The following is a 57,671-nucleotide window of genomic DNA, read 5'->3' on the forward strand; positions in this document are numbered from 1 at the left end:
GCACGATCGCGAATTCGTCTCCACCGAGCCGCGCGACGGTGTCGCCAGGGCGTACGACGGCCTCGATCCGCTGGGCGGAGAGCCGCAGCAACTGATCGCCGGAATCGTGGCCGAGCGTGTCGTTGACGAGCTTGAAATCATCGAGGTCGATCAGCAGTAATCCGGATCGGCTGCCTCCCGCGAGGCTGTCGGCGACGGCGCTTTGCAGTTTTTCCTGGAACAGCACGCGATTGGCGAGGCCGGTCAGCGGATCGTGGCGCGCGGCCCATTCGACATGATCCTGAGCGGCCTTGCGCTCGGTGACGTCGCGGAACGCGACGATGGTCCTGCTTCCGGTGCCGCTCTCGCTCGCAAGCGCCCGGATGTCGATCGTCAGCCAGCGCAAGGCACCGGTGTCGGCCCGGCGGATGCGGAAGGTCATCTCCGCGTGAACTTCATCCTCGCTCTGCATCGAGGCGACGACCGTGTCGCGATCCTCCGGGTGGACGAGATCGAGGAAGGCCGCCGCATCGGCCGGACTTTCGGGGTCGAGCCCGAGCATGGCGCGGAGCTCTGCGGACCAGCGCCGCACCTCCGTCTGATGATCGAAATCCCAGATGCCGAGCCCGGTCGCGCGCACTGCGAGGCGGTACAGCTCCTGCATGTTGAGAAGGGCGCTTTCCGCCTTCTTCTGGTCGTCGATGTCGTCGAGCGTTCCATACCAGCGCAGGATCGATCCGTCGGGGGCACGCCGGGCCCCGGCCCGCGCCCGCACCCAGCGATACTCCCTGTTGCGGCGGAGCAGCCGATATTCGGTGTCGAGCGGCTCGCCGGTGCGCAGGGCGTGCTGCCAGCCTGCAATCGTGTCGGCGCGATCGTCCGGGTGGACGAGCGAGATCCAGCCACTGCCGAGCGTCTGCTCCGATGTCCGGTCGATCGCATCGAAACCTTGTGCGCTGATCTCGATGACCTGACCCGACGGATCGGCCGCCCAGGGGATCTGCGGGCTCAGCTCCAACGTGTAGCGATAATGTTCTTCACTTTCCCGAAGCGCCTCCTCGATCTCCTTGCGCTCGGTGATGTCTTGGCAGATCCCGCGCAGCGCTTGCACCTGCCCGGCGGCATCGACGATCGGCCGGGTTTCGGCCCAGCAGTAGCGGATCTGGCCATCGGCCCGGATCACCCGGAATTCGGCGGCGGAATGCGTCTGGCCGGTGATGCACCCAAGCAGCCGATCGTGCATCGCCGATCGGTCGTCGGGATGGATGCAGGCCATCGAGGATTCGAGGGTCGGCGTGAACTCCGCGCGATCGCGCCCGGCGATGCGGAAGATCTCGTCGGACCAGGTGAAATCCTCCGTGCCGACGCGCCAGCGCCAGATTCCGAGCTTGGCGATGCGCTGGGCGGCCGACAGATCGTCCGCGAGACTCTCGACATCGGCGGCAAGCGCCTCCAGCTTCTCGGGGGTCAGGCGGCGGTGGACGAAGGTCTCGTCTGGTTCTTGAAACAAAGGGCCGATCCTGAACGGAACGAAAAAAAGGGTAGCCCTGCGGGTTGCCGCCGGGCCGATCGATCAGAAAGCGTTCCCGTCGTGGGCGGCATCCGCCAGCGTCGGCTGGAGGGCGAGCGCCGTCTTTCCGCAGACGCGCGGGACCGGAGCGGGCCGGACGTTGCGCACCTCGGCAGCGGCGGCCTGCATGTCGGTGTCGAAGCGGCCGACCAGAGGCGTAAGACCAATCGCTTCGTTGCCGAGGACGTCGAAGTTCCTGGTATGTCGAGGGAGCTGCATGGTTTCACCTCTGAACTGCACGTGCCCGTGCCTGCGAACGCGACGGCTGGTTCGACAGGCCGACCGTCGCCTTGACTTCTTAGAGGCGCAAACTGCCTAATACGGCATTTCTGCTAATCTTTTCTGCGGCTTAGTAAAATCTCGGTAGGGGAAACACGGGGGTCGACGCCAATCAGTCCTTCGCCGCCGGGATCGCGATCGAGAAGCAGGCACCACCCTCGGGCGGATCCTCTGCCCACAGGCGGCCGTGCTGCGCTTCGACGATCATCCGCGATACGGACAGGCCGATCCCCATATTCTCGTGCTTGCCCGATCCGATCGGCGTGAACAGCGATTCCCGTGTTGCCGGTGCGAGCCCGGGGCCGCTGTCGCGGACATCGATCCTCACTTCCTCGCCGGTGCGATAGGCGGCGATGGAAAGGAGCTTACGCTCGCATCCCTGCATCGCTTCGACGGCGTTGCGGATCAGGTTTATCAGCACTTGCTGCAGCTGGAGCCGATCGACCTGGACGAACAGGTCCGCGTCGCAGCGGATCGCCCGGCGCACCTCGCGGCCTTCGTGGCCGATCAGCGCGATGTTCGCGGCCTCGCCGATCGCCTCGCCGATGTCGAAGCGTTCACGGACCGACTTTGCCTTCACCGTCATGTTGCGAAGTCGCCGGACGATCTGGCCGGCGCGGGTCGTGTTCTGCCGCGCCGAGGCAACCAGATCCTTCAGCTTCTCGATGTCGGGCGTGCCCGATTTCAGCGCCATCTCGCAGGCCGCCAGGTAATTCGAGACGGCGGCGAGCGGCTGGTTGAGTTCGTGTGCGACCGTCGAGGCCATGGCGCCCATCGCGCTCACGCGCGACATATGGATGAGCTCGGCCTGGAGCTCGACGATCTTCTGCTCGTCCGCCTTGCGTGCGCTGATGTCGCGGATGAAACCGAGGAAGAGGATTTCCTGGAAGCGGCCGGTGAGCATCACCGCCAATTCGACCGGTATCTCGCAACCATCCTTCTTGAGGGCGACCGTTTCGATCTGTCGGCCGAGGATGCCGACTTCGCCGGCACGGAGAAATCGGTCCAGCCCTGATTTGTGCGCCGCGCGCAGCCGCTCGGGAATGATCAGTCCGCCTAGCTCCTGGCCAATCGCTTCGGCGGCGCTCCAGCCGAACATCCGCTGGGCGATCTGATTCCAGGCGGCGATGGTTCCGTCGGAGCGCATGACGACCACCGCGTCGAGAGCGGTATCGAGCACTGCGGCAAGCAGCTGGCCTCCGGTCTCGGACGAGGTGGGCATTGCTGCGGACTACACCGCTGCGCCGCCCAATGCACCACCCGTATAACTACAGCGTTGGAACAGGAATCACCCGGATCGCCGCTGGTGCGGCCAAGCTCCGGGCGATCCGTAGAATCACCTTAGGTACGTTTCCGCAATAGGTTAACCGCTATGGAAAGAAGTAGTTAACGTTTCACTAACGAAGCTGGAGTCGGCGAGCGTTTGCCGAGCCCGTGTTTGGGGTGGAATTGCAAGATGTCGGAACAAGTATACACTTACGGTACTGGAATTCTGCCGCGTATTTGCGTCGTTGGAGTCGGTGGTGCAGGCGGTAATGCCGTCGCCAACATGATGCGAGGCGGGGTAAACGGCGTCGACTTCATCGTCGCCAATACAGATGCGCAGGCTCTCAACGCTTCCCCCGTCCAGCAGAGCATTCAACTGGGCCGCAAAGTTACGGAAGGCCTCGGCGCGGGAGCCGATGCGCAGACCGGACGATTGGCAGCGCTCGAATCGATCGACGCGATCGAAGCCGCAATCGATGGCGCGCACATGTGCTTCATCGCCGCCGGCATGGGCGGCGGTACCGGCACGGGCGCCGCGCCGGTCATCGCCGCTGCGGCGCGCGCCAAGGGCATCCTCACCGTCGGCGTGGTGACCACGCCGTTCGGCTTCGAAGGCCGCAGGCGTCTCGCGTCCGCGACCCGCGGCATCGAGGAGCTGAAGGCGGAAGTCGATACCCTGATCGTCATCCCCAATCAGAATCTGTTCCGGGTCATCTCGCCGGCGACCACCTTCCGCGAGGCGTTCCGCCTTGCCGACGAGGTGCTCGAACAGGGTGTGCGCAGCATCAGCGATCTGATTGTCATGCCCGGACTGATCAACCTTGATTTCGCCGACGTGCGAACCGTCATGCTCGCGACCGGCAAGGCGATGCTCGGCACCGGCGAGGCCTGCGGCGAGAATCGCGCCACCGATGCAGCCCACCGGGCAATCCAGAATCCGCTGCTCGACGGCGCGATCAAGGGTGCGCGGGGGCTGATCATCTCGATCACCGGCGGCGAAGACATGCGCCTGATGGAAATCGACGAGGCTGCGATGCGGATCAGGGATGAGGTCGATCCGGAGGCGAACATCATCTGGGGCTCGGCAGTCGATCCGCTGCTGGAGGGCCGCATTCGCGTGTCGATCCTGGCGACCGGCATCGATGCGGATGTCGCGGTGCCGGTTCGCCGGCCGGAGCTGGCGGCGGTAGGGACTACCAAGGCGCCCCCCCAGTCGCCGACCGCTTTCGTGGCCGAGCCTGCAACCGTCGACGATGCCCCGCTCGTTGCGGCCGCCGTGCCGATCCCCGCTCGAGCGGAGCCCGAGCCGGATGCGCCGGTTTTCGTTCGCGCGGAGAGCCCAGCCGCCGCACCGCTGCCCGAGTACGGCGACTATGAAGTGCAGATCTCCGCGCCTTGGGAAGATGGCTATGCGGCCACCGACACGATCGTGCTGACTGCGCCGGGGCAGGAGTCGCTCGCATTGGCGTCGGCAACCCTTGCCCAGCAGTCGCTGCTCCTCGCGGAACCGGCACCGGCGGCGCCGGAATTTCACCGATATCAGCCGCCTGCGCGAACTCGGCCGGTGACCCGGATCGACGCCACGCGCCCGCTGCCGGAGCGCGGACCGAGCCTCCTCCAGCGTTTGTCGATGCTGGCCCGCGGCGATGCCGACCGACGCGGCAAGCGCCACTGAGCGCAGCCGCTCGCCTCCCTCCAATCTTCCGTCCAAGGACAAGAGACATGGTGCTCAACAAGCTGTTCAAGACTTCGACCCGTGACGAGGCACCGCCGGAACCGGTGGCGATGGCCGAGCTTCGGCCGCGCATCTGCGTTGTCGGGGTCGGCGGCGCCGGCTGCAATGCGGTGCGCCACATGATCCGCAACGGCCTCGAGCGTGTCGAGTTCGTGGCTGCCGATACCGACGTCCAGACGCTCGACGCCTCGCCGGCACCGACCCGCATCCTGCTTCGCGAGAAGGTCAGCGGCCGGATCGCCCCGGATCCCCGCCGGCAGTCGCCCGCCGATCGGGAGCTCGACGAGGATATCGCCGGCGCGCTGCGTGGCGCCCAGATGTGCTTCATCGCAGCCGGCATGGGCGGAGGCACCGGCACCGGCGCTGCGATCCGCATCGCCTGCTGGGCGCGCCGCAACAACATCCTTACCGTCGCCGCAGTGACCAAGCCGTTCCGTTTCGAGGGCAGCCGTCGTTATCTCGCCGCAGAGCGCGGGATCGAGGAACTGCGCCGCGCGGTCGATACGCTGATCGTCATCCCGAATCAGAATTTGCTCCATACCGCAGCGCCCGATGCGACCGTCACCGCCGCGTTCGAAGCCGCGGACGGCGTCCTCGAGCAAGGTGTGCGCTCGATCACCGACCTCATCGTCAATCCCGGCATCGTCAATCTCGATTTCAACGACGTTCGCGGCATCATGGAAGGCATGGGCAAGGCGGTCCTCGGTACCGGCGAGGGCGAAGGCGCCGATCGTGCGGTCAAGGCCGCGCAGGCAGCCGTCGCCAATCCGCTGCTCGACGGTGCGCTCGACGGCGCCAACCATCTGATCATCTCGATCGTCGGGGGGGACGACATGCGGCTGGTCGAAATCGATGAGGCGGCCCGCTACATCACCAGCCGGGTCCATCCGGAGGCCCAGATCATCTGGGGGTCGTCGCAGGATATGACGATGGACGGCCGTATCCGTGTGTCCGTCATCGCGACCGGCCTCGACGCTGCGGCCGGCAAGGCGCTGCGGCCCCGCCGCACGTCATCCTGTCGCTTTCGCAAGCATCAGGCGCAGCCGAGCGCGATCTACAATCAGGGCTTTTACTTCAGCACCTGCCGGAATTGCGGCGAGGACATGATCCGCACCGGCAGCGAATGGCAGGTGGTGCCGAAGGGTTTGCGCGTGGTGTGGCCGGGAAGTGCCCCCGCGTCGCGCCCGGCTCCGGCGGAAAAGCCGGCCCGTCGCCTCGCCGGCAAGCGGCTGAGCCTGCGGCTTTCGCCATTCTCGCTTGCTGCCGCCGGGCTCCGCTGCCTGATCTGGCGCGGTGGCGATGCCATGCGGGTCATGCGTGCCCGCTGGACGTCGCGCGGCCGCCGCCGCGGTTTGTTGCTTCTTCCGGGAGCCGCCTCGCAATGAGATCGTTTGCAACCGGATCGAGGCTCATCAGGATTTTACGGTACATCCCGTAGGTTGTTCGAATCGCAAGTGTCGGCCACAGCGCGTGCGGTGGGCGGCACTTCTGCCGGTGGGGATGCGGCAATGGAGAATGAGGCGCAAGACAATGCGGCGATGGCGCTCTGCGCCATTGGCGGAGCGTGCGCGCTTCTGGTGCTTGCCGGCTGGGCAATCGACGTGGTCGGGCTGGCCGGGTTCGGCAGCCCTTACCCGACCCAGCCGCTGACCGCCGTCGGATTTCTTTCGCTTTCCTTCGCGATGCTGGCATGCCTTCGCGGCAGCCATCGCGCTGCCGTGGCCTTCCTCGTCCTGCCGATTGTCATCGGCCTGTCGACCCTGCTTCAGGACATAACCGGCCTGACCTTCGGCATCGATGCCTGGCTCTTTCCGGATCGCATCGGCCGCGCCGCCTTGGCCACACCCGGTCGGCCGACATTTGCCGTCGGCATGACCTTGCTGCTGCTGTCGGCAGGCTTGCTTCTGGCGATGCGCCCCAGTCTGCGGGCTGGGCAATGGGCAGCCGGCCTCGCAATGGCCGGTTTCGGCACCATCGCAGTTGCCGGCGCTGCGATGCCCCTGTCCGGCCCGATCACCGATCCGATGCTCCGCTACGTTGCGGCGCCGCTGCCCGCGTTGATCTGCGGAGCGGTGCTCGCCGTGGCGCTCCTCGGCTGGCGCGGCCCGGTGTGGGAGGGGCTGCTTTCCGGCCTTGGGATTGACCGGACGATCCTGCAGGTCGTGCTGCCGTTGCTGGTGGTCACGCCGGTGGCCACCGAATGGGTCGAGGAAAGGGCCAAGGCCGCAGGGATCGATCCGTCGGTTTCCGGGGCGCTGGAAACGGCGCTCAACATCGGCGCCATGGCGGCGCTGCTGATCTGGGTCACGAGCCGGGCTGCCCGCGAGCAGCGCGCCCGGCGCGCCCTGACCAGAGCGCTCGATTCCGCGCCGATCGCGCTGACCGACACGTCCGGCGCCGTGATCCACTGGTCGATGGGCTGCGAGCAGCTTTATGGCTGGAGCCGGCAGGAAGCGCGCGGACGCCAGAAGCATGAACTGCTGGGATCCCGCGGGGCAGATGGCGGTGTCGACTGGGATTCGGGCGCCGACGGCTGGGAGGAGGAACTCGTCGAGCGTCGGCGCGACGGCTCGACCTTGAACGTGCTGGAACGCGCCCGCCGATTGGAGCCTCGGCATGGCGGCGAGCCCATCTATGTGCTGTCGATGACCGACATCAGCGCCCGCACCAAGGCGGAGGCGGCGCTTCGCGCCAGCGAAGCGCGGCTGATGCTGGCAATGGAGGCGAGCGACATCGGAATCATCGAATGGGACGCGGTCAGCGGCCAGTTCACCCAGTCGATCGGGAGCGGCCGTGCGCTCGGCGTCGAACAGGGTACGATGTCCGATCTCGGATCCTGGCGCGATCATGTCGATCCGGCGGACCGGGCCCATGTCTACGGGACGATCAACGCGGCGGTGGCCAGGCAGGCGCCCCGGATCCGCTTTCGCTACCGGTTCGTCAGACCCGACGGTACGCGCAGGAGTCTGGAAACGAGCGCGGCCTGCTTCTACGATGCCGACGGCAAGCTGACGCGGATGATTTCGCTGTACATCGACGTCACGGAACGGGAGGAGTGGCAGAGCCGCCTCGCGCAGCTGCAGGAAGAGGTGATGCACGTCTCCCGGCTCAGCGCGATGGGCGAAATGGCCTCCGGCCTCGCCCATGAGCTCAATCAGCCGCTGACCGCAGTGGTCAATTTCCTCGGCACCGCCAAGGTGCTGCGCAGCGCCGGCGACGACAGCAAGATCGACGATCTTCTTGCCGGGGCCAGTCAGCAGGCCTTGCGCGCCGGCCAGATCATTCGGCGTCTGCGCACCTTCGTGTCACGCGGCACCGTACAGGAGGAGTGGACTTCGGTCGGTGAGCTGATCGGCGATTCCGTGGCCTTGGCCCTGGCGAGCAGGGGGCGGAACGACGTCGATCTGCGGGTCGAGACCGAGGATCCGGATCTGCGCGTGTTTGCCGACCGCGTCCAGATCCAGCAGGTGCTGGTCAACCTGCTTCGCAATGCCGCCGAGGCGATGGGGGAAATCCCGCAGGAGCAGCGCCGCATCACCGTCTCTGCGCAACCCGACGGGGATTCCGAGCGTCTGGTCATCACCGTACGCGATACCGGCCCCGGATTGAGCCCTGAGATGCTCGACAGGCTTTTCACGCCGTTCGTCTCGGGTAAGGAAGGTGGCATGGGCGTCGGCCTCTCGATCTGCAAGCGGATCGTGGAGGCCCATGGCGGAACGCTGACGGCCGGGAACAACGAGGATGGCGGCGCGACCTTCCGGTTCACGCTGCGGACAAGACCAGGAGACCAGGAATGACCACGCGTACCATCTATGTCGTTGACGACGATGACGATGTCCGTCTCTCTCTCCAGTCTCTCCTTTCTGTCCTCCCGAACACCCTCGTCTGGGGATTCCGCTCAGGCGATGCCTTTCTCGAGCGCGCCGAAGAGCTCGGGCCCGGCGTGATCCTGCTCGATTACCACATGCCGGGATCGACGGGGCTCGACGTGCTGAAGGCGATCCAGCCTTACGGTCCCAAGTTCGTCGCCGTGATCCTGACCGGCCACGGCGAAGTCAGCCTGGCGGTGGAAGCGATGAAATCCGGCGCGCTCGATTTCCTCGAAAAGCCCTACGAGCATGATGCGCTCATCGAGGTGCTGAACAGCGCCTGTGGCCAGCTCGAGGAAAGCAGCGAACAGACGGCCAGGGTCAACGCCGCCAAGGCCAAGATCGAGAAGCTCTCCGCACGCGAGGTGCAGGTGATGCATGGGCTGATCGCCGGGCGATCGAACAAGGTGATCGCCTACGATCTGGACCTCAGCCCCCGCACGATCGAAATCTATCGTGCGAACCTGATGGACAAGCTCGAAGTGACCAACCTCTCCGACATCCTGCGGATCGCGTTCACCGCCGGCCTGGTGCCGAGCGCCTGATCGGCACGCGACGGCGCTCGGCCTTGCGCGCGCTCTGAACCAAAGACGAGGAGCCTGATCGGGCCAGCCGACCCGCCCGGCCCGATCATGCCCTGACGGTCGCGGGCGGGCGGATGCCGGTGTCCACCTCTACGCAGTTCCGCCCACTGGCCTTGGCCTTGTAGAGAAGACGGTCGGCACGGCGCATCAATGCGTGCTCGCTTTCACCGGGGCGTGCCGTGGCGACTCCCGCCGAGAAGGTGATCTGCCCGATCGGGGTGCCGGTCTCCCGATCCTTGAACGGGCTTGCGGCGACCGTCTCGCGGGACGCATTGACCAGCCTCGACGTGATTGCGGAATTGCTCGCCGCGAACAGGACAGCGAATTCCTCGCCGCCATAGCGCGCCACCATCGCAGCTCCGCAGGTGGCCTTCAGCACCTGCGCGACCAGCTTCAGCACACGATCGCCGACATCGTGACCATGGGTGTCGTTGATCGCCTTGAACCGATCGATGTCGCAAAGCGCCACGCTGATCGGGACCCCGGCTTCGCTCAGCGCCGCGTAGCGATCCTCGAACGCCCGGCGGTTCGAAAGTCCGGTCAGTGCATCGGTCCGTGCTTCCGATTGGGCGTCGAGCAGCTTCTGGCGAAGCGCGTTCGCTTCCTCTGTCGCCTGCTCCAGTCGTGCTTCGGCAAGGCGGCTGCGCTCGATCATGGTTTCGGTAAGCCCGACGAGGGCCGCGATCGAGGCCGGGCCAGCGCCGGCGGCGAGCTGCTCGGCCCCGAACTGCAGATCGCCCTGGTAATCCCGAACCTCCTCGCGAGTCGAGGCGGCGACGCTTGCAAAGGCTTCGACCTGACGCCGCGCTGCATGCAGAAGATCCTGCGCGGCATCGCGCCGGGCCGCCGGTGGTGCGGCCTGGCTGGTCGGCGCGCCGGGCACAGCCCTGGCGCTCGCCAGTTCGGCATAGACCGCGGCAAAATTCTCCGGGCTTGGCTCAAGCCCGCGCGCGAACAGGGTCTCGCCGATGGCGGCGAAAAGCCGGCGCTTCTCTACCTGTTGGTCCGTGCCGATCATGCCCGCTCCGGCGCACCTTCTCGAAGAATCATGTCGCGCAGCCCTAGACCCTAAGGCTTACCGATTTGAAGTGAGCCTGATCGCATCCGCCGAGAATTTCGGCCGTCCGGCCACTCGAATGCCGACCGGATCGGCCTTTCACGGATGCAAACGGCCTTTCATGGTCGATCTTCCATCGGCGGCGGACCGGCGCTGCATCCGGGCAATCACGCCTTGGCCCGATCTACCCTTATTCTAGACCCGAATTTCGGGCACCGGCGCCGATCTCACGCGAAATAGGCAGCGATCACTCCGGCGATATCGTTGGGTGGAACCGTGTCGAGCGGCAGCTCGCGATCGGGATTGGCGCTGTAGCCGATCATCGCGCCGTTGCGGTCGAAGGTCACCGTCAGCAGCCGCACGGCATCGCCCTCGCGCAGCGCGGCGATGCCCATCCCTCCCGGGAAGCGATCCGGATCGACGATCACCGTCGCAGAGCCGGGCAGGGCGGCACCGAGCGTCGGTCGGTGCACGCGCAGCGCATAAGCGCGCGGACCGGCGTTGCGCGGTGCGTCGGCAAGCTCTCCCGTGGGTGTCAGGGCAAGCAGCCCGTCGTCGAGCGGCACGCCGAAGACGGGCAGCACCCGCTGCTCGTGTGTCGGCGGCTTTGGAAGTGCTCGTTCTGGCGGATTGCGCAGGGGTGGATCCTTGCTCGCATCGGCAAGGCTGTCGCGAAGCTCGGCGATCTTCGCGCGCGTGCGTGCGATCCGCGGCGCTGCGCCGGACAATTCCCGGATCCGCGCGTCGAGCACACCGCGTTCATGGAGGCCTTCGGTCATGCTGCGCAGAGCATCCCGGTCGGCGGCACCGAACAGGCGGAGCAGGGACGCGATGGTCGCCGGGTTCCAGCGATCGAACGTCTTGTGCGCGTTTTCGACGCGGGAGAGGATCACCGGCGCTATGCCGTACTCCTCCTCGATCCTGCCGATGGTCAGCGCCGGATCGCTCATCCTCCGAAAGCGAAGCGCCGCCGCAAGCTTCACCGCGAAAGCCGCCGCTTCGTCGTCGACGGGGCGCAATTGCTGTCCGGCAGCGACCCACGCCCCGATATCGAAACCGGGATCGTCGATGTCGAGCAACAGGTCCCCGGGGGCGACGCCAAGTTCGCCGGCGATCCGGACGAGTTCGTCGGGACGGGGAATGACTTCGCCGCGTTCGATCTTGGAAAGTCTAATATATGGTATTTCGGGGATTTTCTGAGCAAGACCGAGCAGCTTCGGGAAACCGCCCTCACGGCGAAGATGGCGCAAGTGGTTCGGGAAAATGATCGCGCGATAAGGATCGATTTCGATACGCGACTTTTCTTGCAGCGCTCCGCGTCCCGCCATCGTCTCCCCCTTACGATGTCTTTCCGGATGAAGTCGAAAGCTACGCTTGCTCCTATGAGAGTGTCAATGACAGCGCGCGGCGGGCCCCGACCTTTCGCGCGGCGACAAGAGTGACCACAAGCCGTCCGGTGCGAAGGGAATGATGATCGAGGCGGGAGAGGCGAATTCGATCTGGTCGAGCAGCCAGCGCGTCGTCAGGCCCGACGGGTTCTCGCCCGATACGGCCAATCCGCCGCCATCGGTAACCAGCCCGATCACTGGTGGCAGCGCGTAGCCCGGCCAGCGCAGGGCAACCTGGCGCAGTGCCTCGGATCCAGCTTCGACCAGCGTCTCGATCTCGGCCCAGAATGCCGCTTCACGCATGTCGAGCGGATCGCCCGGCTCGAGCGATTGCGTCCATGGGAAAAGCCGGACCGCGGGATCTCCACGGAAGGTGGCGATGGTGAGAAGAGGCGCCCGGATTCGCCGCAGCAGCTGCCGGGCGGGAACGATCATTGCCCGGCCCGCCCGCAGCAGGTCGGGCTCGGCCGAGGCACGCAGCAGCGCGTCATGCCCGGCCTCTTCCAACACCTCCTGCGGCTTGCCTGCCTTCACCCGACGATCCCCGATGCCGGAGCCCGATGCTCCTGCGTGGAATCATTATAGGAGAAATGCGGTAGCGCGGGTTGGTCCCCGGTGAAGATCGTGGATCGGCTCGGCGCCGGAAGCGCCGAGCGCAGCGTCAGGCGGCCTTGCGCGAGTCCTCGGATGCGACTCCGAGCGCCACCGGCAGGTCCTGTTCGCTGTCGGTATCCTGGCGGATCACGATCAGGCTGGTGAGCCGGTTGTGCGGGAGGGCCGGATCCGGCAGCAGCGCCGCGAGGGTCTCGATCGGGGTCTCCGCCCCGGCGGCGGTGGGTGCAACAGCCTTGCGCGGCTTGGCACCGGTCGCGGCGGCCTGCTTGTAATCGGCCATCACCTGGAATTTGGAGCTGCTCGCAACCAGCTCGCCCATCGTCTTGGCGGCGCGCTTGGTGATCTGGCGAACACGCTCCTTGGTGAGGCCGGTGTCGAGACCCAGCGCGTCGAGTGTGCCGGTGTCGAACACGCGGCGCTCGACGATCTCGCGATTGCGGGTGAGCTTTTCCTCCAGCTTTGCCATCTCGACCGGATCGACCTCGCGGAAGCGCGGGCGGCGGTCGGGGATCTGGTCCCTGATGTCGCCGGGCTGGTTGGCGATCGCCTTCTTGGCGCGCGGGCGCTTCTTCAACTGCTCGATGCCGATTGCACGGAGATGGTCGATATATTCGTCGATGAGGGCGGTGGTCGCGGTTTGGGCGAGATAGGCGGACGCGCCGGCCAGAGTCGCTTCGAGGGCGTCCTCGTCCTCGATCGTGGCTTCGAACGGCATGTCCTCACCGTCGTGGCTGCGGCCGAGATCCTGAAGCGAGACGGTGAGCGCCTCGACCTTCTTCGCCGACGAGCGCTGGTCGGTCATCAGGCGGAAGCGCAGGCTCTGCATCTCGCCGCGGATCTGCCAGTTGACGAAGGTGGTGAACTGCGCCTTCTCCGGATCATAGGCTTCGATCGCACGGTGCACGGCGATCGCGGCAGCCTGCTCTGCGTCTTCCCAGTGGGCGACGAGACCATATTGGCGGATGAAGTGGCGGATGCGCGGGGCGATGAGCTTCAGGATCGAGGCGAAGGCGCGGTCCGTGTTAAGACGCTGACGGGCAGTCTGCTTCGCGCCTTCGGCGGCGCGGTTCGCGATGACGTCGGCAACCAAGGCTTCCAGCGCGATGGTGGTCTTGGACATTGGTAACTCCCCCCGGAGCGGAACGCACCCTGCGCTCCCCAACTCCGTCTACGAGCCCTGAAATGCAGGAGGAGAGTTAACCTTCTTGGCAATCCTATATGCGGGCTTGTACGTAAGCCGTCTGCCGAGGTCTTTGCCGCGGTCATGAAAAGCGCTTTCAAACAGATGCTTGGCTCTTCCGGAGCGGCGTGTCGCCGGGCGTTCCGTACTAATGCTTATCTTATAGGATGAGCAGCGAATCGCGACGCGGTCCCCGTTTCTTTTTTGTTGCCGAGGCCTTTGGGGTGGAGAATCGGGCACGTGGAGCTGGTCAGGGGGGCGGCCCGGCCGACCGGGTGTGTGCGCCTCGCCTTACCAACCGCGCGTGCCGATGTTATCCGTGCGGTTCGCGCCCGGGACATCGTTCATTGCGGCAGCAAACTGATCGGGTCCGGACGTTATACCGCGATTCGAGCCTACGTCAGACCTGGAAGCGCTCGGGGCGGATGTGCCGCTCGACGAAGCCGAGCAGCCATTGGCGGTGGGCCGCCGTCGCATTGCCGGCCTGGGCGAGGCGTGCATTGGCGCTGGCTGCGCCGACCTGGGCGCGCAGCAATGTGGCGGCGCGGCCATTGTCGAGGCCGCCCTTGAGGAATTTCACCGCATCTCCGGCGCCGAGATGGTGGCCGAGATAGGCGGCCTGCGCGACCTTGCCGACGCCGCCGCCGATATCGACGCCTGCCCTGCGCAGCCGGTCGAGATTGCCCTTGGCGTAATCGGCGATTGCGTGGATCGACGTCTCGCCGTCATAGCGAAGCGCCAGCAGCTCCGCTTGGGCGCCTTTCGCGATTTTTCCGGAATCAGAGATCCAGCCGCGGTTCTTGGCGACCTGGTTCAGCCAGGTGCCGCTGCGCTGAGCCTCGCCGATCCAGGTTCCGGCGAGAAATTGGCCAAGGCCCGCGGCGCTGGACCGGGGATTGCGCGAATAGAGCTTCCAGCTGCCGTCACGGCCTTTTGCCGCTTCGGCATCGACGATCGCGGCCAGCGCGGCGGTCGGGATGCCGGTGCGCGCCGCGGCACGTTCGAGGCTTCCCTGATGCTGCGCGTTCGGGCCGAGCCCGCCGGCACGGCCGACCTCTTCGGCGGTCGCCTCGTCGGCGGCAGCCGGTGCGGTCGACGGCTCGGTGGTCGGCAGGGTGAGGCCCTCCAACCGGCCCATGCGGGGTCCGATCGGGGCAGCCGGAGCGCGCGGCGCCGTTGCCGGCTGCTGGGTCAGCACGGCGAGCAAGGATTCAAGGCTCGTACCGGCACCCGTTCCGGCGCCTGTTTCGCCGGACGCCTCGGGGGTCCCGCCGTCGCCGAGCGCGGCGCGCCACAGGCGCGTCGACAGGTCGTTGCGCGCCTGGGTGTAGATCAGGTCCGCTTTCTGCTCTGGGCGCAGGCGCTCCAGGTCGATCCGTCCGATCATGCGTGCCGCCCCCGCGCCGCGGTGCGGCGCGCGCGCAGCAATGCGGCGCTGGAGATGTCGTCGATCATCGCCTGTTCGGCGGTGGCGGCGGTCAGTGCGGCCGAGGCCCGGAAGCCGTCGGCGGCGGTTTCCATCGCCTTCATCGAGCCGTAGACGTCGGTCGCCTCGTCACGCAGACGGTCGAGGCGCGCGGCCGAGGCGGCGCGATCCTGTTCCAGCCGCTCGCGCAGCATGCGCATGCGGCTGACATAGGCGAAGCTCGACATCATCGGATCGGCGCCGGCAAGCTGCACTTCGGCGGCGGCGGTGGCAAGCGCCGCCTGCTTCGCCTGTTCGAGTGCGACCAGCTGACTGGTCTCGCTGCCGATGGCCATGCCGACACGGTCGATTTCGCGCTGCTGAATACGAAGCGCGGTGTCGAACGGAGTTTTCATGCGTCACCCTGGTGTTCGGGGGCGAGGATCGCCTCGAGCGCGGCGAAGCTCTCGTCGGCGCGGCCCTGATCGGATTTGCCCTGCTTGAGCAGGTTCTCGATGGCGGGAGCGAGGTGGATAGCCCGGTCGACCTCTTCGCGGGTGCCTTCCTTGTAGGCGCCGAGACGAATCATCTCCTCCATGTCCCCATAAGTGGCGAGCGCGCGCTTGGCCTCGTTGCGCAGCACGTTCTGCTCGGGCGTGTGTGCCGCAGGCAGGGTGCGGCTTACCGATTTCAGCACGTCGATCGCGGGATAGCGGCCGCGATCCGCAATCCGCCGGCTCATCACGACGTGGCCGTCCAGAATGCCGCGAACGGCGTCCGCAACCGGCTCATTATGGTCGTCGCCGTCGACCAATACCGTGAACAGGCCGGTGATGCTGCCTTCACCCGGACGACCGGGACCCGCGCGTTCCAGCAGGCGCGGAAGCTCGGCGAAAACGGTCGGCGTATAGCCCTTGGTCGCCGGCGGCTCGCCGCTGGCAAGGCCGATCTCGCGCTGCGCCATCGCGAAACGGGTGACCGAATCCATAAGACAGAGAACGCGCAGGCCCTGGGCGCGGAAATGCTCGGCGACGGCCAGGGTCGTCCACGCCGCCTGGCGTCGCATCAGGGCGGGCTCGTCCGAAGTTGCGACAACGACGACGCTGCGGGCCAGGCCCTCCTCGCCGAGATCGTCCTCGACGAATTCCTGAACCTCGCGGCCGCGCTCACCGATGAGGCCGATCACGGCGACGTCGCATTCGGTCCAGCGGGCGAGCATCGACAGCAATACCGACTTGCCGACGCCGGACCCTGCGAACAAGCCAAGCCGCTGGCCGACACAGAGCGGCGCGAAGATGTCGAGAGCGCGCACGCCGGTCTCGATCTTGGCGCCGACGCGGGTTCGCGCAGCGGCCGGAGGCGGTGCGGCCTTGATCGGACGCGGCACTTCGCCGCGCGGAAGAACGCCCTTGCCGTCGACCGGGCGGCCGAGACCGTCGATCATTCGGCCCAGCCAGGCCTCGCACGGCCGCAGCGAGAAGCGGCCGGCCTTCAAATCGGCGCGGGCACCGGACGTGATCCCCTGGGGATCGCTGAACGGAAGGCAATGGGCAATGCCGCGATCGAGGCCTGTCACTTCCGCCTCGACCGGTTCCTCGCTGCCCTCGATCCGCACGCGCGCGCCGATCTGTGCCGCGCCCGAGAGGCCTTCGACCTCGATCAGGGCGCCACGCACCGCGACGACCCGCCCGAACCGAAGATCGGGCGAGAGGTCGCGTACAGCAGAGGCGGCGGCGGCGGCAAGCATGGGCTTCAGGCCGCTTCGGCCGGCGCGAGAAGCTGGGCTTCGTAGTTCATCAGCCAGCGGCAATCGGCAAGTGCCGCATAGAATTGCTGGCACGCGACCTTTTGCGCGAAGCTCACGCAGGTCGCCTGGGCTTCGGGCGCCTTGAGTGCGGCGAGCAGCTCGCGCACCAGATCGATGATATTGTCTTGGTGGACGGTCCGTTCGCCGCCGTCGATATAGGCCATCATGCACGCGAAATAGAGCCGTTTGGCGGGAGTGTTCGCCTCTTCCGGGCTCATCACGTCGCGCCCGCGCAGCACGCTTGCACCATTTTCGAGGCGCAGATCCGTCCGCCCGACGGAGCGCAGCACCGCGCCGTTCACAATTACTTTTTCGCCATCGCGCAGGGAAATTCGAAGCGACATCGTCTCGATCCTTCAGCCGTTTGACTGGATTATAGGACGGTTGCGCAGCCTCGACGCGGAACTAGGCAAATTTTGCCCATTGTTGGTTCCACTCGAACCTCATCCTACAATGATCGGGAACGATGGGCGCAGAACGCCGGCCGACTACTTTCAGGAGATATACGTTGAGCCTCTATTCCGCGCTTTATGCCGGCGTTTCGGGCCTTTCCGCGCAGTCCAGCGCGATGGCCGGGGTCGCTGACAACATCACCAACATCAATACTGTCGGTTACAAGTCCGTGCAGACTGAGTTCCGCACGCTCGTCACCGACGGCCGTTCCAAGAGCAGCTATTCCGCAGGCGGCGTCACCGCCGCGCCGCAGTCGCTGATCTCCAAGCAGGGCATGCTGCAATCGTCGTCCAGCGACACCGACATCGCCATCGACGGTGCCGGCTTCTTCGTCGTGCGTGCCGACAGCAACCCGGGCAGCGAAGTCAGCTTCACCCGCGCCGGGTCGTTCAAGCCGGATGCGGAAGGCTTTCTGCGCAACACCAGCGGCCTGATGCTGCAGGGCTGGCGTCTTGATACGAACGGCAATTATGTCGACACCGGCAGCCTCGACACGCTCGAGCCGGTGCGCCTGAGCGATCTGACCGGCACCGCAATGCCGACGTCGAAGCTGGAAATCCGCGCCAATCTTCAGTCGACCACTCCGGTGAATGCCGCGGCCGCTACCTACGCCGCCGGCCAGATCGCCAACGGCACGGTCGCGCCGCAATTCTCGCGCTCGATCGACGTTTATGATGCGCAGGGCACCGCCCACCGCGTCACCGTCGGCTTCATCAAGGTCGGCGCCAACGAGTGGCAGGCCGAGGTCTATGGCGCCTCGACCGACGTGACCAATGCGCTGGGTGGCGTGCCGGGCCTTATTGCGGCCGGCAAGGTCGAGTTCAACGGCGACGGCAGCCTGAAGTCGCTCCCGGCGACCTTCGACAACCTCACCCTCGGCTGGCAGAACAAGGCCGATCCGCTGACTCTGGATTTCAAGCTCGGTGACGCCGGAGCGCTCAACGGCTTGACTCAGTTCGGGAGTGAATCGGCTCTGATCTCGTCGATCGTCGATGGTGGCATGCTCGGCAATCTGGCCTCGATCGAAGTGTCGAAGACGGGCCGCGTCAGCGCCGTGTTCGACGACGGCACCACGCGCGAAGTCTTCCAGCTGCCGATCGCGACTTTCGCCAATCCGGACGGCCTCACCCGCATGTCGGGCAACGCTTTCCAGATGTCGGCCCAGTCGGGCAATTACGCGATCAACAAGGCGGGTGCTCTCGGTGCCGGTCAGATCGCCAGCAGCTCGCTCGAAGCGTCCAATGCCGATCTCGCCGGCGAGTTCACCAACATGATCCGCTTCCAGCGCGCCTACAGCGCGTCGTCGAAGATCATCACCACCGTCGACGACATGCTTCAGGAAGTCTCCAACCTGAAGCGCTAAGCGACTAACGGGCCCGGCCGATCTCGGCCGGGCCTCATTCCCCTGAAGTTCGAAGGAAGCGATCGGCGTGTCCCTCAACGAGATCCTCGGATCGGCAATTTCCGGCCTCAACGCGTCCCAGTCGGGGCTGCGTTCCGTCTCGAACAACATCGCCAATGTGGGCACGCCCGGCTATGCGCGCGAGCGGGTCGGCCTGACCACGGCAGTGACCAATGGCCGGGTGAACGGCGTGATCGTCGGCGAGCCCGAGCGGGTCGCCGACCGCTTTCTCGAACTCAGCGTCTACAAGCGGTCCGGCGACATGGGTCAGTCGGAAGTCACCGCATCCTACATGGATCGTCTGCAGGCCTTGCTCGGCCAGCCGGGCTCCGAAGCCGGCCTTCCGGCGCGCCTCGACGCGATCTCGGCGTCCGCCGTTCGGTTGACCAGCGGCCAGGCCGCGAACCAGAATGCGTCGGCCTTCGTGGCCGACGTCGAGGACGCGATCAAATCGATCCGTCAGCTCGACGGTGACGTTTCGAGCCTGCGCACCGACGTGGAATCCGAGGTCGGCTACACGGTGGAAAGGGTCAACGGCCTGCTCACCCGCGTATACGAGCTCAACAACGAAGTGGCGCGTTTGCAGGGGCTCGGCAAGAGCCCGGCCGGCGCGATCGACCAGCGTGTCGCCGCGCTCGAAGAGCTGAGCACCATGGTCAAGGTCAGCGTTCGGGATCAGCCGGACGGCCGCGTGATCCTCGAAACGCCGCAGGGCGCGACGCTGCTCGACCGCCGTCTTCGCCAGCTCGATTATTCGACCGCCGGGACCGGCGTCGCCCAGCCCGTTTACCCCTCTATCGGCATTCGCTTCGCGGAACCGAGCGGCGCCCTCGGCGCCGCGACCGGCGACAAGATCGACAGCGCCGCGATCGGCGGCAAGCTCGGCGGCCTTATCGATCTGCGCGACCGCGCGCTGCCGCAATTTGCCGACAAGCTCGGCCAGCTGTTCGGCGGTCTCGCCCAGACGCTCAATGCCGCGTCCAATGCTGGCAGCGCAGTGCCGCCGCCGTCCCGGCTCGATGGCCGCGCGACCGGTCTCGCCGGCACCGACCGGCTCGGCTTCACCGGCGCGACGACGTTCGCGGTCACCAAGGCGAATGGCGATCTCGTCGCCAAGACCACGATCGATTTCTCCAGCGTTGCGACCGTCGGCGATGCGGTTGCGGCGATCAACGCCGGCCTCGGCGGCGCTGCGACCGCGAGCTTCACCGATGGCAAGCTGGTGATTTCCGCCGCTGCGTCCGGCAACGGCGTCGCCACGGCGCAGGATGCGACCAACCCCAGCAGCCGCGGCGGCGTCGGCTTCTCCCAGTATTTCGGCCTGAACGATCTCGTCCGCAGCAACGACAGCCCGCTGGTACCGTCAGGCTTCATCGGCACCGATCCGCATGGTTTCGCGGCCGGCCAGACCACCGACATCGTCCTGCGCGACGCGTCCGGCCGCTCGCTGACCAAGTTCACCTTGTCGCCGTCCGGGACCACGTTCAACGATCTGGTCGGCCAGCTGAACGCCAGCCCGCTCGGCGATTACGGTGATTTCGCGCTCGATCCCAAGGGACGGGTCCAGTTTCAGCCGGACGCCGCGATCGCCGGCGCGTCCCTGACGATCGTCTCCGATTCCACCGACCGCCTCGGCACCGGCCAGTCCTTCTCGGGCTTGATGTCGCTCACCGGTGCCTCGATGGGCCTGGGCACCGGCCAGATCCGGCCGGACATCGCGATGAACGCCGCCTTGATGCCCCTTGCCAAGCTGCAGACCGGCGCCGCCGTCGGCGAGCGCGCGCTCGGCCAGAGCGATTTCCGTGGCGGCACGCTGTTTATCGAAGAGCTCGGCAAGGCGGTCGATTTCGGATCCGGCGGCGTCGCCACCCTGGAGCGCTTCTCCGGCCTGCTGCTCGGCGGCGCCGGCACCGAGGCGGCACAGGCGACCGAAGCCTATGAGGATGCATCGGCCCGCCGCGACGACGCGGTCAACCGGCGCGACGGCTTCTCGGGCGTCAGCATCGACGAAGAGCTCGCCCAGATGGTCGTGCTCCAGAACAGCTATTCGGCGGCGGCGCGGGTCATCTCCACCGCCACCGAAATGTACGACACACTCATCAACATGGTCCGCTGAGAGAGGCAAACATGAACCGCGTCGCCACCATCCCAATGCAGCGCAACCTGTCTACGGCCATTCAGAAGAGCCAGCAGCAGCTTGCCGAAACCCAGCTTCAGCTCGCCAGCGGCAAGAAGGCCCGCGATTATGCGGCACTCGGCACCCAGACCGTGCGCCAGATTTCGGCGCGCAGCCTGCTCGCCCGCCAGGAGGCGCAGAGCACCGTCGCCGACACCGTGGGCACCACGCTCAGCATGTACGACGTCAACATCACGGCGATCGATACCTCGGTCAGCGACCTCAAGAAGTCGATGCTGAGCGCACTCGGCACCGGCCAGTCGGCCGGTCTGCAGGAAGCGATCGAGCAAGCCTTCCAGCAGATGCGCGCGTCGCTCAATGCGTCGGAGGGCGGCCTGCCCCTGTTCGCCGGCTCACAAACGGATTCGCTGCCGTTCAAGCCGGGCAAGCTTGCCGACACGGCATCGATGACGGTCGCGGATGCCTTCTCGAACGACGGTATCCGGGCCTCGGCGCACGTCGCCGACGGCGTCGATGTCGAATATGGCGCCGGCGCTGACGAGGTCGGCTCCAAGATGTTCCTCGCCTTCCAGAAGCTGGCCCAGGCCGGCGACATCGGCGAGCAGCCGACCGCCGCGCAGAAGGCCGCCCTCACCGAAGCGATCGGCATGTTCAACGACGGCCTGGTCGACGTGCGCATGATCAATGCCGAGAATGGCCGCAAGCAGCAGCAGATCGAGACGCTCGGCGTCCGTGCGGAGGATCGCGCCGTGCTGCTCAAGGATCTGATCAAGAAGAACGAGGATGCCGATCTCGCCCAGGTCGCGATCGATCTCAACATCCAACAGACGACGCTCAAGGCGAGCTTCTCGGTCTTCTCGCAGCTGTCGACGCTGTCGCTGACCGATTACCTGCGCTGACGGGCACGCGCGGCGATCCGCCGCGCTCTCATTCCTCGCGCTTCGAAGGGGCCGGATGCACAGCGCATCCGGCCCCTTTCACGTTTCCGCCGCAAGTTGCCGGGCAGCACCCTGGGCGGGCATGACGCAGTCCGGCCGGCGCTGCTCGTCGCAGCGCCGGCCGTCAGAGCGTCCGCCTAATGCGCGCGCGTGCGCGCCCTCAGCCGTGCTTGGGAATGTCGAGCAGGTCGGCGATGTCGCCGGCCGGGCTGGCCGAAGGGATCGCTGCCATCGCCTTGCTGAGCCGCTCCGGGTCGACCGAGGCTGGGTCGCTGGTCAAGGCGTCGAACGCAGCTGCGGTCGGCAGAGAGGCGAACGCACCGGCATAGCGGGCGCGCAGCGCGGCGATGTCCGGCTCGCGATGGGTCATCGCCAGCGCCACCGCATGGCGCAGGATCGTCGCCTGGCCGACGTCGCTGAGCTTGCCGGCGGCAGGCAAGGCCGGGCCCGCCTCCGCGGCGAGCGCCGACCAGGCCCGCGCCTTCCACAGGATCTCTGCGCGCAACCCGGCCCCGTTCGGCACGTCCTGCAGCACGGCAAGCGCTTCCGAAGTCTTGCCGAGCTGGGTCAGCGCGACCGCTTCGACGCGGTGCCGTTCGGCCAGCATGTCCGGCGTATAGACCACGTTCGCGGTGTCGCGGATCGCCTTGAGCGCGAGATCGGGACGCCCGGCAAGGATGTGCAGCCGGCCGACCTTGGCCGAAAGCGGTCCCTTGGCGAGATCCTGGGCGCGCACATAAAGCTGATGCTGGAGCAGTTCGGCGGCTTTGGCGTAGAGGCCCGCGTTCTGCAGCCGATCGGCGAAGCGGTTGACGAGCAGGTCGCCCTCGGCGCCGAGCGGCGCGAGATCGCGGAAATCCCAGTACAGGCCCAGCGCCTGATCGAGCGGCATGGTGTTGGTGGCATCGAGCACGCCGGCAAGCTGCTTCTGCAGCGCCGCGGCAAGCTGCGGACCTTCCGCGCCGAGCTCGAAATAATTGAACAGGGTAGAACCCGCGGCGAGCGCACCACGCGTATCGCCGGTGTCGCTTGCCAGGCGATAGCCAAGCTCGAGCGCGCGCCGTTCGATCGGGCCGCCGCGCCAGCCGTAGCGGAGGCGGTTGAGCTGCTCGATCGCGGCCTTGGGCGTGATGTCCTTGCGCGCGACGCTGTCTTCGATTCCGCTCAGCTCGGCGTCGAGCCGCTGCTCCTCGGTGCCGCTCTTGGCGACACGGCGCAGCTGGATACGTGCCTCGCCCGGCTTGCCGAGCGCGTAGAAAGCGCGGCCGCGCAGCAGATCGCCGGCGGGATCGCCGGAGCGCACCTGGCGCAGCGTCGTGACTGCAAGGTCGGCGCGGCCGGTGTCCAGCGCCGCATCGGCGATGGCGAGGACGAAGCGCTTGCGGTCGTCGCTGCTGCGGGCGTTGAGCGCCGGCAGAGCACAATTGAGCTGGCCGAGCGCCTGCTCGCCAAAGCCGGCTTCGGCCAACACCAGCAGCCGCCAGGCACAGGCCTCGGAATTGTCGGCGAGGCCGGGGCCGACCAGCGCGTCCAGCGCCTTTTCGGGCCGGCGCATCTGCGCATAGGCAGCGCCCTTGGCGAGCCGAAAGGCGTCGACCAGCGCGAGGTCCGGATCATCCGCTTCCATCACCTCCAGCACGCCGGACGCTTCGCTGCCCAGCGACTGGCCGAGCAGGCTGATCGCATAGCGCCAGCGGGTGCGCTGCCGGTTTTCGGCGTCGGCGCGGGCGAGCGCCTTCCAAGCCTCGTCATGGCTGATCACCGTCCAGGCTTCATTGGCCTTGGGCAGCGACCGCTCCGAAAGTTCGGTCGCGAAGCCGGGCAGCCGGCCTTCCTGGCGCGCGTCGGGCTGCGGTACCGGGTGCACGAACAGGCCGTTGCCTTCGGGTGCAGGGCGTGCGCCGGTCACGGCTTCGGCGGCGGGGAGTGCCGCTACGGACAGCGCTGAAGCGGCGGCGGCGAGCAGCAGACGCGATTTCATCGGGCGAGCCCCGGCAGGACGAACATCGTGAACGCGATACCGCCGGCCGCGCAGGCGAGCAGGAACAGCAGGATCGGCACCAGCGCCAGTCCGCCCTTCGCCTGTGCGGCCGCGGCGCCGCCGGTCAGACCGGTGCCGCGCTCGTCCATCGAGCCGCTGACGGCATCGGGATCGAAGTCGGTCGCGCGGCGCAGCGGGTGAGGCGGGGAACCGCCGTCGCGCTGACCGATGACTCTGACTTTTCCTGGCTTCTGATCGCGGCTCATCCCAGCCCTCCGGGTAACGATTTGTTTCTATTATAGGATGAAAAGAGCGGCAGGCGGTCCGGTGCAGAAAGCAATGATCGGGCGGCCGGATGTTGAGTAACCAGGGGAAGTGAAGTGCCGCTCAAGCCGAAACGTCTCGCAGTCGCTGCGGGCTTGCTCGCAGTGGCAGCCGCCGGCGGCGCCGGCATGGCGACCGCGTCGGACGGCGAAACGCCGCCGGGGGCCGCCTTCGTGCCCCTCGACGAGGTCGTCGTGCCGATCGTCGGCAGCAACCGCGTCGAAGGCACACTGCGGGTGCGCATGGTCGTCGAAGCCAAGGACGAAGGCGAGGCCGCCAAGGTCAGCGGTCGCCTGCCCGAGCTGCGCTCTGCGACGCTCGCTGCCGCCGTGGAATATTCGCGCCTCTACGCTTCCGCGCTCGCGCCGGTCGACGCCGAGCGGTTGCGCGGCGACATGACCACGGCGCTCAAGCACGCCAACCCGGCGGTCGGCCGAGTCCTGGTCACCGAAGTCTCCGCCTTCCCGATCTGATTCACGCTACCGAACAGCCGGCACGGAATATTTTCCGCGCCGGCCGTTCTGCTTTCCTTAACCCTGTTTGACGGCGATCGGCCAATGCACCGGATCGTTGCCGGATACGAAAAGGGGCGCCCCGCGGGCGCCCCTTTTGTCATTTGCGGGCGGCCGTCGCGGTCGGCGGCGGCGTGGGCTTAGCCGCAGGTCGGGACGGGCGCGGCGACTTCCCGGCCATCGCCATGCTGAGCCTGGCGGCGGCATCCGGGTTCATCGCGCCGAGGATCGATGCGGTTGCGCGGTCGCGCATGCGCTTGGCGACCTGCACCTGGACGTCGAGCTCCAGCTGCTCGAACACGCGTGCCGCCTTGGCCGGCTTCATCGTCTGGTAGATGCGGGCGAGGCTGTCATAGGGGCCGTCCTCGTCTGCTTCCTTGCTCGCGCCCGGCTTGGGCGCGGCCTGGCGGGCCTGCATGTCGGCCTTGAGCCGCTCTTCGGCGGCGCGGGCCGCCTGCTCGCGCAGATCTAGGGCGCGGTTGCGCTCGGCGGCGGCACGATCGCGGTCCTTGACCGATTCCTTGATCGAGACGCCCATGCGCGTTTCGGGTGCGGCGGGGGCCGAGACGGCGACGCCGTTGGCGACCACCGCGATCCCGGCGACGCCCGCCAGCATCGGCAGCAGGGGAAGACGCCGGCCCATTATGCCGCCTCGGCGGCGGCGGCGGCGATCGCTGCGGCCATCAGCGGAGCAGCCGCTTCGGTTTCGCTGACGCGGGCAGCATCCTGCTCCGGCTTGGCGGGCGCGCGGCGCGGCGCGCGCTTCGCCGGTTCGGCCTTCGCCTGCTCGGCCTTGGCACCGACGGCCTTGGCAGCGGCCGGCTTGGCGTCGCTCTTCGCGCCTGCCTTCGCCTTGGTCTCGGCCTTGGCGACCTGCGGCGACTTGGGGGCGGTCTCGACGGTCTGGACGATGCGCTCGGCAACCGCATTGGCGATCCCCACCATCATCACCAGCTCCTCGCGCATTTCCTCACCCTTGGCGACGGTGCGGGCATTGGCGGCGCCTTCGGTGCGCAGCGTCTCCTTGAGATCGCCGAGCACGTGGCGGGCCTGGGCGGTCGCCTTGTCGAGCGCTTCGACGACCTCCTTGAGGCCGCCTTTCTTCATCGTCTCGAAGCTGCGCATCATGCGGACGCTCTGCACGAGCACGGCGCCGCACAGCAGGATGAGGACGATGTTGGTCAAGGTGGCGAACGTCATTTCGGGAGCCCCTTCGAGATGTCATTGAGGATGCGCACGGCAATGCTGTTGTTGCGCTGTCCGATGTGGGCGCGGCCGAGCGGAACGCCGCCGCAATGGACTTCCAGCGGATCGTCCGGGCCGGTCGCGAGCGCCAGCGTCTGGCCGACTTCCAGGTTCATCACGTCGCGCAGCGCAAGCACCTGCTCGCCCAGAACCACGTCGACCGAGACTTCGGTCTGCCGGATCTCGGAGGCCATATGGTCCTCCCACATCCGGTCGCGGCCGAGCTTCTCGCCCATGAAGCGCTGGAGCAATTTGTCGCGGACCGGCTCCATCGTCGCATAGGGCAGCAGCAGGCTGAACTTGCCGCCGCGGCCTTCCATGTCGACGCGGAAGGTCGCCACCGCACAGATGTTGGTCGGGCCGGCGATCGCCGCGAAGCGCGGGCTGGTCTCGATACGCTCGAGATCGATGGTCACCGGCGTGATCGGCTCGAACGCCTGGCCGAAATCCTGCAGCGCGAGCACCAGCATCTTCGAAACGAGATTGGTTTCGATCGTGGTGAAGCCGCGACCCTCGATACGGATCGTGTCGTTGCCGCGGCGGCCGCCGAGCAGGGCGTCGACGACGGCGTAGATGAGCGAGGATTCGACGGTCATCACGCCGTAATTTTCCCACTCGCGGACGTTGAACACGCCGATCATCGCCGGCAGCGCCACCCGGCTCATGAAGTCGCCGAAGCGCACCGAGGTGATGTCTTCCAGGCTGACGTCGATCGCGTCGGAGGTGAGATTGCGCATGCTGGTCGCGAACACGCGGATCATGCGCTCGCAGACCACCTCGAGCATCGGCAGGCGCTCGTGGTTGATGACCTTGGATTCGATGACCGCGCGCAGGCCGCTCTTCTTCGGAGTCGACATGGCGCTGTCGAAGCCGAACAGGGCATCGATGTCCGCCTGATCGAACGGCGAATCCGAATCCAGCGCCGCGATCGGCGGCTCGGGAAGATCGAAATCGTCGAAATCGTCGCTCGGCGCACTGCCGGGGAGAGGGATCTCCTCGAACGCGGCGCTTGGCGAGGCGCCGGGCAGCGGAATCTCTTCGAAGTCCGACGCGGGTGCATCACCGGGCAGCGGGATCTCCTCGAACGCGGCGCTTGGCGAGGTGCCGGGCAGCGGAATCTCTTCGAAGTCGGAAGCCGGTGCATCCCCGGGCAGCGGAATTTCTTGGAACGCCGATGTCGGCTGATCGCCGGGCAGCGGAATTTCTTCGAACGCCGATGTCGGCTGATCGCCGGGCAGCGGAATTTCCTCGAAATCGGCAGGCGCGTCGCCGATCGCCGCTTCGTCCGCGAACGCGTCGGCGTCCCCGGCGCCGCGGGCAAAATCGAGCGCTTCCTCGATCGTGGCTTCGTCGGTGGCCGGATCGGCGTTCATGTCCTGGGCTTCGCTCATTGCTGAATCAGATCCTGGATGAGAACGTCTGTGACGATGCCGGGGCCGGCGACCCGCGAGGCGCGCGACAGCATCTCTTCCTTGAGGCGGAAGACGGCGGCGGAGCCGGCGAGATCCTCCGGGCGCAGCTCGCGCAGGAAGGGCTGGAACCCGTCCAGGATCAACGGCAGCTTCTCGTTGACCTTCTCCTCGTTCTCCGGATTGCCGGCGACGAGGATGAAGCGCAGCTTGAGGAAGCGCGGCTTGCCGTCGCCGCTGCGCAGATTGACGGTCATCGGCGGCACTTCGACATAGGCGCCCGCCTGGGCCTCTTCCTTCGAGGCCTCGGCGCTCTCGTGCCCGCCTTCGCTTCCGCCCATCAGCCAGGCCGCGGCACCGCCGCCGCCGGCGAGAACGACGAGCGCCGCCGCGGCGATGACGACCAGCTTCTTCTTGTGCTTCTTCGGCGGCTCGACCTTTTCCAAAGCGGCGGCTTCATCCGCTTCGTCCTTGAGTGCTTCTGACACTGTTCGTCCTTCTGGCTGTCGGAAAAAGAGTGCGTGCGACGCCGCTCTTCGTCCCTTCCCCGCTATTATAGAATGGGTGGGCGGCAAAGTTTGCCTACCGACGCTTTTGCCGAAGATTTTTGAAAAGGTGCCGAATGGACGTTTCAGCTTATGTCCTGCTGAGCCACGAACAGGCGCTCCGCCGGCGTCTCGATGTCGCCGCCAATAATATGGCCAACACCAGCACGGTGGGCTTCAAGCGCGAGCAGCCGCTGTTCCACGAATATGTGGACAAGGCCGACGAGGCGCAGGTCAAGGACGCCAAGAACACCTCGTTCGTGCTGGATTACGGCGCGGTGCACGATACCGCGCAGGGCGCCTTTCAGGCCACCGGCAATCCGCTGGACGTGATGATCGACGGCCCCGGCTATTTCTCGGTCGAAACGCCGGAAGGCGGCGTCGCCTACACGCGGGCGGGCATGCTCAAGGTGGCGGAGAGCGGCGATCTCGTCACCTCCGGCGGCCAGCGTGTGCTCGGCGAGAACGGCCAGCCGATCAACATCCCCGAAGAGCAGCGGCGCGCGCTTGCGGTGACCGGCGACGGCACCATCGTGGGGGCCGGCGGCGCGGCCGGGCGCATCGGCATCACCGTGTTCGACGACGAACGCGGCGTGGATCCGCGCGGCGACGGCATGATGAACGGCCAGGGCGGGCGCCTGCTCACCGCCGCCGAGACCAGGCTGAAGGTCGGCGGACTCGAAGGCTCCAACGTTCAGCCGATCGTCGAGACGACGGCGATGGTCGAGATCCTTCGCTCCTACCAGAGCAGCATGCGGATGACCGAGAGCCTTAACGAATTACGAAAAACAGCGATCAACCGTCTCGGACGGATCAACTGATCCTATAAGTCATCAAAAGCCACAGAAAGGCACGTCCATGCGAACGCTTTCCATCGCCGGCACCGGCATGCTCGCGCAGCAGACCAACGTCGACGTCATCTCGAACAACATCGCCAACATGAACACGACCGGCTTCAAGCGCCAGCGTGCCGAATTCCAGGATCTGCTCTATCAGCAGGTCTCTCGTCCGGGCGCGGCGGCCGGCGGCGCCGACAATCGCGCCCCCTCGGGCATCCAGATCGGCTCGGGCGTCAAGACCGGCGGCGTCTACCGCATCGCCGAGCAGGGCGCGATGACCCAGACCTCGAACCGCTACGACGTGGCCATCGACGGCCAGGGCTATTTCCAGGTGACGATGCCGAGCGGGGAAATCTCCTACACCCGCGCCGGCTCGTTCCAGCTCTCCGATCAGGGTGAGCTGGTCACCACCGACGGCTATCCGGTGGCGCCGGGCATCACCATTCCGCAGGGCGCGGTCGACGTCAGCATCTCGAAGACCGGCCAGGTTCAGGTGAAGATGCCGGGCCAGGCCGAGCTTCAGGATGTCGGCCAGCTCGAGCTTGCCACCTTCGTCAACGAGGCCGGTCTCGAAGCGGTCGGCGGCAACATGTTCCTGCAGACCGCGGCTTCCGGCCAGCCGACCGTCGCCGTTCCGGGCGAGCCGGGCTTCGGCACCGTCGTCCAGGGCTTCCTCGAAGCCTCGAACGTCAATCCGGTCTCGGAAATCACCGCGCTGATCACCGCGCAACGCGCCTACGAGATGAACAGCCGCGTCGTGAAGACCGCGGACGAAATGCTCGCAACCTCGGCGCAGCTGCGGTGAGCCTGCGGCGCGCCTTCCTGCTCGCCGCCTTGCTCGGCGGGGCGGTTCCGGCGGCGGCGCAGACCGCGCCGTCGGCCGCGACCCAAATCGAGGTGCCGGTGCTGGTCCGCGACGTCGCCAAGGGCGAGTTGCTGTCCGCCTCCGATTTCGCGGTGGAGCCGCGTCCTGCCTCCCAGGCGCGCGGCGCGCTCGAGATCGGCAGTGCCGCCGGCAAGGAGGCGCTTCGCCAGCTGCGCGCCGGATCGGTCGTCCGCCCGGGCGATCTGATCAAGCCGCAGCTCGTCCGCCGCGGCGAGCCGGTGTCGATCACCGTGCGCAACGGCGGTCTCACCATCACCGCACAGGGGCGCGCGCTTTCCGGGGGCGGCCAGGGCGATCTGATCCGGGTCGTCAACACCACCACCAACCGTACGCTCGACGGCATCGTCGACAAGACCGGCAGCGTGCGCATCGCCGCCAATTGAGCCTGGGCCGTGGCCGATCGGGTCGCGGCGCCATCCCTGCGTATTTGCCGCGCCTTTCCGATCGCCGGGCCGCGCTGCCCGCCCGAAACGCGCTTCAACGGAGTTTCCCATGAAGAAGATCGCATCCGCCTTGACGATCGCCTTGCTGCTCTCCGGTTGCGGCTCGGTCGGCCGGCTCAAGCAGGTCGGCAAGGCCCCCAAGCTCAGCGCCGCCGAAGAAGTCTATGCCGGCGAGATCGAGCCGTCGCTCGGCGAAATCGGCTCGGCGCGCCCGAACGGCACCCGTCAGCCGGGCCAGGGCCAGCCGCAGGCTGGCAGCGCCTCCTTGTTCCGCGCGGGCGGCGGCGCGCTGTTCCAGGATCAGCGGGCGGCGCGCCTCGGCGACATCGTCACCATCCGGATCAACATCCAGGACAAGGCGACGGTCGACAATTCGACGACCCGCACCCGGACCAACGGCGAGACCGCCGGCCTCGGGGCGTTGCTCGGGCTCGAAAACCCGCTCAAGAAGATCCTGCCCGGCGACAATGACACGTCGAAGCTGGTCGACGCCAAGTCGACGTCCAGCTCCAACGGCACCGGCAACACCAGCCGCAGCGAGCAGATCAACATGACGATGGCCGCGATCGTCACCCAGGTGCTTCCGAACGGCAATCTGATGGTCCGCGGCAAGCAGGAGGTTCGGGTGAATTTCGAGCTCCGCGAGCTCGTCATCACCGGCATCGTCCGGCCGCAGGACATCGCCCGCGACAATTCGATCCGGCACAGCCAGATCGCCGAGGCACGGGTCATCTACGGCGGCCGGGGCCAGCTCACCGACGTCCAGCAGGCACGCTGGGGCCAGCAGATCTACGACGCTTTGTTCCCGTTCTAAGCACAAGCGCTCGCCAGTATGAGGGCCGTGGAGACCTTGGTCTCTGCGGCCCTTTTTCTATGGCGCAGGGGTCGTAATCCGCCCAGCCATAGTCGTTCGTCTTACCGGCATTGCGACGTAAAAGAGCGCTAACGTACTGTTAACTGTAAAAAAGATCGAACTTGATTTGGGTGGACCGGATTTTCTTCCCAGAATGTAAGTGCGAGAGGGGGCAACTCTCTTCGCCGAGAGCCGGCGCTTCCGGTTCAGGCCGCAGAATTCGGCCTTCATCCTAGAAGGGAAATTACAATGGCATTCTCTGTGAACACCAACACCGGCGCAATGGCGGCTCTCCAGAGCCTCAATTCGACCAACAAGGGCCTCGAGCAGGTTCAGAGCCGCATCAACACCGGCCTGAAGGTTGCTTCGACGAAGGACGATTCCGCTTCCTACACGATCGCTCAGACGCTTCGCGGCGATCAGGGTGGCCTGCAGGCTGTCAGCTCCTCGCTGTCGCGCGCCAAGAGCGTGACGGACGTGGCGGTTGCCGGTGCGGAGTCGATCTCGGACATCGTCAACCAGATGAAGCAGAAGGCTCAGCAGGCTTCTGACGGTGGTATCGATACCGAGAGCCGCACTGCGATCAACAAGGACTTCGAAGCCCTTCGCGACCAGATCAAGACCATCGTCGACTCGTCTTCGTTCAACGGCACGAACCTTCTGAAGGCTTCGGGCGGCACCGTCACGGCGCTGCAGTCGCTGACCGACACCGACAGCGCTTCCGGCACCTACACTCCGGACTCGCTCTCGGTTGACAACCTCGAGCTCGACCTTGGTCGTTCCGGTGGTACGTTCGCGAAGCTGACCACCACCAGCAAGATCGACACGGCCGCGGCTGCAAAGACCATGGTCAACGATCTCGGCGACATCGCCAAGAACCTCAACGGCAAGCTCAGCACCCTCGGTGCCGCTTCGCGCAAGATCGACGCTCAGTCGGCCTTCACGAGCAAGCTTTCCGACGTGGTCGAGAGCGGCATCGGCAATCTCGTCGACGCCGATCTGGCGAAGGAATCGGCGCGTCTGCAGGCTCTGCAGGTCAAGCAGCAGCTTGGCGTTCAGGCTCTGTCGATCGCCAACCAGGCGCCGCAGTCCATCACTTCGCTGTTCCGTTAATCGGTACACGAAGTGGCTCCTCGGGCTTCGGCCCGAGGCGCTGGCGGCAGGGGCCGGAGCGGGAAACCGCTCCGGCCTTTGTCGTTTTCGAGCGTCTCTCGGCACGCACCGTCGCGCCGAGCCGTTGCCGCCGCGCCGGCCGATCCGGCTTTCCCGGCCGCCTCCCTGCTGCCGTCCGCGCGGCGTTTCGGGGCGCCGACGACCCTCGACAACTTCCGCGCCCGTAGTGATCCTAAGCGGGTCAAACTCCGTCCGCCCGGCGATTCCGCGCCTATAATGAATGGGAGAGGAGTTTCGTCGTGCCGTCCAGAATCCGGGAGCTCACCGATCCGTTCGGCCTCCGACTTCGTATCAGCGTCGAACCGCACCCCAAGGGCGCGATGATCGTTCTCGAGCGCTATGACGCGGCCGGTCGCCCCCGCATCCATCTCGACAGTTATGGCGGCGAGCTTCTGTCCGGTTTCATCATGGCCGCACGCCTCGCCTTGCCGCACCCGCTCCCCAACGAGCGCTGCGACGGCGCCTTCCCCTCGGAGCTCAGCCTCACCCACGAGCCCAAGGTCTCGATCCGGGTCCGCCAGGACGACACCGGAGTGAGCCTGGAGATCCCGGCGCCGTTCTGGGACAAGCTCTATGCCGAGCTTTGCCTGGTCATCCCGCATGCCCGGGAATTCACCCGCAACACCTTCGCCAAGGCGCTGGTCCACTAACCGGCCGCGCACGATCTCGGGTCGCTTACGTGTTCGCCCTTAATTGCCCGCCGGCCTCGCTCCGGGCCATTGCAGCATCGCTCTTCGGGGCATTTCAAGGGGGATGGAATGACGCTCGCGGACGCGGATCAGGTCGCACCAGGCTATCAGGTGACGCTGACCCTCAAAGTCTCGGATGTCGCTGCCCTCTGGGCCGCCGCCGCGCAGCGCGGCCTGGCCGCGCCCGGAACCAACCCTGCCGATGTCTTCGACGTGATCGGCCCGCGCGAGGATCCCTCGCTCGCCGACTGCATCGCGATGCTCGCCGGCCCGGTCTCCGTTCCCGGCTGCTCGCTCGACGATCTCGAGATCGCCGAGCTCTGATTGAAGTCTCCGAAGTGATCGGCGGCAGCCGCCGGCGTGCACGATGCGGATACGGGAGCATGGGACGATGACTCGCTTGGCGCTGGTGATGATCGTACGCGACGAGGCGCGCTGCCTCGCCCGGTGCCTCGCCAGTGCCCGGCCGCACGTCGACCGCATGATCGTGCTCGATACCGGCTCGTCGGACGGCACGATCGGGATCGCCCGTGCGGCCGGCGCGGAGGTCCATGATTTCGCCTGGTGCGACGATTTCGCTGCGGCGCGCAACGCTGCGCTCGACTATTCCGATGCCGATTGGAACCTGGTCCTCGATGCCGACGAATGGCTCGAGGCCGGAGTCGAGGCGCTATCCCCCGAAGCGTTTCCGCCGCACGCCCGGCGCACGCCGGCCTTCATCGGCTGCGTGCGCATCGCCAACCGGCAGGACGCCAACAAGGGCGGCGGCCGCCGCGCTTACATCCCGCGGCTGCTGCCGCGCGGCGTGCGCTACGAGGGCCGCATCCACGAGCAGCCGGTCAGCGCCCTGCCGCTCGTCCAGCTGCCGCTCGTCGTCGGTCACGACGGCTACGAAGCGGCGCAGCAGGCGCGCAAGAAGGGCCGCAACGCAGCACTGCTCCGGGCCGAGATCGCGGCGCAGCCGGACGATGCCTATCTCCGCTACCAATTGGGCCGCGAATATCTGGTCGACGATCGCGCCGCCGAGGCCGCCGAGTGCCTGGTCGCCGCTTATCACGCAGTCCAGCCCGATGCGGCCTACCGGCACGGCATCGTCCTCTACGCCCTTCGCGCGCTGCGCGGCGCCGGTCGGTTCGACGAGGCGCTGGCGCTCGCCGACGCCGAGCAGAGCCGGTGGCCGCATTCGCCGGATTTCTATTATGCCGTCGCCGAATTGTATCTCGATTGGGCCGGGCTCAATCCGGAGATCGCGCGCGACCAGCTGCTGCCGGTGGTCGAGATGGCGTGGCTCAAATGCCTGCAGATCGGCGAGCGGCCGGATCTCGCCGGGTCGGTGGAGGGTCTTGGAAGCATTCGCCCGGCCGAGAGCCTCGCCCATTTGTACCGCAGCCTCGGCCTCATCGAGGAAGCCGACCAATATGATCGCATCGCCGCGGACTTGCGCGCCGCGAAGGCTTGAACGCGCGCCTGACCGGCGTTCGGAACATTCGGGAATTTGGGTCGCCGACAGGGCCGGATGACGCGCCGGGAGCATGATACACACCTCGGGTCGGAGCTAAACGCTCCAACCTAAGGTGATCAGGCTCAGGCGATGTGTCGCAAGCGCTGTCGCGGCGTTGCTGCGGCTCCGTGCAGACCCGCTGTCGGAGGCGATCGGGGCGGGAGGTCGAGGCGCGGGGCGGGTAAAGGGGGAGACCGCCGCCGCGCCTCATCTTCATTATAGGCTGTTGCCCAAGCCTTTGTTTTCCATGGGCAACTTTATTCTTACGCGGCCGAGACGGCGACCAGCTCGCGCAGCGCCATGCGGGCGCCGCCAATGCCGAGGGTGACGTTGGTGCCGTCGGTGATGACGTCCTTGACGATGCCGACGCCGTTGATGCCGACGCCGATTGCGGCGCCGGTCTTGTCCTTGGCGGTCACCGCCAGCTTGTAGGCGCCTTCCGGCGCGCGGGTGCCGTCGGCGAGCTTGCCGTCCCACGAGAAGCGGCTGGTCGACGCATCGATGGACTCCTCACGGACGACCTTGCCGGCAGCGTCGGTGACCTTGACCGTCATCGACTCGGCGGCGCGGGCCGGCGCCACCGTCCAAGTCGCGTTGCCGGTTGCACCAAGCCCCGAGACATTGCTGTCGAACCGCGCTTCGCGGCCGATGAAGGCGGACGCCTGCGCCATGTCCTGGCTCGAGACCCGCGACAGGATGTCCTTGAGCACGCCGGTCTGCTGCATCGACTGCTCGACCTGCGAAAACTGGACGAGCTGCTTGGTATATTCCGACGTGTCCATGGGATCGAGCGGGTCCTGGTTCTGCATCTGCACGGTGAGCATCTTCAGGAACATGTTGAAGTCGGCACCGACGCCGCTGGTGGTCTTCGCCGCCTGGTCGAGCAGCGTGTTGGTGGTGGCGGTGTTGGCTGGGGAGGTGACGGTGGTCATGGTGAAATCCTTCAGGCTATGACGTCGACCTGGCCGCTGCTGCGCAGCTGGCGGTAGGCGGGTTGATCATGTTCGCTGTCGGCGGCGCTCTCGAAGCGTCCGTCCTGGCCGCGCTGCTGCTGGCCGCCGGAGCCATTCTGGCCGGTCTGGCCGCGCTGCGATCCGCCGTCCGTGCCGCCGCGATCGAAGCGGAACGATTGGGAATCGGAGCGGACACCGGCATCGGCGAGAGAGCGGACGAGATCGCCGGATTCGCGGCGGAGCATGTCGAGCGCCGCCGGGCTGTCGGTGGCGAGCACGGCGCGAACCGTGCCGCTTTCGTCGAACGATACGCGGACGTCGACGCGGCCCATGTCCTGCGGATTGAGGCGCACCAGCATTTCTTCGTGGCCGGCCGAGATGCGGCGAGCGATCTCGATGCCCATGTCGCGGCCGAAGCGGCCGGGCTGGGCGGTGACGGTCCCCGGCTGCGGCTGCTGCGCCATCTGCTGGGCGACGTAGACGAGCTGGGCATTGGCCGGGCGATTGGTCGACGGCGCCAGCGCTTGGCCGAGCAAGGGAGTCGGCAGCCCGTCGGCGTCGCCGGCGATCGCCGGCGCGTCGGCGGCAAGGGTGAAGGCGGCGCCGTCGGCGCGTTCCGCCGGCTTGGCGGCCGAGGTGTCCGCGCTCGCCGTCTGGACGGGCGCCCCGGCGTCCGGCGCTGCGGCGATGCTGCGCGACGGCGCGGCGTCGGTGGCCGGCTTGATCTCGGCCGTGGCGGTCGCGGCCGGGCGCGGAACGGCGTCGGCCGCCGGCAGCGCTGCTGCGAGCAAGGCGGGATCCTGATCGGCGGCGGGGAGCTCCTCGGCCGCGGCCGATTTCGGCGCGGCGACCGATGGCATCGGCGCGGCTGCGACGGCGAGCGCATCGGCCGGGGCCGAGTCTCCAGCCGCCTCGGGCGGCACGGCTGAGGCGAGCGTCGGCGCGGCGGCTTTGGCGCTCTTCCTGGCCGGCGCGCTTTCGGCGGCGGCTTCACGCTTTCCCGGGGTCGCGGGCGCGGCCTTTTCGGCGGTCGCCCCCGGTGCGGTGGCGGCGGGCGCGGTCACGATCGGCGTCGCCGGCGCAGCGGGCGCGTCGATCTCGGGCGCCGGGAGGGCGGCAAGCCCGTCGGGTGCATCGGGCCCGGTCGCGGCGGGCCTCGTCGCGGGCGCTGCGGCCTGTTGCGCAGGAAGAGTGGGCTTCGCAAGCGGCGCAGCCGTGGCCGGCGCCGCAGCCGGTGCTTCGGGCGTCTCCGACGGCGGTACGACATTGCCGCCGGGCGCCGGCGAGGCGAGCTCGGTCTGCGGCAGGACCGGTGCTTCGCCGGTGACGGCGGCAGGGTTCGTCGCGGCCGGCGCCGGCATGGCTGCGACCGCCGGGCCGGTCGTCGGGGCCGGAGCCGCATCGGCGAGCGGCGGGGTGAGCGGGCCGGCGAGCAAAGTCGCCGCCGCCGGCATGCCCGGGGCCGTTGCCGCCGGCACGGCCGGGGCCGCTGCGGCCGGAAGCGCTGCCGTCGTCGCCGGAACCGTTGCTGCGGCGATCGCAGTCCCCGCCGTCGCTGCCTGCAGGCTCTCGGTGAACCCGGCTGCGGCCGTGCCCGTGGCTGTGCCGCTCAGGGCGGCGGCTGCGGGCGTCGAAGGCGGCGCGAACGGTTGAGAAGCGATCATCATATAAGCGGCATCCTGTTCGGGCCTGTGCGGCCTCGTTCTATTGTAGAAAGAAAGAACGGGTCCGTTGCGATCAGCTGACGATGCCGAGGCTGCGGATGCGCGACCGGGCGTGAATCTCGTTCTGCGACAGCACCACCGTGGCGGGGCGGACACGCTCGATGATCGAGCGGACGAACGGGCGGATCACCGGATTGGTCAGCATGCACGGTATCTCGCCGTCGCCGGCCAGCCGGTCATAGGTCTCGCGTACGGAGGAGATGAAGGCGTGCAGGCTCGACGGGGCCATCGCCAGATGACGCTCGTCGCCGGCGCCGATGATGCTCTCGGCGAATTCCTGGTCCCAGCGCGGCGACAAGGTGATGATCGGGATCGCCCCTTCGCGGGCCTGCTGCGCCGAGATCTGGCGGGCGAGGCGGCTGCGGACATGCTCGGTCATCTGGGTGAGGTTGGACGTCATCGCGCTCGCCTCGGCGATCCCTTCCAGGATGGTCGGGATGTCGCGGATCGACACGCCCTCGGCGAGCAGGTTCTGGAGGATGCGCTGCACGCCGGAGATCGAGATCTTCGCCGGCACGATGTCCGACACCAGTTTCTCCGACTCCTTGTGAACCTCGTTCAGCAGCTTCTGGGTCTCGGTGTACGACAGCAGATCGGAGATATTGTCCTTGATCAGCTCGGTCAGGTGGGTGGCGATGATGGTGCCGCAATCGACCACGGTGACGCCGCGGAAGCCGGCCTCGTCGCGCAGATCGCGGTCGATCCACAGAGCGGGGAGCTTGAACACGGGCTCGGTGGTCTCCTCCCCGGGAAGGCCGACATTGGCGCCGCCGGGGGTGATGACCATCAATTTGTCGATGCGCAATTGGCCGCGCGCCGCCTCGGTTTCCTTGACGTAGACGACATATTCGTTGGGCTGCAGCGCCATGTTGTCGAGGATCCGGACCGACGGCAGCACGAAACCGTAATCGATCGCGAACTGGCGACGGAGCGCGCGGACCTGGTCGTCGAGGCGCGGATCGCTCTGCGTGTCGTTGATCAGCGGCAGCAGGCCGTAGCCGAGCTCGATGCGCAGCGCGTCGATGGCGAGCGTGCGGGAGATCGGCTCCTCCGGATCGACGGTCTGCATCTCCTGGCTGGCGCGGACCAGCCGCGCCTGCGTCTCGCGCTCCGTGGCGCGCTCGCTCATCTTCCAGGCAAGGAAGCAGCTGAGGCCGCCGAGCGAGGCGAACGGGACGAAGGGCAGGCCGGGCAGCAAGGCCAGCGTGATCATCAGGAAACCGGCGAGGCCGAACACCTTGGGGAAGCGGCCGAGCTGATCGAACAGGGCCTCGCCGGTCTTGCCGGAAATGCCGCCCTTCGACACCAACAGGCCGGCCGCGGTCGACACGATCAGCGCCGGGATCTGGCTGACCAGACCGTCGCCGACGGTGAGCATGGTGTAGGTCTGGAAGGCTTCGCCGAACGGCACGCCGTAAATGGTGACTCCGATGATCAGGCCGACGACGATGTTGATTCCGGTGATCAGCAGGCCGGCGACCGCGTCGCCCTTCACGAATTTGGAGGCACCGTCCATCGCGCCGAAGAAGCCGCTTTCGGCCTCGATCTCGGTGCGGCGCTCGCGGGCCTGCTCCTCGGAGATGGTACCGGCGGAAAGATCGGCGTCGATCGCCATCTGCTTGCCGGGCATCGCGTCGAGGCTGAAGCGCGCTGCGACTTCGGCGATGCGGCCGGCGCCCTTGGTGATGACGACGAAGTTGATGACGATCAGGATCAGGAAGATGGTGATACCGATCACCGTCTGGCCGCCGATCAGGAACTCGCCGAACGCCGCGATCACGCCGCCGGCCGCGTCGTGGCCCTCATGGCCGTGGGCGAGGATCAGGCGGGTGGAGGCGAGATTGAGGCCGAGCCGCAACATGGTGACGATCAGCAGGATCGTCGGGAAGGACGAAAGCTGGAGCGGCTTCTCGATGAACAAGGCCGTCATCAGGATCATCACCGAGACGGTGATCGACAGCGACAGGCCGAAATCGAGCAGGAAGCTCGGCATCGGCAGGATCAGCATGCCGATGATCGCCATCACGCCGAAGGCGAGCGCGAGGTCGCGGCCCGATCCAAGGCGCTGCAGGATGCCGTTTAGCTGCGGGGGCATATCTCGCTCCAGCTAAGGCGTCTCGCGGCCGGGCAGGATCGCCCGGGCGGGATGCCGCAAATCAAAAGGTCACCGGAGGCGCGCGTGGCGCTCCGGCGCAGAATCAGGCGGCCGGGGAGACCGGAATGCCCGCCTCGATAAACGTGCGCAGCTTGTTGCGCATCGTCCGCACCGAGATGCCGAGGATGGTGGAGGCCGAGGTGCGGTTGCCCTGGCAGCGCTCCAGCGTCTGCAGGATCAGCTCGCGCTCGACGTCGGCGACGGTGTGGCCGACCAGTGCCTCGATCTCGATCGGTGCCGCCATCCGGCTGGCGAAGGTCTGGATCGCCGCGGCGATCAGCTCCGCTTCCGGCGGCAGCGGCAGATAGTCGCGGGCACCGGCATGGATCGCCGCCACCGCGATGCGCGCCGGGGCATCGATGCCGCAGGCGATCACCGGGACGCTCAGCCGCTCCGCCCGCATCCGCTCCAGGAACGAGACGACGTCGAGGCAGACGTCGATCATCACCAGGTCGGCGCCGTGCGCCCGCAGATGCTTGAGGGCGGCAACCGCATTGTCGGCGGTCGACACATCGGCGCCGTTGGCGCGCGCCATCTCGGCGGCGAGGCGGAATTCGCTGCCCTCGACGCCGACGAGAAGCAGGCTGATGGGGTGGTTGCTCATCGATCCTGCCGCACGATTTCGGTGAGGGTAACGCCCAGCGCATTGTCGATCAGGACGACTTCGCCGCGGGCGATCAGGCGGTTGTTGACGTAGATGTCGACCGGTTCGCCGACCCTGCGGTCGAGCTCGACGACGTCGCCGGGCTTGAGGCGCATCAGTTCGCCGATCGCCATCCGGGAGCGGCCGAGCACCGCCTGGACCTTGACCGGAACGTCGAACACCGCTTCCAGGCCTTCGGGGCTGCTCGCCGGCGCCGGGGACGCCATCGTCGCCACGTCGTCACCGGGAAATTCAAGCGTCTCGCCGTCCAGCTGCGTCGGCACCAATTGGCGCGGCGCGAAATCGTCGCTCATTACGTTCTCCATCATGCGTTCATCCACTGGCGGACAACCGAGGCGGATTCACCGGGGCTCGCCTTGACGGCGTCGCCGATCCGCTTCAGCGCCGAAAGCTTGATGCGGCCGTCCACCTGGGCGAGCGCGATCTCCTGATCGAGCATCGCCAATTCGCTCTGGGCGGATCGGATCGCTTCCAATTCCTCGAGGCTCTGGCCTTCGCCGTTCACCGCGCCCGGCAAAGCGGGCAGGCCGTCAGGGCCGGTCAGGGCCATTGCGGTGCCCGCCGCGCCGGCCGGGGCATCGCCGCGGCGGCGGTCGCGCAGCATCCGGGCGCCGAACAGGATCACGGCGGCGAGGATCAGCACCTTGAGCACGCTGAAAATCTGGTCCCAGGGCAGCTTGGACAGCATGCCGTCCGCTTCGCCGAGATCGTCGGGGGCGGCGAACGCCATGCTTTCCACCGCAACGCTGTCGCCGCGCTCGGCATCGAAGCCGACCGCATTCTCGACCAGGCGGGTCAGCCGGGTGATCTGCGCCGCGGGCACGCCGCGCGGGCCGCCGTCGACCAGCACCGCAACCGTCAGGCGATTGACCTTGCCGGGGGCGCGGACGGTGACGGTGTGGGTCGCGCTGTTGTCGTAGGTGGTGTCTTCCGAGCTCTCGTTCTTGCGCGACTGGCGGGTGTCGCCGCCGGCGCCGCCGGCCTGGCCCTGGTTCTCGGGCAGCTGGGTGGCGACGGTCGCCCCTTCGGCGCCGGCGTCATTCTCCTGGCTCTCGTCGCCGGATTCGACGGTGATCTGATGCTTCACGACCTGCTTGTCGGGATCGTAGACATTGGCTTCTTCGCGGCTCTGATCGCGCTCCAGCAAAGCGGCGACTTCGACGCGGACCTTGCCCTCGCCGACGATCGGCTCGACCAGGGCCTCGATCTGGTCGCGCATCCGCGCTTCCATCGCCGCTTGGCGCTCCTCGATCTCGGAGCTGTCGGCACCGCCGGCCTCGCCGGCACGGGCGAGCAGGGCGCCGGACTGGTCGACGATCGACACGCTCTCGGGCGACAATTCGGGCACGGACGACGACACCAGATAGCGGATCGACTGGATGCTCTGATTGGGCAGGTGGCCGCGAGTCTTCACCGTCACCGCGGCCGACGCCTTGCGGCCTTCGGCGGCGAACATCGGCCGTTCCGGCATGACGATGTGGACTCGGGCCTTCTGCACCGCCTCAAGGCTCTCGATCGATTTGACCAATTCGCCTTCGACCGCGCGGGTCTCGTTCAATTTGGCGCGCGAGGAGGAAACGCCGAACGGCTCTTCCTGATCGAGCACCTCATAGCCGATCTTGCCGCCCATCTGCTCGCCCGCCAGGCTCATGCGAAGCTCGGCAAGCCGATCCTGCGGCGCCATCACGCCGGTGCCGTCGGCACTGAGCTGGAAGGGGATGTTGTCCGCCTTCAATTTCTCGGTGATCGACTGGGCCGCCGCCGGATCGAGATCCGTATAGAGATAGCCAAGCTCCTGCGCCGGCTCGCGGAACGCGAGAAAGCCGAGGAGCAGGAGCAGCGCTCCGCCGACGCCGCCCATCAGCATCAGCCGCCTGGTGCCGATCTGAGCGGCAAAGTTACGCAATCCGTCCAAGGAAAAGGCCCCAATCAACCGGAGGCCTGGTGCCTCCTCCACGATATCATAGGACGCGGCGAACCCGGCGCGGCGGCAAGGTAGGAATTTTTTGCCGGGTGTTCCGGCGGTGCCTCGGCATGCCGGGGGCATGCCCACGCCGGAACACGGCCGCGCAGACGGCCGCCGGGAGGACTCGCGCCATGCCGGGGGCATGGTGGGTGCCGGTGCACGGCCGCGCAGACGGAGGGAGACTGCGCGGTGGCGGACAGACACGCGCGGCAAAGAGGCGGCGGGCCGCCCGCGAGACCAACAAACAGGTGAAATACAGGCGAGGGTGGCGCGAGGAGCGTGCGCCGCACCCGAGGAGGGCGCGATGGGCCGGCCGCGCGAAGTTCGTGCTCAGGCGGTGAACACCACAGATGCGTCTGGCGGGCAGGTACGCGCGGCAGAGAGCAAGCGAGCCGCCCGCAAGAAAAAACAGGTGAAATACAGGCGGGGGCTGAGCAAGGCGCATGCGCCGAACGCGAGGAAGCGCCCTGCGCCCGCGGTGCGAAGGTTCGTGTTCAGGTCGTCCAACATTATCGAGTGGCGGCTGACGGGCGCACGCGGCAGAGAGCAAGTGGGCCGCTTCCGACACAAAAGAACAGGTGAAATACAGGCGGGGGCAGCGCATGGCGCGTGCGCCGAACGCGAGGAAGCGCCCTGCGTCCGCCGCTGGAAGCTCGGTTCACGCTGTCAAAGACCACAGATCCATGGAAATGCACATGGACGTCCGGCACGCGCTCAGGGCTATGGCCGTCCGACGCGCCTTTGAGCCTCGGCAGGTGCGGACATGTTCCCGGTTAGTTCTCTATCGCCAAAGACCGAAGATATCAAGGGAAAGTTGCGAAACGCGCAAATCGCCTGCCGGTCCGGGAGAGACGATGCAGGCGGAACGGGGCCGATGGTTCCAGCGGGAGAGCGTCGCTGCCGCCAGTGTGGAAGGCGGCATTCCCTGTCTTTGGGATGTCGACGGTGTCGCTCCGGACGGCACGCGTCACCCGTTCGTTCCCAGCGGCGCATTCTTCGCATCGCCGACTTCGATCCTGGCTGCACCACCAGTTAAAACTGGTGAGATAATGGTGACCGGATCGCGGCGCGGCCTGGTGGAGGGGAAACCGACGCCGGCAAAAGGCGATGATACCCGACCAGCCAGCCCCACCTCAGTCGCAGCAGGTTCCGTAATCGGTGGGCGCCGAAGCCCCCGCGAACGGATCGTAGTTCCCGGGCGGCTGCGCGGGCGCGGGCATCGGTGCCACTGCCACGGGCGCCGATATCACCACCGGCGCCGGGTCGGCCGCCCCGCCGATGCTCGCTGAGGCCGAGGTGAGCCCGGCAACGATCGTCGGCGCGCCGAACAGGATGAAGCACCCGATCACCACCTGCGCGGCCTTGCGATAATGCACCCGCCCGGTCAGCAGCATGAACCCGACCGCCGCCACGGCGATCGTCGCAACCGCGGTCGCGACGGAGCCGAGCAGCACGCCCTCGAGCCACGTCACCGCTGTCGTGAGCGCGCTTGGTTCGGTGACGAAGTCGAGGGGGATCATGGGTTCGACGTCCTTGGATACGGCGGCGATGGGCACGCATGGCCGAGAGTAAACGAGCTGCTCGAGAACGAAAGTAAAAACAGGTGCATCGCAGTTGGGATGGCGCGTGCGCCGCACGCGCGGAGGCAACTTGCGCCAGCCGCACGAAGCCCCGGGTACCTGTCAAAGATCAAGGACCAGGGGAAGCGCAAACACGTCCGACGCGCAATCGGATGTGTGGCCGTGAGACGCACCTCTGTACTTGGGACGATCTTCCTGCAGCTCCCTATCGCTTCGGGCCGGCGAGATTTTTGTGACGCTGCGAGTTGCGCAAAGGACACATTCCGGTGGACACATTCCGGTGACGACACATTCCGGTGACAGTGCACTCAATAGGTCCCGAATCTTGAGAGCGGGGTTGCCCTTTGCGGGAGATGAAACGAGGGTGCGGCGTCTCCGCCAAGCTGAGGCAATCGGCCGACAAGCAGGTGGTGCAGATTTCTTGTGGAGGCTCAAGGGCGAGGGCGGCCGTGACCTCCAGTCGCGCAAGCTGGGGCGATCTTGGGAGGTGAATTGGTGCACTGTCACCGTAACTCGTAACTTCGTAACTTCGTCCCGTCAGGTCAGCAGCGACCCCAGTCCGAACGCGACCAGCGCCGCGAAGGCGGTGACCGTCAGCCAGAAGGGCCGGCGGGCGAGGGGCAGGAAGAGGTGGCTGAGCTCGAGCATCGCGTTCGTCCCTGGCTTTCGCTTGCGGGCGCCCGTCTCCGGCCTGGGCCGTCGGCGGGCGCGCAGCCGTCGGATAAGCGGACAATGTGACATGGGAAGGACTCCGGGGGGGCGGGGGGGCTGGCGCCGGTCAGTGGAAGTTGCGGGACTTGAGGCGGATCGTGGGCGCGGCGTCGGCGGGCGGCGATGTTTCGGGCGGCGATGTTTCGGACGGGGCCGGAAGGGGGGCGGGCAGGGCCGCCGGCAGGGGCGCGTGCGGCCCGGTCTTGCGCTCCCGCGCGTCGTAGCCGCCCGTTTTGGCGCCGTCGGCCGGGCCGGTGCGATGGGGGAAATCCATCTGGCCGACGGCGTGGAGGCGCGGGGTCAGATCCTCCATGCGGGCGGTGACGACGTGGATGACCTCGCCCTCGCGCTGCACGACACCGCGGATCGAGAGCATCGCCGCGGAGAGCACGATCCGCCGCTGCGCCTCGAAGCGATCGGGCCACAGGATCGCATTGGCGACCCCGGTCTCGTCCTCGATGGTGATGAACAACACGCCCTTGGCCGATCCCGGCCGCTGGCGGATGAGGACGACTCCGACCACCTCGACCGCCTTGCCGTCTTTGGTGTGGGCGAGATCGCCGCAGCGCGTGACGCCGCGCCGATCGAGCTCCGGGCGGAGAAAGGCGACCGGGTGGGCGCGCAGGCTCAATTGGACGGCGCGATAATCCTCGACCACTTCGCGGCCTTCGGTCATCGGGGTCAGCGCCACCGCCGGCTCGCGTCCTTCCAGCGCCGCGAACAGCGGCAGGGGCGCCTCGCCGAGCCCGCGCACCTGCCACAAGGCCTGGCGGCGATCGACTCCGAGCGAGGCGAAGGCATCGGCATCGGCGAGCTTCTCGAGCGCCGCCAGCGGCACCCCGGAACGCCGCCAGACCTCCTCGATCGAGCGGAACGGGCTGTCCCCGCGCGCGGCGATGATCTGCGCCGCATGGATGTTGGACAGGCCGCGCACCATGCGCAGGCCGAGCCGGAGCGGGAGATAGCGATCCTCCCGGCGCGCTGGGCGCGTCGGGAGGGGGATCGCGCGCAGGGCGGTGGAGGGGCCAGCAGCACCCGAACCTCTCCCTGGAGCTTTTCCCCTTGATGGGGGGCGTTGCGCGGACGCTGATGCCTCCGAAGCCGAGTGGGTCTCGGGACCCCCTCCACCGCCTTGCAGGCGGTTCCCCTCCCCGCGAGCGGGGAGGATCTTTGGCGCACGTGAGGGTGCGACCCCCTCCAGCGTGCAGTCCCAGCGGCTTTCGTTGATGCAGATCGGCCGCACCGCGACATCGTGATCGCGGGCGTCGCGGACGATCTGGGCGGGGGCGTAGAAGCCCATCGGCTGGGCGTTGAGCAAAGCGCAGCAGAAGATGTCGGGATGGTGGCATTTCATCCAGCTCGACGCGTAGGCGATCTTGGCGAAGCTCGCGGCGTGGCTTTCGGGGAAGCCGTAGCTGCCGAAGCCTTCGATCTGCTTGAAGGTGCGCTCGGCGAATTCGTGGGCGTAGCCGCGGGCGACCATGCCGTGGATCAACTTGTCGCGGAAATGGCTGACCCCGCCGGTATATTTGAACGTCGCCATCGCGCGGCGAAGCTGATCGGCCTCGGCCGGGGTGAAGCCGGCGCCGACGATCGCGACCTTCATCGCCTGTTCCTGGAACAGCGGCACGCCCAAGGTCTTCTCGAGCACCGCGCGCAGCTCCGGCCGCGGATATTCCGGAACCTCCTTGCCCTCGCGGCGGCGCAGATAGGGGTGGACCATGTCGCCCTGGATCGGCCCGGGGCGGACGATCGCCACCTCGATGACGAGATCGTAGAAGCGCACCGGCTTCATCCGCGGCAGCATCGCCATCTGGGCGCGGCTCTCGATCTGGAAGACTCCGAGCGTGTCGGCCTTGCGGATCATCGCGAACACCTCCGGATCGTCGTCCTGGAGATCGGCGAGGCCGATATCGATGTGCTTGTGATCCCGGAGCAGATCGAAGGCGCGGCGCATGCAGCCGAGCATGCCGAGGCCGAGCACGTCGACCTTCATGAATTTCAGCGCCTCGATATCGTCCTTGTCCCATTCGATGACGCGGCGATTCTCCATCGCCGCCGGCTCGATCGGCACGAGATCGTCGAGCCGCGCCTGGGTGAGCACGAAGCCGCCGGGATGCTGGGAGAGATGGCGCGGCGTGCCGATCAGCTGGCGCGCAAGCTCCAGGGTCAGGGCAAGGCGCGGATCCTCGCTGTCGAGATTGAGCTCCTCGGCGTGGCGCTCCTCCACGCCTTCGTTCGACCAGCCCCACACCTGGCCGGCGAGCGCCGCGGTCATGTCCTCGGGCAGACCGAGCGCCTTGCCGACCTCGCGCACCGCGCCGCGGGCGCGGTAGCGGGTGACGACGGCGGTGAGCGCGGCGCGGTGATGGCCGTAGGTCTCGTAGATCCACTGGATCACTTCCTCGCGCCGCTCATGCTCGAAATCGACGTCGATGTCGGGCGGCTCGGGCCGTTCGGGCGAGACGAAGCGCTCGAACAGCAATTCGTGCTGGATCGGATCGATCGAGGTGATTCCGAGCAGATAGCAGACGCAGCTGTTCGCCGCCGATCCGCGCCCCTGGCAAAGGATCCCCTTCGATCGCGCGAACTGGACGATCGAATTGACGGTGAGGAAATAGGGCGCGTAGCGGAGCTCGCCGATCATCTCGAGCTCGTGGCGCAATTGCCGCGCGGTCGCTTCGGGCACGCCGGCCGGATAGCGGGTCCGCGCGGCGTCCCAGCTCATCTTTTCCAGCGCTTCCTGCGCGGTCATGCCGGGGATCACCGCTTCCTCGGGATATTGGTAGCGCAGCTCCGACAGATCGAAGGTGCAGCGGCGGGCGATCTCGGCCCCGGCGGCGATCGCTTGCGGGTAAGCGGCGAAGCGCCGCGCCATTTCCCCGGGGCTCTTCAGGTGGCGATCGGCGTGGCGCTCGCGGCGAAAGCCCAAGGCGTCGATCGTGCATTTCTCGCGGATCGCGCTCATCACGTCCTGCAGCATCCGCCGCTCGGGGCTGTGATAGAGGATGTCGCCGCAGGCGACGCTGCGCACGCCGGCAGCCTCGGCCTGGGCATCGAGGCGGTGGAGGCGGAGCGCGTCGCCGGGGCGCCGGCGCTGGCTCAGCGCCTGGTAGGCGCGATCGCCGAACGTCCCCGCCAGCCGCCGCAGCAGGCGTGCATTTTCGGCATCGGCCGCATCGGGAAGGTGGATCGCGATCAGCCCGTCGGCATGGGCCTCGACGTCGCCCCAGTGGAGCGTGCACGCGCCCTTGCCGGCCCGCGCCTTGCCGATCGACAGCAAGCGGGTGAGCCGCGACCAGCCGGGGCGATCGATCGGATAGACGAGCAGGCTGGTGTCGTCGGCGAGATCGAGCCGGCAGCCGGCGACCAGCCGCACCCCGGTCGCCTTCGCCGCCTCCCAGGCGCGGACGATGCCGGCGACCGAATTGCGATCGACGACGCCGAGCGCGGGCAGGCCGAGCAATGCCGCCGCCGAGAACAATTCCTCCGCCCCCGACGCCCCGCGCAGGAAGCTGAAATGCGACGTGACCTGGAGTTCGTGATAGGTCATCGCGCACGTCCGGCGTCATGAGCCCTCGCCCCCGCATTTGGGGCGGGTAGTGTGGTGGGCAGCGAACGAGACCCATGCGGCGATCGCCCTGAGATCCTCCCCGTACCGGGGAGAGGAACCGCCGCCGTCAGGCGGTGGTGGAGGGGGTCTGGAGACCCGCGTTGCGCTGAGAGTCTCAAGATCCGAGTGGGTCTCGGAACCCCCTCCACCGCATTGCATGCGGTCCCCCTCCCCGTACCGGGGAGGATTTGAGGATCCCCATCAAAAGGGAGGAGCGAGGCGGGAACCCGGCCGACACGCGCCTCACGCGAACACCCCGTGCAGGTACCAGCTGAGATCACCGGTCGCGACGTCGACGCCGTCGCCGCGGCGATACAGCCAGAAGCGTTCGCCGCCTTCGTCCTCGACCTGGAAATAGTCGCGCACCGCCTCCGCCTCGGCGGTGCGGCGCCACCATTCGCCGAAGATCCGTTCGGGGCCGTCGGCACGGGCGATGCGGTAGGCGCGGCCGCGCCAGGTGAAGCGGCGGGGCGGCAGATCGGGGAGCAGGGCGACGACATTCTCGACCCGCTCGGGCGGCGAGAGCAGGCGGACCGGGCGCGGATAGTCCGGCCAGGGATGGACGGCGCCGAGCGGGCCGGTGCGGCGTACGCTGCGTTCCGGCACGTCGCTCTCGACCGCGGAGAGGCGGAACAGATGGCGCGCGCCGATCCGGCCGGCGAGGCGATCGACCAAAGGCGCGAGATCGGCCGACGGCGGCTCGCCGGTGAGCGCGCCGGCGACGGTCTCGGGGCCGAGCGGCTCGGTGCGCACCGCGATGAGGCGCAGCGCGTCGAGGCCATAGCCCGGCTCGATCGTCTCGATCTTCATGCCGAGCAGGCGGAGGAGGTGGCGGGAATCCCGGGTCGCGCGGGCGGTGCCGATGGTGATGCTCTGCGCCGCCCCGTCGACGCGGTCGCCGGCGAGGGTGAGGATGCGGGCGGCGAGGCCGGCCTTGGCGAGATCGTCGATCAGCCGGGCCATCAATTCGGCCATCGCCTGGGCGATCGCTTCGGGCGTGGCGATCGGCTCGGCGAAGCGCAGTTCGGCGCGCGGTGCCTCCTCCGGCACCACCGGATCGATCGGCTCGGCGGCACGGCCGAGCGCCTGATCGAGCCGGGTCAGGGTCTGCCGGCCGAAGCGGCGCTGGAGCGGCCCGCGCGGCATCGCCACCAGATCGCCGATCCGCTCCAGCCCCAGCCGCCGCGCGGTGGCGAGCGCATCCTCCTCCAGCCGCAAGGCGGCGAGCGGCAGCGGCGCCAGCGCATCGGGTTCGCCGCCGGGCGGGCACAGGCTCAAAGGCGCCGGGCCGAAGCGGGCGAGGGCGTGCGCGGCGCCCGGCGTTCCCGCGACCGCGATCCGTGCCCGATAGCCGGCGCGGGCGCAGAAACGCAGGATCCGCGCGCACATCCGTTCCTCGCCGCCGAACAGATGGGCGACTCCGCTGAGATCGAGGAACAGGCCGTCCGCCCCCGCCACGGCGGCGCGCGGAGTCCAGCGCCGGGCGGCATAGAGCGCCAGCGCATCGAGCAGGGCCGCATCGGCGCGCGGATCGGCATCGCAGACGTCGAGCCCCGGCACCAGCGCCCGCGCCTGGGTGGCGGCCATGCCGGGATGGAGGCCGAGCGCGCGCGCGGCATCGCAGGCCGCGGCGACCAGCAGCCGGTTGCCGGTGCGGGCGACGGTGACCAGCGGCGGCTCGGCCGGTGCCGCGGGGGCGGCGGCGCGCGGCGGCGCGACCGAGGGGAGCAGGTCGCGGGTGGCGATGCGGCGCTGGATGTCCTCGACATTGCGGGCGCGGAACGGGGTTTCCGCCGCTTCGGTGCGGCGGCCGAGCTCGCGGATCGACGGCCGCTGGTGCGGCGGCAGCGCTTCCGCCTGCTCCATCACCGCTTCCCGAGACCCCGAGTCCCGAGACCAGCGCGCACCCGGACGCCAGCCGCCGCCGCGCGGGCAGGAGCAATCGCCGATGCGCGTGCCCGGCGCCGCATCTTCCCCCAGCCGATCGGGTGCAGGCTGGGGCGCGATCGTCCGCGGCCCGGCCGGGCGGCCGAGCGGGGTGGAGGAGAGGCGATCGGCCGGCGGTGCAGCGGGCGCGACGACGATGCGGGCGGAAGGCCCGCTGTTACGCCGCCGCTCTTGCCGGATTCGGTCGGTGCTCAGCGCCGTCAGGCAGAGCGAGGCAACCCTTCGCATCGGGGCCCTCCATGATCCAGTGGTGGGGCTCGCCGCCGCGCTGGCGGGCGAGATCGAGGCGCCAGCGCGGGCGGCCGATGCCGGCGACCGGCAGCGGCTGCGACGGCGCGCAGCCGACCCGCCAGCGAGTCACCGCGGCGGACGGGGCGGCGAGCGGATCCTCCTCCTGGCGGCGCCATCTTTTCAGCATCAGCGCCATCGTGCCGCCTTCCTCGGCGGCGAGCTGGAGCCGGCGGGTCGCCGCCATCGGCACCTTGCGGACCTCGCCGATCACCGCGTCGAGGCCGCCGTGCCGAAGCCCTTCCTCCATCACCGCGAGCACGTCCTCGTCGCGGCCGCATTCGGCATAGAGCACGTTGTCGGGCGGGAGGCCGGCCATCGCCAGGCCGGGGGCGAACAGATCCCGCCGGGCGAGCGCCCACAGCACCGTGCCGTTGGCCGCGCAGCGGCGGGCGGCGACGGCGGCGAGGAACAGGGTGGCGGCGGCATCGTCGGACAGGCCGGGCCGGTCCGCCGCCACCTCGTGCAGGGCGGCGCAGGCGAGGCCGCCGCCCGCCAGCCGGGCATCGATGGACTCGACGCCGAAAGGCAGGCATTCGCGTGTCCCGGCGACGCCCGCCGATTCGATGGCACGCACTTCGGCCTTCAAGGCTTCGAGGCGTTCGGAACGGGCGGGGCTTGGGACCATGGCGACTCAGACTCACTTGTTCCCTTTATGTTCCGCTCTCGTTCAGCCGGAGTCAAGCCGCCGAAAGGCGTAGGTATTTTCCCGAAATGCCGCCCCCCGGGCGATCATCCCTCCAAAGCGGCGATGCGCCTCCTATTTAGGCCGCGCCGCCCGAGCCTCAGCGAAACGAGACATTCGATCCCGATGACATCCTTCCGCCGTTCCCTCCTTCCGCGTCTTCTCCTCGCCGCCGCTCCGATCGCCGCCCTTGCGGCGGCCGCACCCGCCCAGGCGGGAGCCACGCAAGCGAAGCCGGCGGCCGCGCAAGCGAAGGCGGCGGCCACACCCGCTCAGGCCAAGGCTGGCGACAGCGGCTGGTTCTATCGCGGCAGCGACATCGCGCCCGATCCGGCCTGGACGTTCGGCACCCTTCCCAACGGCCTGCGCTACGCGGTGCGGCGCAACGCCCTGCCGGCCGGCCAGGTCTCGATCCGGCTGCGAATGGACGTCGGCTCATTGGCTGAGGAGGACCCGCAGCGCGGCTGGGCCCATTATGTCGAGCATATGGTGTTCCGCGGCACAGCCGACTTCCACGACGGCGAGGCGCGGCAGACCTGGCAGCGGCTCGGCGCGAGCTTCGGCAGCGACACCAATGCCTCCACCCAGCCGACCCAAACCGTCTACCAGCTCGATCTGCCGAAGAATGACGAAGCCTCGCTGGAACTCAGCCTCAAGCTGCTCGCCAGCATGGCCGACACCGCCACCTTCGATCCCGCGATCGTCGATGCCGAGCGCGGCGTCGTCCTTGCCGAATATGGCCGCCGCCCCGAGCTCTCGGTCAAGCTCGGCGATCTCACCCGCAATTTGTTCTTCGCAGGCCTGAAATTCGCCGACCGCGACACGATCGGCACCGAAGCGACCCTGAAGGGTGCGACCGCGGCCGGGCTCAAGAGCTTCTACGAGCGCTGGTACCGCCCGGAGCGCGCGACCCTGATCCTGGTCGGCGATGCCGATCCCAAGATGCTCGAAGCCCTGGCGGCGAAGACGTTCGGCGGATGGAAGGCAACCGGCCCCGCCCCCGCCGAGCCCGCGCTCGGTGCGATCAAGGAGGTTCCCGAACTCTCCGCAGGGCTCGCCTATCCGGGCTCGCCTTATGCGGCCACCCTGAGCTGGGTGCGGCCCTATCGGAAGCTTCCGCATACCATGACGCGCGAACGCGAGGATCTCGCCGAGGCGCTCGCCAAGCGGATCGTCAATCGCCGCCTCGAAGCCAAGGCACGAGGCGACGCCGCCTTCCTCAATGCCCAGATCGGCGGCGACCGATCGACCGACATTGCCGATTATACCCAGGTGACCGTCATGGCCAAGGAAGGCCGCTGGCAGGAAGCGCTCAAGCAGGTCTATGCGATCCTCGCCGATGCGCTGCGGGCGCCGCCGAGCGACGCCGAGATCGCGCGCGAGATCGACAATCTGCGATCCTCGGGCCGATCGAACGTGGAGGGTGAGCCGACGCGCCGCTCCAACCAGTGGGCGCAGGCTCTGGTCTCGGCGATCGACGGCGACAGCATCATCTCGAGCGCCCCGGCGACTCTGGCCGTGTTCGAGGCGCTTGCCCCGCAGATGACTCCGGCGGCGGTCCAGGCCGGCCTGACGCGCCTGTTCGCAGGCTCCGGGCCGCGCATGGTGCTGCTCTCGCCCGAGCCCGTGCCGGACATCGCCAAGGCCCTGTCGGTCGCCGCGAAAGCCGAACCGGCGGCGCGCCTGGCCGACCGCAAGGTGACGATGGACGATCTTCCCGCGCTGGGCGCCCCCGGCCGCGAAGTGTCGCGCGAGCAGATCGCCGATCTCGGAGTCACCATCGTCCGCTTCGCCAACGGATCGAGCCTGGTCTTCAAGAAGACGGATTTCGAAAAGGGGCGGGTCAACGTCTCGCTGCGTTTCGGCAACGGAGTGTCGGGCCTGCCGGCGGACCGGCGGACGATCGCCTGGATGGGCTCGCTGATCGGATCGACGGGCATTGCCGGCCTCGATCTCGACGCGCTCGAGCGGCTGCTCACCGGGCGGCGGATGACGATCGGCTTCGACGTCGCCGAGGATGCGTTCGAACTGAACGGCACCACCAATGCCCAGGACCTGTCCGATCAGCTGCGGCTGCTCGTCACCAAGCTTGCTTATCCGCGCTGGGACGCGACCCTGTTCAACCGCTACAAGATTGCGGCGCTCGAAAACTACCAGCTGAGCTTCTCGTCCGCCTCGTCGCGGGCGGGCCGCGAGTTCGGCGGGTTCAACCATGGGGGCGATGCCCGCTGGAGCCCGGTCGAACGCGAGGAAATCGCCGCGTCGACTCCGCAGGACTTCCAGACATTCTTCGAGCCCCTCCTCCAGCAGGGGCCGATCGAGGCGGTGATCGTCGGCGACGTCGATCTCGAGCCCGCCGTCGCGGCGATGCTGAAGACGGTGGCGGCCCTGCCCAAACGCGCCGAGGTAACGCCGGCCCCGGCGTCGCTCGCGGTGCAGCCGCCCAAGGCCGACGCGACCGTTCGCTTCGATCATCAGGGCGATCCGGGCCAGGCCTATGCGGCGATCGGCTGGTCGACCTTCGGCGGCACCGGCAATCGCAAGGCGCGGCGCGCCTTGGCGCTGGCCGGCAACATGATCCAGGTCCGCCTGTTCGAGCGGCTGCGCGACGTCGAAGGCGCCACTTACTCCCCCAACGGCTTCGCCAGCAGCTCCGAGATCTTCGAGAAATGGGGCGTGCTCGGCGCCGCCGCCGAAGTGCGGCCCGAGCGCACCGACCTGTTCTTCCGCCTCGCCCGCGAGATCGTCGCCGACATGGCGGCCAAGCCCGCCGCGCCCGACGAGTTCGAGCGCGCGATCAGCCCGGTGATGAGCGGCCTCGACCGGCGGCTCAAGACCAACGCTTATTGGCTGTCGGCGATGGAAGGCTGGTCGCGCAAACCGGCGCTGATCGATCTCACCCGCAACCTCGTCTCCGACTACAAGGCGATGACCGCCGAGGACGTGCGCGCGGCGGTGGCGACCTATGTCGCCGACGAGAATCCGTGGGCGTTCACCGTCGTTCCGGCACGGGCGGCGGCTGCGTCCTCGCCCGCCGGCGCCACTCCGCCGCCCGCAAAAGCGGCTCCGGCTGCCGCAGCGCCTGGCCCTTCCGCCGCCGGAACGGGAGGCTGAAGGTTTCCATTCGTCGCAGAATCGCTCTAGAACGGCCGACGGTGTCCACGAGCGCAGTCCAGGCAGGAGCCCCCGGGAGGGGCGAGGCAGCAGCCAGCTGGAAGCCTTTCCGGCTTCAGCAGCAGCCCTTTTTCGACGACAAGAACCGGGCCTTCTGGATCCTCCAGTCGGCCGGGTGGGGCGGCTATTTCTTCCTGCGCAGCCTGTCGGGCCTCGCCAACAATTTCGGCTTCAACCTCGTCATCCACATCGCCCTGCTGACCGCGACCGGCTATTCGCTGACCCTGCTGATGGCGGCGATGTTCCGGCGGCTGATCAAGATGCGGCCGGTGATCACCTGGGTGACCTCGATCATCCTGGTGCTGATCGCCTCGGCCGCCTTTTCGGCGATCGAGACGTGGAGCCACGCGACCTTCGTCAAGCCCGGGATACGGCCGGAAGGGCTGCAATTCTTCGGCTCGATCATCCTCACCGTGTCGCTGCTGGTCGCCTGGTCGGCGCTCTATTACGGGATCAATTATTATCTGCTGCTCGAGGAGCAGAGCGACCGCCTGCTGCGGCTCGAGAATCAGGCGAGCGCGGCGCAGCTGGCGATGCTGCGCTACCAGCTCAATCCGCATTTCCTGTTCAACACGTTGAACTCGATCTCGACCCTGGTGCTGCTGAAACAGACCGAGCGGGCCAATGCGATGCTGTCGCGCCTGTCCTCGTTCCTGCGCTACACTTTGGTCAACGAGCCGATGGGATCGGTGACGGTGGCGCAGGAGGTGGAGACTCTGAAGCTCTATCTCGACATCGAGAAGATGCGCTTCGAGGACCGGCTGCGGCCGCGGTTCGAGATCGACGACAATGTCTCGAAGGCGCGGCTGCCGTCGCTGCTGCTGCAGCCGCTGGTCGAGAATGCCATCAAATATGCGGTCACGCCCCAGGAGGAGGGGGCGGACATCGAGGTTTCGGCGCGCAGGCTCGGCGAGCGGGTGGTGATCACCGTCCGCGACAGCGGGCCGGGCTCGGAAGACCATTGGGTGAAGGCACAGGAGTCGACGGGGGTCGGGCTCGCCAACATCCGGGATCGATTGGCGCAGGCCTATGGGCCCGATCATCGGTTCGAAACGGACACCAACAGGAGCGGGGGGTTCAGCGTTACCATTGAAATTCCATTCCAGATTGAAACATTCGAGGAGCCGAAATGACCATTCGCACGATTCTCGTGGACGACGAGCCGCTTGCCATTCAGGGCTTGCAGCTTCGCCTCGACAAGCACGAGGACGTCGAGATCGTTGAGACCTGTTCGAACGGTCGCGAGGCGATCCGGGCGATCAAGACTCACAAGCCGGATCTCGTTTTCCTCGATATCCAGATGCCCGGCTTCGACGGCTTCTCGGTGATCCAGGGACTGATGGAGGTCGAGCCTCCGCTCTTCGTCTTCGTCACGGCCTATTCCGATCACGCCATCCGCGCGTTCGAGGCGCAGGCGGTCGATTATCTGATGAAGCCGGTGGAGGAGGACCGCCTCGCCGACACGCTCGATCGGGTGCGCAACCGGCTGGCCGAGAAGCGCGGCGCCGAGGAAGCGGGCAAATTGAAGGAGGTGCTCGCCGAAGTGGCACCGGACGCGGTCGATCAGGTGGGCTCGGGCACCGGCGACGACACCCACAATTCGAACCGCTACGAGAAATTGATCAACATCAAGGATCGCGGCCAGATCTTCCGCGTCGACGTCGATTCGATCGAGAAGATCGATGCCGCCGGCGATTACATGTGCATCTACACCGGCGACAACACGCTGATCCTGCGCGAGACGATGAAGGATCTCGAAAAGCGCCTCGATCCCCGCCGCTTCCAGCGCGTCCACCGCTCCTGCATCGTCAATCTCGATCAGGTCCGGCAGGTGAAGCCGCACACCAACGGCGAATGCTTCCTGGTGCTGGAAAGCGGCAGCCAGGTGAAGGTCAGCCGGTCCTATCGCGATGTCGTCGCCCGGTTCGTTCACTGAGGCTTCCGGGGAAGCGCTTCCGCGCTTCCCCACTCCGATCCTCACCGCGCAGGGCGCACCCCGTCTTGCGCGGTTCTGCATGGCAGCGAGCGCGAGGGGAGCACGATCTGGCCGCGATTGCCGTTCCCCTCCGCATTCATGCCTTGGAGCCTACGCCGGTGCGCACGGCCGAGATCGGGGTTTCCAACCTGCTCTGCGGGATGCTCGCCGCCTGGCTGCTCGGCGGCGGCATGGACAGGAAGGCGCGCCCGTTCTAGCCTTTTGGGGATGAGCATCTGGGGAGAGAAAGCGCGCGCCTTCGCAGCGCTGCACCGGCGGGGCGACCCGCTGATATTGTTCAACATCTGGGATGCAGGCAGCGCCCGAATCGTCGCGGAGGCGGGGGCCAAGGCAATCGCCACCGGCAGCTGGTCGGTCGCCGAAGCCAATGGCTATGGCGACGGCGAGCAGGTCCCGCTCGATTTCGTGCTCGGCAATACCGCCCGCATCGCCGCCGCGATCGACCTGCCCGTGACGATCGATTTCGAGGGCGGCTATGCCGAAGACCCTGACGAGGTCGCGGCGAATGTCGCCGCGCTCGCCGAAGCGGGCGCCGTCGGCTGTAATTTCGAGGATCGGATCGTCGGCGGCGAGGGGCTGCACGGCGTCGAGCGCCAGGCCGCACGCATCGCCGCGATCGTCGCCGCGGCCCCGGACGGCTTCTTCGTCAACGCGCGCACCGACGTCTTCCTGTCCGTTGCCCATGTCGAGCACGCTTCCCGCGTCGAGCAAGCGCTGGAGCGTGCGCGCGCTTACGCCGATGCCGGCGCCAAGGGCCTGTTCGTGCCCGGGCTGGCGGAGGAGGCGCTGATCGAGCGGGTCTGCGCCGAAAGTCCGCTTCCGGTGAACATCATGGTCTGGCCGGGTCTCACGCCGTCGCTGTCGCGGCTCGCGGAACTCGGCGCGGCACGGATCAGCCACGCCGGTGCGCCGTGGCGCGTGGCGATGCAGGCGCTGGCGTTACCGGCCGCCGCAGCGCATCGCGGCGAAGGCTGAGCCTGCGCACATTTACAGGAGGAGGCTCTATGGCGCAGGTGACCGGATTGGGCGGGATCTTCTACAAGGTCGAGGATCCCGAGCGGACGGCGCGCTGGTACAAGGATATGCTCGGCGTCGGCGGCGACTGGGGCGTCCTGTTCCCGTGGAAGCAGGACACGAGCGGAGAGGCATATAGCCTGCTGTCGCCGTTCAAGGCACAAAGCGACTATTTCGCGCCGAGCGACACGCAATTCATGATCAACCTGCGCGTCGACGATCTCGATGCGTTCACCGCCGAGCTCGCGGCGAAAGGCATCGAGATCCTCGGCCGCCAGGACGAGGATTATGGATCCTTTGCCTGGATCCTCGACTGTGACGGGATCAAGATCGAGCTCTGGCAGCAGAAAGGCGCTGCGCCTGCCTAGCTCCTATTCATGACCGGCGAAGGCGAAGCCGCCTGCCGCTGCTGCCGCCCTCGCCCGACTTGAGCACGTTCCTGCGGAACAGCATCGCGCCGAGGCTGACGATCAGCCACACCCACAGAGCCTGCCAGGCGAGCGCGAGCAGGTGCGGCCACAGCTCCTCGAGCTGGGCGGCGCGGGCGACCATCGCCAGCGGCGAGCTGAACGGTACCGCGGCGGCAGCGATGCCGAGCAGGCTGTTGGGCTGGCCGACGGAGAAGGAGGCAAACAGGAAGATCAGCAATTGCGCGACCGTCACCGGCATCGAGAGGGTCTGCACTTCGCGAACCGAATTGGCCTGGCTGCCGATGCCGAGGAAGACTGCGCCGAGCAGCAGGTAATTGGCCGCGTAATAAATGAGGCCGAGCAGGATGAAGAGCGGCCAGCCGACTGCCGGCTCCGGCAGACCGCCGGGCCCTTGGCCCCACAGCAAGGAGGCGGTGATCCCGCCCGCGGCCCACACCGCGATCCCGACGCAGGAAATGGCCAGCATCGAGACGAGCTTGCCGACGAAGATCGCGTCGATCGGCACCGCCGCGGCAAGCACCTCGATGATCTTGTTGCCCTTCTCCTCCAGCAGGTTGGACAGCAACATGCCGGCGAGCAGCACGGTCAGCATGAACAGCAGCAGCTGGGTCGCGCGAGCGGTGATCGCGCGCAGCGTCGCGACGCTGCCGGCGGACTGGGCGACAGGATTCACCCGGATCTCGGTCAGCGCGATCGGTGTCCGTGC

At 67.5% G+C, this 57,671-nt stretch carries 49 protein-coding genes (2 of these 49 running past the window's edge); 21 read left to right on the forward strand and 28 right to left on the reverse strand.

Going from position 1 to position 57,671, the window contains the following annotated elements; translation table 11 throughout:
* From C7I55_RS06660 to C7I55_RS06670, 3 genes are all read right to left on the reverse strand, one after another.
* Positions 1–1,489: the 5' portion of a sensor domain-containing protein gene (locus tag C7I55_RS06660; protein ID WP_106512101.1), read on the reverse strand. The gene continues 1,094 nt to the left of window position 1, outside the view; only the first 1,489 of its 2,583 coding nucleotides appear in the window; the start codon lies at positions 1,487–1,489; the stop codon falls past the left edge of the window.
* A gap of 63 nt (positions 1,490–1,552) precedes the next feature.
* Positions 1,553–1,768 (reverse strand): hypothetical protein, encoded by a 216-nt coding sequence (locus C7I55_RS06665; protein ID WP_106512102.1) that lies wholly within the window; start codon positions 1,766–1,768, stop codon positions 1,553–1,555.
* Positions 1,769–1,940: 172 nt separating this feature from the next.
* On the reverse strand, positions 1,941–3,050 hold the full coding sequence (locus C7I55_RS06670) for a sensor histidine kinase (RefSeq protein ID WP_106512103.1): 1,110 nt from the start codon (positions 3,048–3,050) through the stop codon (positions 1,941–1,943).
* A gap of 234 nt (positions 3,051–3,284) precedes the next feature.
* Here C7I55_RS06670 and ftsZ (C7I55_RS06675) point away from each other — a divergent pair, with 234 nt between their 5' ends.
* From ftsZ (C7I55_RS06675) to C7I55_RS06690, 4 genes are all read left to right on the forward strand, one after another.
* Positions 3,285–4,769, forward strand: a complete 1,485-nt coding sequence (ftsZ, locus tag C7I55_RS06675) for a cell division protein FtsZ (RefSeq protein WP_106512104.1) — start codon at positions 3,285–3,287, stop codon at positions 4,767–4,769.
* A 47-nt stretch (positions 4,770–4,816) separates the two neighbouring features.
* Entirely contained in the window at positions 4,817–6,214 is a 1,398-nt protein-coding gene (gene ftsZ, locus C7I55_RS06680; RefSeq protein WP_106512105.1) for a cell division protein FtsZ, read from the forward strand.
* A 123-nt stretch (positions 6,215–6,337) separates the two neighbouring features.
* A complete protein-coding gene (locus C7I55_RS06685; protein WP_106512106.1) occupies positions 6,338–8,626 on the forward strand; it encodes a PAS domain-containing sensor histidine kinase in 2,289 nt (762 codons plus the stop codon).
* Positions 8,623–9,243 (forward strand): response regulator transcription factor, encoded by a 621-nt coding sequence (locus C7I55_RS06690; protein WP_106512107.1) that lies wholly within the window; start codon positions 8,623–8,625, stop codon positions 9,241–9,243. Before C7I55_RS06685 ends, C7I55_RS06690 begins: the two co-directional genes overlap by 4 nt.
* A gap of 85 nt (positions 9,244–9,328) precedes the next feature.
* Here the strand turns inward: C7I55_RS06690 and C7I55_RS06695 are convergent, their stop codons facing one another.
* The 8 genes from C7I55_RS06695 to C7I55_RS06730 form a co-directional block, all read right to left on the reverse strand.
* Entirely contained in the window at positions 9,329–10,300 is a 972-nt protein-coding gene (locus tag C7I55_RS06695; RefSeq protein ID WP_106512108.1) for a GGDEF domain-containing protein, read from the reverse strand.
* A 266-nt stretch (positions 10,301–10,566) separates the two neighbouring features.
* Positions 10,567–11,667 (reverse strand): helix-turn-helix domain-containing protein, encoded by a 1,101-nt coding sequence (locus C7I55_RS06700; RefSeq protein WP_106512109.1) that lies wholly within the window; start codon positions 11,665–11,667, stop codon positions 10,567–10,569.
* Positions 11,668–11,730: 63 nt separating this feature from the next.
* Positions 11,731–12,261 (reverse strand): hypothetical protein, encoded by a 531-nt coding sequence (locus C7I55_RS06705; RefSeq protein ID WP_106512110.1) that lies wholly within the window; start codon positions 12,259–12,261, stop codon positions 11,731–11,733.
* 127 nt (positions 12,262–12,388) lie between these two features.
* Positions 12,389–13,462 (reverse strand): sigma factor, encoded by a 1,074-nt coding sequence (locus C7I55_RS06710; RefSeq protein WP_106512111.1) that lies wholly within the window; start codon positions 13,460–13,462, stop codon positions 12,389–12,391.
* A gap of 460 nt (positions 13,463–13,922) precedes the next feature.
* Complete coding sequence (locus C7I55_RS06715) at positions 13,923–14,909, reverse strand: peptidoglycan-binding protein (RefSeq protein WP_106512112.1); 987 nt, start codon at positions 14,907–14,909, stop codon at positions 13,923–13,925.
* Entirely contained in the window at positions 14,906–15,343 is a 438-nt protein-coding gene (locus C7I55_RS06720; RefSeq protein ID WP_106512113.1) for a hypothetical protein, read from the reverse strand. The genes C7I55_RS06715 and C7I55_RS06720 overlap by 4 nt, the downstream gene beginning before the upstream one ends.
* Entirely contained in the window at positions 15,340–16,674 is a 1,335-nt protein-coding gene (gene fliI, locus C7I55_RS06725; protein WP_106512114.1) for a flagellar protein export ATPase FliI, read from the reverse strand. Before fliI ends, C7I55_RS06720 begins: the two co-directional genes overlap by 4 nt.
* Before the next feature lie 5 nt (positions 16,675–16,679).
* Positions 16,680–17,078, reverse strand: coding sequence for a flagellar biosynthesis repressor FlbT (locus C7I55_RS06730; protein ID WP_106512115.1), 399 nt, complete (start codon positions 17,076–17,078; stop codon positions 16,680–16,682).
* Positions 17,079–17,242: 164 nt separating this feature from the next.
* Between C7I55_RS06730 and flgE the strand changes: the two genes are divergently transcribed.
* The 3 genes from flgE (at position 17,243) to C7I55_RS06745 (ending at position 21,625) form a co-directional block, all read left to right on the forward strand.
* Positions 17,243–18,550: a flagellar hook protein FlgE gene (gene flgE / locus C7I55_RS06735; protein WP_233222084.1), complete on the forward strand. Its 1,308-nt coding sequence runs from the start codon at positions 17,243–17,245 to the stop codon at positions 18,548–18,550.
* 67 nt (positions 18,551–18,617) lie between these two features.
* Entirely contained in the window at positions 18,618–20,705 is a 2,088-nt protein-coding gene (locus C7I55_RS06740; protein WP_106512117.1) for a flagellar hook-associated protein FlgK, read from the forward strand.
* Positions 20,706–20,716: 11 nt separating this feature from the next.
* A complete protein-coding gene (locus tag C7I55_RS06745; protein ID WP_106512118.1) occupies positions 20,717–21,625 on the forward strand; it encodes a flagellin in 909 nt (302 codons plus the stop codon).
* A 199-nt stretch (positions 21,626–21,824) separates the two neighbouring features.
* On the opposite strand, the gene C7I55_RS06750 is transcribed toward C7I55_RS06745, so the two are convergent.
* Both C7I55_RS06750 and C7I55_RS06755 read right to left on the reverse strand, forming a co-directional pair.
* On the reverse strand, positions 21,825–23,645 hold the full coding sequence (locus C7I55_RS06750) for a tetratricopeptide repeat protein (RefSeq protein WP_106512119.1): 1,821 nt from the start codon (positions 23,643–23,645) through the stop codon (positions 21,825–21,827).
* On the reverse strand, positions 23,642–23,911 hold the full coding sequence (locus C7I55_RS06755) for a hypothetical protein (RefSeq protein WP_106512120.1): 270 nt from the start codon (positions 23,909–23,911) through the stop codon (positions 23,642–23,644). Before C7I55_RS06755 ends, C7I55_RS06750 begins: the two co-directional genes overlap by 4 nt.
* A 114-nt stretch (positions 23,912–24,025) precedes the next feature.
* Between C7I55_RS06755 and C7I55_RS06760 the strand changes: the two genes are divergently transcribed.
* Positions 24,026–24,442: a flagellar basal body-associated FliL family protein gene (locus C7I55_RS06760; protein WP_106512121.1), complete on the forward strand. Its 417-nt coding sequence runs from the start codon at positions 24,026–24,028 to the stop codon at positions 24,440–24,442.
* A gap of 139 nt (positions 24,443–24,581) precedes the next feature.
* Here the strand turns inward: C7I55_RS06760 and C7I55_RS06765 are convergent, their stop codons facing one another.
* From C7I55_RS06765 to C7I55_RS06780, 4 genes are all read right to left on the reverse strand, one after another.
* The gene (locus C7I55_RS06765; protein WP_106512122.1) at positions 24,582–25,124 is read right to left on the reverse strand and encodes a MotE family protein; all 543 of its coding nucleotides are present in this window, start codon (positions 25,122–25,124) and stop codon (positions 24,582–24,584) included.
* Positions 25,124–25,681 carry a DUF6468 domain-containing protein gene (locus C7I55_RS28465; RefSeq protein ID WP_199192747.1) on the reverse strand — a complete coding sequence of 186 codons (558 nt, stop codon included), beginning with the start codon at positions 25,679–25,681 and terminating at the stop codon, positions 25,124–25,126. Before C7I55_RS28465 ends, C7I55_RS06765 begins: the two co-directional genes overlap by 1 nt.
* Positions 25,678–26,718, reverse strand: coding sequence for a flagellar motor switch protein FliM (fliM, locus tag C7I55_RS06775; protein WP_233222116.1), 1,041 nt, complete (start codon positions 26,716–26,718; stop codon positions 25,678–25,680). Before fliM ends, C7I55_RS28465 begins: the two co-directional genes overlap by 4 nt.
* Before the next feature lie 395 nt (positions 26,719–27,113).
* Complete coding sequence (locus C7I55_RS06780) at positions 27,114–27,623, reverse strand: flagellar basal body-associated FliL family protein (protein WP_233222085.1); 510 nt, start codon at positions 27,621–27,623, stop codon at positions 27,114–27,116.
* A gap of 134 nt (positions 27,624–27,757) precedes the next feature.
* On the opposite strand from C7I55_RS06780, the gene C7I55_RS06785 reads away from it, so the two are divergent.
* The 8 genes from C7I55_RS06785 to C7I55_RS06820 all read left to right on the forward strand — a co-directional run bounded on the left by C7I55_RS06785 (position 27,758) and on the right by C7I55_RS06820 (position 34,022).
* Positions 27,758–28,501 carry a flagellar hook-basal body complex protein gene (locus C7I55_RS06785; protein WP_106512123.1) on the forward strand — a complete coding sequence of 248 codons (744 nt, stop codon included), beginning with the start codon at positions 27,758–27,760 and terminating at the stop codon, positions 28,499–28,501.
* Positions 28,502–28,538: 37 nt separating this feature from the next.
* Positions 28,539–29,324, forward strand: coding sequence for a flagellar basal-body rod protein FlgG (flgG, locus tag C7I55_RS06790; RefSeq protein WP_106512124.1), 786 nt, complete (start codon positions 28,539–28,541; stop codon positions 29,322–29,324).
* Positions 29,321–29,788, forward strand: a complete 468-nt coding sequence (gene flgA / locus C7I55_RS06795) for a flagellar basal body P-ring formation chaperone FlgA (protein WP_233222086.1) — start codon at positions 29,321–29,323, stop codon at positions 29,786–29,788. Before flgG ends, flgA begins: the two co-directional genes overlap by 4 nt.
* 109 nt (positions 29,789–29,897) lie before the next feature.
* Positions 29,898–30,662 (forward strand): flagellar basal body L-ring protein FlgH, encoded by a 765-nt coding sequence (gene flgH, locus C7I55_RS06800; protein ID WP_106512125.1) that lies wholly within the window; start codon positions 29,898–29,900, stop codon positions 30,660–30,662.
* A 288-nt stretch (positions 30,663–30,950) separates the two neighbouring features.
* Positions 30,951–31,814: a flagellin gene (locus tag C7I55_RS06805; protein WP_106512126.1), complete on the forward strand. Its 864-nt coding sequence runs from the start codon at positions 30,951–30,953 to the stop codon at positions 31,812–31,814.
* A gap of 299 nt (positions 31,815–32,113) precedes the next feature.
* Positions 32,114–32,524, forward strand: a complete 411-nt coding sequence (locus C7I55_RS06810) for a hypothetical protein (RefSeq protein WP_106512127.1) — start codon at positions 32,114–32,116, stop codon at positions 32,522–32,524.
* A gap of 108 nt (positions 32,525–32,632) precedes the next feature.
* Positions 32,633–32,887 carry a hypothetical protein gene (locus tag C7I55_RS06815; protein WP_106512128.1) on the forward strand — a complete coding sequence of 85 codons (255 nt, stop codon included), beginning with the start codon at positions 32,633–32,635 and terminating at the stop codon, positions 32,885–32,887.
* A 67-nt stretch (positions 32,888–32,954) separates the two neighbouring features.
* Positions 32,955–34,022 (forward strand): glycosyltransferase, encoded by a 1,068-nt coding sequence (locus tag C7I55_RS06820; protein ID WP_106512129.1) that lies wholly within the window; start codon positions 32,955–32,957, stop codon positions 34,020–34,022.
* Positions 34,023–34,327: 305 nt separating this feature from the next.
* Here C7I55_RS06820 and C7I55_RS06825 read toward each other — a convergent pair whose 3' ends face one another.
* From C7I55_RS06825 to C7I55_RS06870, 10 genes are all read right to left on the reverse strand, one after another.
* Positions 34,328–34,996 (reverse strand): flagellar hook assembly protein FlgD, encoded by a 669-nt coding sequence (locus C7I55_RS06825; protein ID WP_106512130.1) that lies wholly within the window; start codon positions 34,994–34,996, stop codon positions 34,328–34,330.
* 11 nt (positions 34,997–35,007) lie between these two features.
* Positions 35,008–36,684 (reverse strand): flagellar hook-length control protein FliK, encoded by a 1,677-nt coding sequence (locus C7I55_RS06830; RefSeq protein ID WP_106512131.1) that lies wholly within the window; start codon positions 36,682–36,684, stop codon positions 35,008–35,010.
* Between the two features lie 70 nt (positions 36,685–36,754).
* The gene (gene flhA, locus C7I55_RS06835; protein ID WP_106512132.1) at positions 36,755–38,836 is read right to left on the reverse strand and encodes a flagellar biosynthesis protein FlhA; all 2,082 of its coding nucleotides are present in this window, start codon (positions 38,834–38,836) and stop codon (positions 36,755–36,757) included.
* 103 nt (positions 38,837–38,939) lie between these two features.
* Positions 38,940–39,500, reverse strand: coding sequence for a helix-turn-helix domain-containing protein (locus tag C7I55_RS06840; protein ID WP_106512133.1), 561 nt, complete (start codon positions 39,498–39,500; stop codon positions 38,940–38,942).
* Positions 39,497–39,853 (reverse strand): flagellar motor switch protein FliN, encoded by a 357-nt coding sequence (gene fliN / locus C7I55_RS06845; RefSeq protein WP_106512134.1) that lies wholly within the window; start codon positions 39,851–39,853, stop codon positions 39,497–39,499. Before fliN ends, C7I55_RS06840 begins: the two co-directional genes overlap by 4 nt.
* A gap of 11 nt (positions 39,854–39,864) precedes the next feature.
* Positions 39,865–41,427 (reverse strand): flagellar basal-body MS-ring/collar protein FliF, encoded by a 1,563-nt coding sequence (gene fliF / locus C7I55_RS06850; protein ID WP_106512468.1) that lies wholly within the window; start codon positions 41,425–41,427, stop codon positions 39,865–39,867.
* Between the two features lie 1,232 nt (positions 41,428–42,659).
* A complete protein-coding gene (locus C7I55_RS29425) occupies positions 42,660–43,046 on the reverse strand; it encodes a TrbC/VirB2 family protein (RefSeq protein ID WP_106512469.1) in 387 nt (128 codons plus the stop codon).
* An 838-nt stretch (positions 43,047–43,884) separates the two neighbouring features.
* Positions 43,885–47,370 carry an error-prone DNA polymerase gene (locus tag C7I55_RS06860; protein ID WP_106512135.1) on the reverse strand — a complete coding sequence of 1,162 codons (3,486 nt, stop codon included), beginning with the start codon at positions 47,368–47,370 and terminating at the stop codon, positions 43,885–43,887.
* A 303-nt stretch (positions 47,371–47,673) separates the two neighbouring features.
* Entirely contained in the window at positions 47,674–49,605 is a 1,932-nt protein-coding gene (locus C7I55_RS06865; protein WP_332888411.1) for a DUF6504 family protein, read from the reverse strand.
* Positions 49,535–50,293: an ImuA family protein gene (locus C7I55_RS06870; protein ID WP_106512136.1), complete on the reverse strand. Its 759-nt coding sequence runs from the start codon at positions 50,291–50,293 to the stop codon at positions 49,535–49,537. The genes C7I55_RS06865 and C7I55_RS06870 overlap by 71 nt, the downstream gene beginning before the upstream one ends.
* A gap of 183 nt (positions 50,294–50,476) precedes the next feature.
* On the opposite strand from C7I55_RS06870, the gene C7I55_RS06875 reads away from it, so the two are divergent.
* The 5 genes from C7I55_RS06875 to C7I55_RS06895 all read left to right on the forward strand — a co-directional run bounded on the left by C7I55_RS06875 (position 50,477) and on the right by C7I55_RS06895 (position 56,902).
* The gene (locus tag C7I55_RS06875; protein ID WP_106512137.1) at positions 50,477–53,464 is read left to right on the forward strand and encodes a M16 family metallopeptidase; all 2,988 of its coding nucleotides are present in this window, start codon (positions 50,477–50,479) and stop codon (positions 53,462–53,464) included.
* Between the two features lie 158 nt (positions 53,465–53,622).
* A complete protein-coding gene (locus tag C7I55_RS06880) occupies positions 53,623–54,657 on the forward strand; it encodes a sensor histidine kinase (protein ID WP_233222117.1) in 1,035 nt (344 codons plus the stop codon).
* On the forward strand, positions 54,654–55,460 hold the full coding sequence (locus C7I55_RS06885; protein ID WP_106512138.1) for a LytR/AlgR family response regulator transcription factor: 807 nt from the start codon (positions 54,654–54,656) through the stop codon (positions 55,458–55,460). Before C7I55_RS06880 ends, C7I55_RS06885 begins: the two co-directional genes overlap by 4 nt.
* Positions 55,461–55,727: 267 nt before the next feature.
* A complete protein-coding gene (locus C7I55_RS06890; RefSeq protein WP_106512139.1) occupies positions 55,728–56,495 on the forward strand; it encodes an isocitrate lyase/PEP mutase family protein in 768 nt (255 codons plus the stop codon).
* Positions 56,496–56,524: 29 nt separating this feature from the next.
* Positions 56,525–56,902 (forward strand): VOC family protein, encoded by a 378-nt coding sequence (locus C7I55_RS06895; protein ID WP_106512140.1) that lies wholly within the window; start codon positions 56,525–56,527, stop codon positions 56,900–56,902.
* A gap of 7 nt (positions 56,903–56,909) precedes the next feature.
* On the opposite strand, the gene C7I55_RS06900 is transcribed toward C7I55_RS06895, so the two are convergent.
* Positions 56,910–57,671, reverse strand: the 3' portion of a protein-coding gene (locus C7I55_RS06900) for an ABC transporter permease (protein WP_106512141.1). 459 nt of this gene lie beyond the right edge of the window; only the last 762 of its 1,221 coding nucleotides appear in the window; its start codon lies off the right edge, out of view; the stop codon is at positions 56,910–56,912.

This window comes from Allosphingosinicella deserti (assembly GCF_003012735.1).
Taxonomy (GTDB): Bacteria; Pseudomonadota; Alphaproteobacteria; order Sphingomonadales; family Sphingomonadaceae; genus Allosphingosinicella; species Allosphingosinicella deserti.

Bases quoted from the DNA above. Each gene is read 5' to 3' on its own strand.
- C7I55_RS06685 (WP_106512106.1), top strand. From the start codon at position 6,338: ATGGAGAATGAGGCGCAAGACAATGCGGCGATGGCGCTCTGCGCCATT.
- C7I55_RS06875 (WP_106512137.1), top strand. From the start codon at position 50,477: ATGACATCCTTCCGCCGTTCCCTCCTTCCGCGTCTTCTCCTCGCCGCC.
- C7I55_RS06765 (WP_106512122.1), bottom strand. From the start codon at position 25,124: ATGGGCCGGCGTCTTCCCCTGCTGCCGATGCTGGCGGGCGTCGCCGGG.
- C7I55_RS06805 (WP_106512126.1), top strand. From the start codon at position 30,951: ATGGCATTCTCTGTGAACACCAACACCGGCGCAATGGCGGCTCTCCAG.
- fliI (WP_106512114.1), bottom strand. From the start codon at position 16,674: ATGCTTGCCGCCGCCGCCGCCTCTGCTGTACGCGACCTCTCGCCCGAT.
- C7I55_RS06715 (WP_106512112.1), bottom strand. From the start codon at position 14,909: ATGATCGGACGGATCGACCTGGAGCGCCTGCGCCCAGAGCAGAAAGCG.
- C7I55_RS06700 (WP_106512109.1), bottom strand. From the start codon at position 11,667: ATGGCGGGACGCGGAGCGCTGCAAGAAAAGTCGCGTATCGAAATCGAT.
- fliF (WP_106512468.1), bottom strand. From the start codon at position 41,427: ATGCTGATGGGCGGCGTCGGCGGAGCGCTGCTCCTGCTCCTCGGCTTT.
- C7I55_RS06860 (WP_106512135.1), bottom strand. From the start codon at position 47,370: ATGACCTATCACGAACTCCAGGTCACGTCGCATTTCAGCTTCCTGCGC.
- ftsZ (WP_106512104.1), top strand. From the start codon at position 3,285: ATGTCGGAACAAGTATACACTTACGGTACTGGAATTCTGCCGCGTATT.
- C7I55_RS28465 (WP_199192747.1), bottom strand. From the start codon at position 25,681: ATGACGTTCGCCACCTTGACCAACATCGTCCTCATCCTGCTGTGCGGC.
- C7I55_RS06755 (WP_106512120.1), bottom strand. From the start codon at position 23,911: ATGAGCCGCGATCAGAAGCCAGGAAAAGTCAGAGTCATCGGTCAGCGC.
- C7I55_RS29425 (WP_106512469.1), bottom strand. From the start codon at position 43,046: ATGATCCCCCTCGACTTCGTCACCGAACCAAGCGCGCTCACGACAGCG.
- C7I55_RS06690 (WP_106512107.1), top strand. From the start codon at position 8,623: ATGACCACGCGTACCATCTATGTCGTTGACGACGATGACGATGTCCGT.
- C7I55_RS06710 (WP_106512111.1), bottom strand. From the start codon at position 13,462: ATGTCCAAGACCACCATCGCGCTGGAAGCCTTGGTTGCCGACGTCATC.
- C7I55_RS06720 (WP_106512113.1), bottom strand. From the start codon at position 15,343: ATGAAAACTCCGTTCGACACCGCGCTTCGTATTCAGCAGCGCGAAATC.
- fliN (WP_106512134.1), bottom strand. From the start codon at position 39,853: ATGAGCGACGATTTCGCGCCGCGCCAATTGGTGCCGACGCAGCTGGAC.
- C7I55_RS06840 (WP_106512133.1), bottom strand. From the start codon at position 39,500: ATGAGCAACCACCCCATCAGCCTGCTTCTCGTCGGCGTCGAGGGCAGC.
- C7I55_RS06815 (WP_106512128.1), top strand. From the start codon at position 32,633: ATGACGCTCGCGGACGCGGATCAGGTCGCACCAGGCTATCAGGTGACG.
- ftsZ (WP_106512105.1), top strand. From the start codon at position 4,817: ATGGTGCTCAACAAGCTGTTCAAGACTTCGACCCGTGACGAGGCACCG.
- flgG (WP_106512124.1), top strand. From the start codon at position 28,539: ATGCGAACGCTTTCCATCGCCGGCACCGGCATGCTCGCGCAGCAGACC.
- C7I55_RS06750 (WP_106512119.1), bottom strand. From the start codon at position 23,645: ATGAAATCGCGTCTGCTGCTCGCCGCCGCCGCTTCAGCGCTGTCCGTA.
- C7I55_RS06890 (WP_106512139.1), top strand. From the start codon at position 55,728: ATGAGCATCTGGGGAGAGAAAGCGCGCGCCTTCGCAGCGCTGCACCGG.
- C7I55_RS06820 (WP_106512129.1), top strand. From the start codon at position 32,955: ATGACTCGCTTGGCGCTGGTGATGATCGTACGCGACGAGGCGCGCTGC.
- C7I55_RS06730 (WP_106512115.1), bottom strand. From the start codon at position 17,078: ATGTCGCTTCGAATTTCCCTGCGCGATGGCGAAAAAGTAATTGTGAAC.
- C7I55_RS06895 (WP_106512140.1), top strand. From the start codon at position 56,525: ATGGCGCAGGTGACCGGATTGGGCGGGATCTTCTACAAGGTCGAGGAT.
- C7I55_RS06825 (WP_106512130.1), bottom strand. From the start codon at position 34,996: ATGACCACCGTCACCTCCCCAGCCAACACCGCCACCACCAACACGCTG.
- C7I55_RS06670 (WP_106512103.1), bottom strand. From the start codon at position 3,050: ATGCCCACCTCGTCCGAGACCGGAGGCCAGCTGCTTGCCGCAGTGCTC.
- flhA (WP_106512132.1), bottom strand. From the start codon at position 38,836: ATGCCCCCGCAGCTAAACGGCATCCTGCAGCGCCTTGGATCGGGCCGC.
- C7I55_RS06665 (WP_106512102.1), bottom strand. From the start codon at position 1,768: ATGCAGCTCCCTCGACATACCAGGAACTTCGACGTCCTCGGCAACGAA.
- C7I55_RS06785 (WP_106512123.1), top strand. From the start codon at position 27,758: ATGGACGTTTCAGCTTATGTCCTGCTGAGCCACGAACAGGCGCTCCGC.
- C7I55_RS06830 (WP_106512131.1), bottom strand. From the start codon at position 36,684: ATGATGATCGCTTCTCAACCGTTCGCGCCGCCTTCGACGCCCGCAGCC.
- C7I55_RS06885 (WP_106512138.1), top strand. From the start codon at position 54,654: ATGACCATTCGCACGATTCTCGTGGACGACGAGCCGCTTGCCATTCAG.
- C7I55_RS06865 (WP_332888411.1), bottom strand. From the start codon at position 49,605: ATGCGAAGGGTTGCCTCGCTCTGCCTGACGGCGCTGAGCACCGACCGA.
- C7I55_RS06870 (WP_106512136.1), bottom strand. From the start codon at position 50,293: ATGGTCCCAAGCCCCGCCCGTTCCGAACGCCTCGAAGCCTTGAAGGCC.
- flgH (WP_106512125.1), top strand. From the start codon at position 29,898: ATGAAGAAGATCGCATCCGCCTTGACGATCGCCTTGCTGCTCTCCGGT.
- C7I55_RS06695 (WP_106512108.1), bottom strand. From the start codon at position 10,300: ATGATCGGCACGGACCAACAGGTAGAGAAGCGCCGGCTTTTCGCCGCC.
- C7I55_RS06745 (WP_106512118.1), top strand. From the start codon at position 20,717: ATGAACCGCGTCGCCACCATCCCAATGCAGCGCAACCTGTCTACGGCC.